Below are 57,671 nucleotides of genomic sequence, written 5' to 3'. Positions count from 1 at the left end.
CCTAAAGGGTCAACGCATAGCGTTGTTCAAAACGCTAACGTTTTGTCACGCAACTCGAATTATTTAGGGTATATTCTCTATAAGCCAAGCTACATATGCATGAATTATCCTGCACCTGAGACTCGAATTATGTAAGGTCTACCCTGCTTTATCTTTGTAGGTTACCTGAGTTTCTCGCCCTGATAAACTCACCTGACACCGGATTTGGGTATGGAACGTAATCTGTTCCCGTTTTCCCGCAGTAATCATATGATAAATAAAAGGTTTAAAGGAACTTAGTCGACTACATCGTCTTGGAGACATATAACCACAAAGTCAAGATGGACATTATAATCAATTACAAATAAATCAATTTATTTTACCGAAAATCAGATTAAAAATAAAAAATCAGCACAAAACACTACTGAAAACGTCAAAATCGATGATTTACACTTTTTTAACGCATATCAATTTTGCAATATTGTTAAACAACCACTCTACTTCTATCTTTATCTTAAATAGCGCTTTTTGTTCTTCACTTTATATAAAGAAGGTAATTATACGGAATATAACGTCATATAATAAAAATAGATTGCTCTTCTATTTTACGAATGCCCATGCAATATGGATAAAAATCGAAGAGCCTTTCTGTTATTTTTATATGTTCGGCATGCCCATCACCATGGAAGAGAGAATCAGCAGCACATTTTCCTTTATAGATTTATTTTCACCATGCGAAAAATACTGAAATTTTAGCAAGCTGTATTTCAGCAGTGCGGCATTTTTGTGTCAGTGGTTCGGGCCATCAGGAAAGAGAATAAACCCTCCACCTTTTCCTGAGCGGCGGGCTCATACCATATAAATATCCGTACTGATTAAAACGACTCGTTATGATTTCTTTTGTAAGAATCACTCATAACGGGCAGTTTTTACGGAAATCAATGCACTTTCGTGAAGACATTTTCGATGAAAATAAGTGAGAGGCTCATAAAGGAATCGTTATGAATTCTAAGCGTATAACATTACCCATTCTGGCGACACTATTCACCGCACTTGGCTTTTCTCCTACCGCCAGCAGCGTGACAATTAATGGTCAGATCCCCGTATCACTGACTATTACGGCTGCTTGCACGATAGACAATGGCGGAGGCGCAGGAACCACATGGGGAACAATTAGCTTTGGATCCCATTCCGATCTGACGGCCAATATTGACAGTCAGGTCACTAGCGTCAGTGGCAACGGAATTACGGTCAGTTGCTCTGTCGGCACCCCAGCAACATTGAGTATTGGCCCAGGGGCGAACGATAGCGCATCGTTACGCAGGCTCGCGCCAGGTACAGGGACCTATAACGTCCCTTATCGTCTATACAGCGACTCGACTCGTACCACCGAGATACCAATCAGTACGGCAACCGGTATTCCTATTGTCGCAACGGGCAACCCACAGTTGGTTCCTGTCTACGCACGTATTCTGCCAGCAGATCAAACCGTTCTATCACCAACAGCGGGTACCTATACCGATACCGTCACAGCAACGATCGAATGGTAATTTTTACAGGCCGTCATGCGAGCATGACGGCCTTTTTTAGGGTCACTGACCTACAAAGAAAGGAGCCGCTATGTCACCACATCTTATACGCGATTCCGCGTTTACCGCCTACGCCCCGCAGTCGGCTCCAGGCATATCTCGTATCGCTATTCAGGCTAAGTAGTCATCGGTATCGCGATGCGTTTTCCATCGGCATTGACTTCGTCACTTCTGCTGTTTGGTACGCTTGTACCCACGGTGACGATGGCGCTCACGGTCAGCAGCACCTTTGACGTCGAAGCCATCATACAAAAGGGCTGTGTGTTTGGCACCAGTAGCGCAAGTAGTCAACCTAATATGGGCACGCTTAGCTTCGGGACACGCAGTGCCACAGCAACGAACGTTGATGTGGCCAGCACGAGCGGCGGCGGATCGATTATCGCCACCTGTACGCCAGGCCTTAACGCCATCATTGAACTGGACTACGGTACCAATGGCGGCAGCAGCGCGCAGCGTTATCTGAAAAATGCGGCAGGTACGCGGCTATTGGCCTATCAGCTTTATCGCGATGCCGCCCGCACACTGGTATGGGGAACGGGGAGTCTGGCGCTCAGTATCGTCTCTTTTCCCGCTACTACCCAGACTTACACCGTTTATGCCCGCTACTTTGGCGGCACGCCTCTGCCTCCCGCAGGGGTTTATACCGATAACGTGACCGTCAGCCTGACTTATTAAAAATAAAACAGGGTAAATACAGGATGAAAAGGAAAATGACGTTTTTTATTCGGGCAATGGTCTTGTTGTTAAGCAGTATCAGCCTATCTTGCTTTGCCGCCAGTTCTATCCTCGTTTGGCCGATTTATCAGGTCATTGAATCAGATGAGAACAGCTCGGCGCTGTGGCTGGAAAACAAAGGCGATGCCCCCATCGGTCTACAAATCCGCATCATGTCCTGGAAGCAAATCGATTTTCAGGATCGTTATGCCGAGCAAAGTAACGTGATTGCCACACCACCATTCATGACGCTGGAACCGGGTAAGCGCAATATGATACGCCTGATTCGCGTCAACCCACCTCCCGCCAATACTGAACAGGCTTACCGCATCATCGTTGATGAGATTTCCGCGCCCTATCAACAAAATTCCCCGCAGATGGGGCTGCAATTCCAGATGCGTTATCTGTTGCCTTTGTTTCTTGATGGCCAGGGCATCTGGACACATGCTCGCCCAGATAAACGGCGTGCCGACACCCAACCTACGCTACCAGTGCTCAGTTGGAGAATCAGCGCAGTGGGTGGAAAAAACTATCTTTATGTCCGCAACCGCGGTGTGGTACATGCCCGTCTGAGCAACGTCTATTGGTCCGCCGACAGTAGCGGGAAAAGAAGCCGGACTACGTTAACCGACGGCTTTTTAGGCTATGTGCTACCGGGGCAAGAGATGCGCTGGCCGATGCCCGCAGGCATATCGACACCAGGTGCAACGATGCAACTCTTCACCCACCTGATCGATATTACCGACCCCATATTGATTAAACGCGAATGATGGAGCGAGTAACGGCAGAGGCAGGTTTATTGACCGTGTGGCCAGCGTGAGGTCGGACATGATGATCAAAATAGGTGCCTTGCCCTTGCTCATGTATGCCTCGTTTGCGCTGTTGTATTCTGCGACGATTCTCGCGGAAGAGTATACCGATCTTCCCGCCCCTCCCCGCGCCATGCCCTCGGTCAATGAAACCGTTTATTATTTAACGCTTTCTGTTAATGGGCAGAGTGATGACGAGATTATCCCTGTCACTTATCGTGCAGGAAACTATTATGTGGATGCAGCAACGCTACTTTCGAATTACGTCCACCTACCGGATCAAAGCTCGGGGCTCGTCAATGTCAGCGCGCTGCCGGAGGTCACTGCCGATTACGATCAGGCTATACAGCAGCTAAAGCTCACCGTGCCCACATCCTGGCTACCGGAGCAATCCATTGAAGGCGGAGGGCAAAACATGGAGCGTTACCCGGCCCGCAGCAGCCCTGGTTTATTATTCAACTATAACCTGTATTACACCGCCCCCAGCAGCAATTCCGATTCGCTCAGCAGTTGGATGGAGCAGCGCTTTTTCAGCCCCTACGGAACCTTATCCAATACGGGGATCTACTCTTTCACATCGGGCAGCAGTAACACACAGCAAGATGGCTATCAGCGTTTCGATACCTATTGGCGCTACAACGATAACGAACGCATGATCACCTATCAGGTTGGCGACCTGATTAGCAACTCTCTGACGTGGAGCAACTCGGTGCGTATGGGCGGCCTGCGTATCGCCCGTAATTTCGGCCTTCGCCCGGATATCGTCACCTATCCCATGCTGCAATATACCGGTACGGCCGCCGTACCCAGCACGCTGGATCTATTTATCAATGGCTATAAAGCGAACAGCACCAGCCTGAACGCCGGTCCTTTCACCCTTACGAATACGCCTTATCTGAATGGCGCAGGGGAAGCAACGGTCATTACTACGGACGCTCAGGGGAGACAGGTTTCTACCACAATCCCTTTTTACGTCTCCAACGCATTGCTGAGAGAGGGATTAAGCGATTTCGATCTGTCCGTTGGCGTTTTACGTCAGGATTATGGCGTACAGAATAATTCCTATACTAACGATCCGACCGTCAGCGGCATCTATCGGTATGGCTTGACCAATAAACTCACGATGTCGGCACATGGCGAAGCAGTGAAGGGGCTGTCTCTGCTTGGTGCAGGGGCGGATTTTACCCTCGGACGCTGGGGGACACTGAGTTCGTCCTACAGTCAGAGCGAACAGGAAGCCACCGGATACCAATACACAACGGGCTACTCCTACTACACCTCCGCATTTGGCCTGAACGTGCAACATGCCACACGCAGTGAAGAATACCGTGATTTAACGGCCATGCTCACGGGAGGTCGCCTCAGCCGGGAAAGCAATCAGGCAACAATCAGCAGCCAACTATTCGGTGCAGGTAATGGCTCGTTCGGCGTGGGTTATTTCGATATCCTCGCCTACGATTCAACCCGTACCCGCCTGCTAAATCTCTCTTTCAGCCGACAGTTGTGGCAAGGCAGCTCCCTCTATCTCGCCTTTAACAAAGCGCTGGGGGAAAACGGCTACAGCGCCCAGCTCCAGTTCGTGATGCCTTTTGGCAACAACGGCAGCGTCAATGCCGGGGTTCAGCGCGACAACAATGGCGATTATTCCCCGCGCATCGGGGTGAACCGTACAGCACCGACAGAAGGCGGGTTCGGCTGGAACGCCGCGTATGGTGCAGGAAGGACTCCCTATCATCAAGGTTCGCTGAACTGGCGCGGCCCTTATGCAATGGTAGCTGGCGGAACCTATGGCAATGCAGGAAATACCACTCAGTGGGGGGAACTGAGCGGTTCATTGATCTACATGAACGGGGGACTTTTCCCTAGTAATCGTATTAATGACGCTTTTATTGTGGTCGATACCGAGGGATATCCTGACGTCCCGGTAAGGTACGAAAACCAACTGGTGGGGAAAACCAACAAACGCGGTCATTTACTCGTGCCTTGGGTCGTGTCCAATTACCCTGCAAAAGTGGAGATCGATACGTTACAACTGCCAGCCAACGTCACTACCCCACAGGTGGAATCACGCGTGTCGGTAAAAGAAGGCAGCGGCACCGTCGTGACATTTCCCGTTCATGCCGTGCGCTCCGCCAACATTATGCTGCTCAATACGGACGGTAATCCTCTCACCATTGGCACCTGGATAACAGACGAAGCCAGCGGCAACACCACGATCAGCGGCTACGATGGCCTGGCCTACTTTACCAATCTGGGGACCGCTAACCGCTTACGCTTTAAACAAGAAGACGGACGGCTTTGCCGCGTGGCGTTCTCACTGCCGGAATCACAGACCATGATGGCGACCATCGGCCCACTTACCTGCCAGACTGACTCCAAAGGATAAAACGATGCTGACCCCGATACCGCAGATCCAGCACCTCTTCGCCACCAATCGGCAATCCGCCCGTTGGTTACCTCTGGCCTTCCTGCTGATGGCGCTGTATTACGCGCCGCTGAGCTACGCCGACTGTACGGTTCCACCAAGCTCCACCACGATCGGGCCGTATGCGTCTTCCGTTATCGGCGCTAATGGCGCTGCGCAAGTCGTCCAGTCGGGAAGCGGTTTTCGCTGTACGGGAAGTATATTGAGTTTAGTCAGCGCTAATACCATTACCGCCACGATACAGAGTGACAGTAACCCCAGCGGTGCCACCATGCGAATGCGCAGAGGAACAAGCACGGATTACGTTCCCTATAGCCTATGTATAGATTCTGGCTGTGGGACGCTCTATAACATAGGTTCTACCTACACGTGGTCCCGCACAACACTTTTGGATCTGTTCGGTCTGTTTAATTCTCCTGATGGCACCATGCCACTTTTTATCCGAACCAGTACGGGCAACAATGTTGCCGCAGGCAGTTACATGGATACGGTTACCATCAAATGGGATTATCGTATTTGTACCATTGGTATATTGGGGATTTGCTCGTATGACACGGGGACGCTGGTTTCTACCCTCAATATCACTATGAACATTACCAATGATTGCCAGATCACCAGTGCGCCGAATATCAGCTTTGGTACGGCAGCATTTCCCGCCGATTTCGCGGCGGTCAACAATAATCTCGGCGTTCTCTGCACGCGACTGGGCGCGTATACCGTCAAGCTCGTCAGCACCCATCCCGACGATGCCAATTGGCGCAGAATGACGGCAACCGTCGGTAGTACCCCCTATTACTTGCAATATCAGCTCTACCGTACCGGGAACATCGCCTGGACCGAGACTAACGATTATAGCGGGGCGGGAACAGGGATTACGCAGACTATCCCGTACACCGCCCGGATTAATGCTAGTCAGGCTAGCAAGCCTGAAGGGACATACAAAGACACCGTCACGATCAACGTCACGATCAACTAGCGCGACTGTCTTCACTGGCTAGCGGATAGAACGTCCGCTTACCTTCCCGCATCGTGAGCAAACGCTCGCAGGGTGCGAACCGATCGCCATACTGTTGTTGCAGTACCAGCAGCGTTTTCACTACCGTTTCCATCCCAAGGCGGTCCATATAGTGGAACGGGCCGCCGAGGAAAGGCGGAAAACCAATACCAAATACCGCGCCGATATCGCCGTCACGAGCACATTGAATCACCCCCTCATCCAGACAACGCGCAGCTTCATTCAACATCATCATCACGGCACGCTGGCTGATTAACGCAGGATCGATATGAGCTTTCGGCGTTACATCCAGCAACGGATAAACCGAGCTGTCCACCTCTTTCTCGTGCCAGAAACGGCGCGTTTTATTGTACCGATAAAATCCTTTGCCGTTCTTGCGCCCTTTGCGCCCGTCTTTCAGAATCGCATCAAAGGCTGGCGGGGAGGTAAAGCGATCGCCGAGTTCTTCACTCAGTACCGGTACAATTTTGGTCGCGACATCGATACCGACTTCATCCAGCAGCGCAAGCGGGCCAACGGGAAAGCCAAAACGCACCAGCGCATAATCGATCGATTCAATCGGCTCCCCTTCCAGCAGGCAGTATGCCGCTTCGTTGATATAAGGTGCCAATATGCGATTCACATAGAAACCCGCGCTGTCACCCACGACGATGGCGGTTTTTCCCTGCTTTCTCGCCAGAGCAACCGTCGTCGCAATCGTCTCGGCGCTGGTGTGCGCGTGGGGAATGACTTCAACCAGCGGCATTTTATCTACCGGGCTAAAATAGTGCAGGCCAACAACCTGCTGTGGACGACGCGCCCCCTCCGCAATCTGATGGATCGGCAACGAGGAAGTGTTTGACGCAAAAATAGTATGCGCTGCGGCATGATCTTCAACCTCCGCCACCATTTGCCGCTTCAGCGCCAGATCTTCAAAGACCGCTTCAATGACGATATCCGCATGTTCAAAACCGCGATAATCCGTACTGCCGGAGATTAACGTCATCAAACGTTGGCGCTCCGTCGGCTTCATCCGTTTACGCTGAACGCGCTTGGTCAGCAATTGCCAGTTGTATTTCAACGCATGATTAATGCCCTGCTCATTGATATCTTTAATACGTACAGGCAACTGGCCGCGCGTTGCCGTCACGCTGGCGATCCCGCCCCCCATCAACCCACCGCCGAGAATGCCGACACGGTGGATTGGCTTCGCTTCAGAGGCCGCACCGGAATTTTTCTTTAATGCGTTGGTGGCAAAGAACAAGTGGCGTAGTGCAGCAGACTCCGGCGTCATCACCAGTTTGCCAAACGCTCTCGCCTCCAGCCGATACCCTTCTTCACGACCTTTTTCTATTCCCCGACGTACCACCTGAATGATCTTTTCTGTGGCAGGATAGTTGCCATGTGTTTTCGCGCGAGTCTTACGTTTCACCATTTTGAAAAGCAAATGACGAATACCCGGACTGTTCAGCAGACGCGAACGCCAGCCTAGCGCCCCCCCCTTTCTTTTGCCTTTTTTGAGAATCTCAACGGCTGTATCCAGCAGGATATCGTACGGAACCGCCTCATCAACCAGCCCCTGCCGTAGCGCCTGCCCCGCCCGGAGATGGCGACCCGTCAGAATAAGATCTAGTGCGCTATCCAGACCAATCAGGCGTGGCAAACGCTGCGTTCCGCCTGAGCCGGGAAGGAGGCCAAGTTGCACTTCCGGTAGCCCCAGCACCGTCTTTTCATCCAGCGAGCAGACGCGATAGTCACAGGCTAATGCCAATTCCAGCCCACCACCTAAACAAGCACCGTGAATGGCAGCCACTACAGGGAAAGGCAACGCAGCAATCTGATCAAACGTTTCCTGCCCTTGCTTGGCCAGATTTTCGGCCTGCTCAGCGCTACTGCACTGGTTCAACATGGTGATATCCGCCCCGGCAATAAACGAATCAGGCTTGGCGGAAATAAAAATTAGCCCCCTGAGCGTCGCATTCTGCCGCGCCTGCTCAAAGACAGAGAGAATTTGTTCTGCAAACTCACTTTTTAGCGTGTTCACCTTCTCGCCGGGGACATCAATGTTGATCACACCGATATTGTCCGGCCGAAGGGTGAGGGAAAAAGCAGACGGACTTTCCGTTACAGACGAGGTTGCAACGGAGAAAGGCTGTTGATCGTTCATGGCGTCACCTCCAGTACCATTGCCGCGCCCAATCCGCCCGCCGCACAGGCAGTGGTTAATCCCAACCCACCACCGCGCCGACGCAGTTCATTCAGCGTCTGGGTGATCATCCTCGCGCCAGTAGCGGCGAAAGGATGCCCATAGGCAATAGACCCCCCCAGTATATTGAACTTGGCGCGATCCACCTCGCCCAGCGCGGCGTTTCTGCCCAATTGATTCCGAGCAAATTCATCGCTGGCAAACAGCTTCAGATTTGCCAACGTCTGGGCAGCAAAGGCTTCGTGCATATCAATTAATGTCAGATCGGCCAACGCCACACCCGCTCTTGCCAGCGCAAGCGGGGAAGCATAGGCAGGCCCCAACAACATATCACGCTGCACACCGATGGCGCTGAATGCATAGCTGCGCAGGTAGCCTAACGGCGTAAGCCCCAAGCTTTTGGCCTTGGACTCACTCATCATTAAGACTGCCGCCGCACCATCCGTTAGCGGTGTGCTGTTTGCAGCCGTCACCGTACCGTGTCGGCGATCGAATGCCGGACGTAAACGCGAATACTGCTCGATGGAGGAATCATGGCGCACGTTGTTATCTTCACTCAACGCTTTCTCATAAGGGGGGACGTAAGCCGTCATCACTTCATCCCGCAGCACGCCAGATTCCCAGGCCTGTGCGGCCAGTTTGTGCGAGCGATGTGCCAGTTCATCCTGCTCTTCACGCGTGATGCCGTAAGTTTTTGCCATCTGTTCAGCGGTATCGCCCATACGCAGCCCGGTGGAATACTCCGCCACGGCCGGGGCAACCGGGAGCAAATCTTTCGGACGCAGGCCGCTCAACAGCTTCAGCTTCTGGCTCAGCGTTCGAGCCTTGTTCATATCCACCAGCGTTCTGGCCAGCGCTTTACTGACGCCAATCGGCAGCACGGAAGAGGAATCTGCCCCTCCGGCAATACCAACTTCAACGGTTCCCGCCATAATACTTTCCGCCACATTGGCGACAGCCTGAAAGCTGGTGGCGCAGGCGCGTGAAACACTATAGGCATCGGTATGCACACTCATGCCCGTGCCGAGCACGATCTCTCTGGCGATATTCGGTGCTTCAGGCATTTGGACTACCTGCCCGAACACCAGTAGTTCGATTACTTCAGGATCGATACCAGTTCGGACCAGTAATTCACTGGTGACAAGCTTCCCTAGCTCGATGGCAGGTACGCCATGGTAGGCCGTTGCCTGCCGGGCAAATGGGGTGCGTAATCCGCTCACGAACGCAATGCGATCGCCACGGCGGGTTATCAGAGGTAATACCTCGCTCATAAACGCTCCTGTTAACCGAAAATAAAGTACGCGCACAACAGGTCAGACCTGATTTTATTGTTAACCAGATAGTTACATTACGCAAAGCCGCGCAACATAAAAGTGTGAAGAGCATGCAAGTAGCTGCGAACAAAGATGGAGAAACGGCAAGAAGCGAAGCGAAAAACAGAGGTCAAGCGATGGTTAGGGAAAGTAAGCAATAAACAGGAGCCGCGAAAGGACTCCTGCCGACACAAAAATTAACGCAGGCCGAGCTGGAAAATCATCGTTTCAGCCTGACAGCTGAACGTAAAATCAATGTCCAGCTTAACGCCGCCGTCTACGTCTTCCAGCGTGCTGGCGATTTCGCAAGGTTCAGACTCTACCGCGCGCGCTTTTTCCGTCAGGGCCGCCAATGTCGCTTCCGCGTCAGAACGATCGCCGAACACTTTGCTGTAAGATGCGGTGCAATCTGTGTTATCCATGATTGTGCCGACATCGACACAGCAGCAGGCTGCGGTTTCTTCAGCACTACATTTATTGATTACGTTCGTCATGATGCTTTCCTCTTAAGACTTAAGACGCGGGAGATTTGATCCAGTTCAAAAATTTTTATCTTCCTTATATTTTACTCCCTCATCCCAAAGCAGTACCAGCACTTCATGCCAACCGGTAATTTTAGTGATATCAGTCACATTAATGTGTTGTTGCACAGTAAAGACCGAGTAATACCTCCTCACACAAATTAACTAAAACGTTAAGCAGATCTAAATTCTGCATCATTTTGGAAATATTTATAATACATAAGCGCAACATTATCGTATTCCCAACTTATACTTTGCCAACTGGTCTGATTTGTCAGGCTGAGTGCGCCCCCTACAATGCGCGTCCCTTGTTACCCCGTGTAACAACGTTAAATAACAAGCATATAAAGAGGTTTTGGTCATGAGCCAGAAAAACCTGTTCAAACAATCTACAATTGCTGTTGCGGTGGCTCTGTTTTCAGCAAATGTATCCGCGGCTGGTTTCCAGCTTAATGAGTATTCATCATCTGGCCTGGGACGCGCGTTTTCTGGTGAAGGTGCCGTAGCCGACAATGCAGCCTCTGGCAGCCGCAACCCGGCAACGATGACCATGTTTGACCGCCCATCGTTTTCCGGTGGTGTCACCTATATCAACCCGGATATTGATATCAGTGGTTCAAGTTCATCTGGGCAAAATGCTGATGCAAAAAATATCGCACCGCATGCCTGGGTGCCGAACCTGCATTTTATTATGCCGCTGAACGAACAATGGGCGATTGGTGCTTCTGCGGTAACCAACTATGGTCTGGCGACTGAGTTTAATGACAACTATGTAGCTGGCTCTATCGGCGGTCAAACCGATCTGCTGACCTCAAACCTGAACCTGAGCGCCGCCTACCGTCTGAACCAGCATTTCAGCTTTGGTTTAGGTGTTAACGCCGTCTATGCCGATGCTAAGTTTGTGCGTCATGCTGGGGAACTGTCCGCTGCATTTCCTCCTGCTCTAGGGGTGACTTCCCGTACAGAAATATCACGTATGGAAGGTAAAGAGTGGGGCTACGGCTGGAACGCCGGCATCCTGTACGAAGTAGATGAAAACAATCGCATCGGCCTAACCTACCGCTCTAAAGTCGATATCGACTTTAACGGTGATTACAGCAGTGAGTTGCCCGTACCTGCCGGTACTGGTGGCAGCGTTATTCCGGGTAAGTTAACACTCAACCTGCCGGAAATGTGGGAAGCCTCAGCCTATCATCGCGTAGCGCCAAAATGGGCGGTACACTACAGCCTGACCTACACCAGTTGGAGCCAGTTCCAAGAGCTGAAAGCGACAGGCAGCAATGGGCAGATCCTGTTTCAGAAAGAGGAAGGGTTCCGTGACGCCTATCGTATCGCTCTCGGCACCACCTACTATCACGACGATAACTGGACGTTCCGTGGTGGTATCGCGTTTGATGACAGCCCGGTACCGGCCAACAGACGTTCTATCTCCATCCCCGACCAGGACCGTTTCTGGCTGAGCGCAGGTACTACCTATGCGTTTAACAAAGATGCCTCTGTTGATGTTGGCGTGTCCTACATGCATGGTAAAAAAGTTACCATCACCGAACAAGGCCCGACTCCAACGTCTCCAACGTACAACTTTAGCTCTGAGGGGAAAGCCTGGCTGTACGGCGTAAACTTCAACTATGCGTTCTAATCACGTACGGATTTCTAAAGAAGCGGCGTTCTGATTGCTATCAGTCAGAACGTAAAAAAGCAGATAAGGTAACTTACCTGCTTTTTTATTGTCCGTATGTACCTAAGTGAAGACACAAAAAAGGCCGCTTTCGCGGCCTTGCATTCTCTGCATCGGTTAATGCTGATTACTCAGGTTTAACCTCAATATAATCCAGACCCAGCGTGCTGCTGGTGTAGCTACGGATTTTATTGGTCATTTCAATATTACCGTCCAGCTTCTGACCATAAGACGGAACAATCTCTTTCAGTTTGCTCTGCCATTCCGGCGTCGCAACTTTATCTTTAAACACTTTTTCCAACAGGCTCAGCATAATCGGCGCCGCGGTAGAAGCCCCCGGAGAGGCGCCCAGCAGTGCAGCAACCGAACCGTCCTGCGAACTGACGATCTCGGTGCCCAGTTTCAGTACGCCACCTTTCTCATCATCTTTCTTGATAACCTGAACACGCTGCCCCGCAATCGTCAATCTCCAGTCTTCTTTCTTCGCGTTCGGGAAGTATTCCTGCAACGACGCAAAGCGGTCATCGTCATCCATCATGACCTGACCGATCAGATATTTCACCAGATCGAAGTTATCCAGACCGACGTGCGTCATCGGCATCACGTTAGAGAAGGTCACAGAGCCGATCAGATCCCACAGCGAACCGTTTTTCAGGAACTTACTGGAGAAGGTAGCAAACGGCCCGAACAGTAGGACTGGCTTGCCGTCAAAAATACGGGTGTCCAAATGAGGAACGGACATCGGTGGCGCCCCCACAGAAGCTTTACCGTACACTTTCGCCATGTGACGTTTAACTATTTCCGGGTTTTCTGTCACCAGGAATTCGCCGCCAACCGGGAAGCCACCATATAGATCGGCTTCAGGAATACCCGTTTTCTGCAATAGTTGCAGTGCCGCCCCACCCGCACCGATAAAGACGAATTTCGCCTTGATCACGCTCTCTTTTTCACCGTTCTTCAGATCGGCGTAAGTCACGCTCCAGGTATTGTCCGCATTACGTTTGATATCACGAACTTCGGAATTCAGGTGCAGCGCAAAGTTGGACTTGGTTTTCATCGCGCCAACCAACTGACGCGTGATTTCACCATAGTTCACGTCGGTACCAATAGGCATGCGCGTCGCGGCAATCTTCTGAGCCGGATCGCGCCCTTCCATCACCAGCGGAGCCCACTCTTTGATCGTATTAGGATCGTCAGAGAACTCCATGCCACGGTATAGCGTGCTGTGCTGCATCGCATCATAGCGGTGTTTCAGGAAGGTTGTATTCTCATCACCCCAGACAAAGCTGATGTGCGGCACGCTGTTGATGAAAGAATGCGGATTACTCAGCACACCATTTTTCACCTGATAGGACCAAAATTGGCGAGATATTTCAAATGCTTCGGTGATTTCCAGCGCTTTGCTGATATTGATAGGGCCATCGGGATTGTCCGGCGTATAGTTGAGTTCCATGAAGGCTGAGTGACCCGTACCGGCATTATTCCAGCCGTTAGAACTCTCTTCCGCCACGTTATCCATACGCTCAACCATGTCGATAGACCAGTCTGGTTGCAGCTCCTGTAAATACACGCCCAGCGTAGCGCTCATAATGCCCCCGCCGATCAGTACCACATCCGTTGTCTTCTCTGTCGTTTTAGCATCTTCAGCCATCGCCAGTGGGGCGCTAACCACCACGCTCAGGCAGAAGAACATAGCAAGTAGTTTTTTCATGCTTATATCTCTATTTTTATAAGTGCAGGTAAATAGCATTCCAGGCATTCATTAACACGTAGACGCGCAACTATGAGTAAAAAGCATCATTCTTATGACCTTTTTGTTAATCACTTTGCTAACAAAAAAATCAGCACGCTGACACATTTCAGCCACGATGCACATCCGAACAGGTTAACGACGTTACATTATTGTTATCTGACGGCAGGAAATAAATTTTAGTAAGTAAATAAATGAACAACAAACCAATAACCTTTAAGAAACAAGCCACAAAATCATCATGGTAAAAGTAAGTTTAGCAGTGTTTTATAAAAGCAAAAGGCACCCGAAGGTGCCTTTGAAATTCGGGATAATGCGCAACGCTATTTCGCTGAATCGATCTCATCGAGCGAGTCTTCAATCGAGGCGGCATTCGGGTTCTGCTGCGGGGTCACTTGCCCATCGCTGGCAAGGAAATCGTGCCGCTGGAAATAAGCTTCACGTATCATCAGGTAAGGATCGGAAGAATTACGCAGCAAACCATCGGAATCCAACAGTTGTGCTCGTGTTTCCAGTCCCTCGATAGCCCATTTGCCCGCCGACATCCAGAACGTCAGATAGCTCAGCATCGGATACAGCGTATCCACAACGCCACCGCCGTCTTCACGCGGTGTCACGCTACCGTAGCCAGGCAAAACCACATAAGGCCCATAACCCACACCATAATTCCCCAATGTGCTACCAAAGCGACGAGACTCTTCTTTCGCCAGTTTAGGATTCGCCATGGATGCTACATCAATCAGGCCGCCCATCCCAAGCAAGGTATTCAGGAAGAAGCGGTTAAAGTGAATCATCGCTTTATACGGTTTACCTTCAACGAAGTAGTTTACCATCGTCGCAGGCTCTTCCAGGTTGCTGAAGAAGTTCCCCAGCCCGTTACGCGCGGGCGTCGGCACATAATCGCGCCAGGCAACAGCCGCCGGACGGACTACATAAGGATCCAGTACGTCATAGTTGAAGTTAAACATGGTACGGTTAAAGCCTTCAAGCGGATCAGAACGTCCTTCTTGAGTACGATCCCCGGAACTGGCGCAGCCGATCAGCAACACGCTGGCAAACACCACCCCACTCAGGCGGTAATTCATATCTGTTCTCCCTGATTTATAGTGCGCTATACCCGTCATACTTCACATTGCGTGTGTGTTGGTTACGTTCACTCACCCGAATCACTTACTTGAGTAAGCTCATCGGGATTCCTTCACTTACCGCCGGCCCGCAACGCGAATTATTTAGGGTATATACCCGCGACCGAAAATGGGTATTCCCAGTATCAGTCCCAGCCTATCAGGCTAAGCGACAATGACGGGATATCGACCAACAGTGTAACATTTTATTGATCTATCGCTACGTTGGCTTACGCATTACTACATTTTCAGAGGTTTGCCATGTTTTCTTATAGGGGAAACGTGCGCTCGCAATCCAGCGTGGACAACAGCGCAGTATTGTATTGTTCCTCTCACAGCATAGCACTGCCAGCCTAAATCAGTGGGTAACGCAACATCATCCCATATTGTAAAAACTGACTACGCTTATCATCGGGGTGTCGGTGCATACACCCGTAACTTCAGTTCCATTACCCAAGCGTTAACCAGCCCGATCGTCGAGAGGATCGTTATGAACCCGTCTTCAGAATCCAGACAAACCTTCCAAGAGAAAGAAAAAGACGTTGCGGTAGAGAGTGACGAAAGCATGCAGGGAAAAGCGATCAATGTTGACGAAGAGCATTTACCCTCCCCTGCTGCCGCCATCCATGAAGAGATTCGTCAGGAAGGACAGAAGGAGCTAGAGCGCGATGCGATAGCATTATTGTGGTCGGCGATCGCGGCGGGAATCTCCATGGGAACGTCATTCATGGCTGTCGGCATGCTCCACAACCATCTGGTTGGCGTGCCCGGCCACTTTCTGCTGGAGTGTTTCGGTTACACCATCGGCTTTGTGATTGTCATTATGGCGCGCCAGCAGCTGTTTACCGAAAACACAGTTACGGCGGTGCTTCCTATCATGCATAAACCAACGCGCAGTAATTTCTATTTGCTCGGTCGATTATGGTTCGCCGTACTGACAGGCAACCTGATCGGAACAGCCTTGGCTGCCCTCGCTTTTACCTATATGCCCGTTTTTGATGGCGAAACGCGGGAGGCATTAGTCGACATCGCCATGAAAGTCATGAAAAACTCACCGACGGAAATGTTCGCCAATGCCGTTGTTTCTGGCTGGATTATTGCCACTATGGTCTGGATGCTGCCCCGCGCTTACTCTGCCAAACTGTGGATTATCATCATCATGACCTGGATGATTGCTTTCAGTGACCTCACCCACATCGTGGCGGGCGCCTCAGAAATTTTCTATCTTGTGTTCATTGGCCACATCCCCTGGCAGGCATTCATTTGGCCGTTTGCCTTACCCACGCTGGCGGGGAATATTATCGGCGGCACCTTTATTTTCGCACTCATCAGCCATGCTCAAATTCGCAATGACATGAACGGTTCATCCCAGACCAAAAACAAAAAGGCTGATGAGAATGATGGAAAAGAACACCGGCAAAAACGCTGATTGCCGACACTTTGAGCAAACGCACCGTTAAGTGCTTATTCTCAGTGAAAAAATGCGTATAATGACCACGCTTCACGTCTCCGTAGTTAAACGGATATAACAAGCCCCTCCTAAGGGCTAGTTACTGGTTCGATTCCAGTCGGGGACACCATTCATACTTCTCAAAGTGCTTAATAAACTCTATTTTTCCCTATAAAATCATAAAATTAAATCATATCCGTTGTCGGCTAAAAACTACGATGTTGTACCAACATAGGCATAAGAATGCCGCTTATCGTTGGCTTGGGCCGGGGAAATTATCGACGAGTCTAATTTTGAAGTCAGGGTGAGCGTCAACAATCTGAATTTTAAAATCAGGAAAGTTATCAACAATTTTCCATTGCCCTGCTCGGTTAGCAAACGCGGTAACTTCTTCTACTCTAAGGTGTTCCGTGTGCGTTGGCAATCTGCGCCCTATAGTCTGGAAACGAATCAACAATTTGAATTCTTCCATACACTTTAGATACATCGACAGCAAGGGAGAATGGCGAGAAAAGAACAGAGCAACGCTAAACCTAAAGATCCCATACTTACTTCCTTGATTTATATGTATTCCTGAAGATTATTTCATGGTAACTATCTAATTTTGTCAATATAGATAGATGCTCACACAACGTTCACCTAACAATACGGAGGTTATATGGAATGTCGCGATATCCCGCTTCGTCTGGCTACGCCGGAGGACGAGCGGTTCCTGTTTGAGCTTCGCCGTGCAACAATGGATGAACATCTTCAAAGAGCTGGCGTTATTGCTGATGATTCGGCGCACTGGCAGCGAATAAAATATCATTATAATGACGCCTATATTGTCCTGATGGGAGCTCAACGCATTGGATTATTCAAGCGACATAAGGGCGACAATGCGTGGATTATTATACAAATCCAGATTTTACCGGCCTACCAGGGACAGGGCATCGCGGCGTGGTTATTAAAAACATTTTTACAGCAAGCGGATGAAGCCAATGTCCCCGTTACGCTGAGTGTTTTGAAAGGCAACAGGGCAATAACGCTCTACCAACGCTTAGGTTTTAAGATCATTGATAGTACTGATAACGCATTAAAGATGAAACGTAGCCAACGTTTACTATAATTTTAGAGTGTCATCCCCTTCGTAGGGTAAATATCTTTCCTGTCCACTATTTCTCATGCATTACTGCCCCAATCAGTAATGAGAAGCCAACATTAAAAGGTTTCAATACATTGAGAAGCGAAAAATAGGAGAATATCCCACAATAGAAAGAGGTATGTTTGACCATACCTCTCTTATTATGATTATTTCGATGCCGTTATGCTGGTATCTGTAAATTCTGGATACCCAGCAGGGCGGCCATTATTCAGATTATTCAGGAAATTATTATCTTTAAGAGGAATCGAAGCTGAACCATAGTTAAAGGCATTTAATCGATTACGTAACTCTTGATTATTAATGCCATCGCCATACAGGGAGTACCAGCTGATAATGTCTGGCGTGACAAATTTTCTATACGGATTTTCTGCTTCTTCATTAGTTTTGGAGAAACGGAAAGCATGGGTTAATGCACCATCTTTGTGATAAACAAATTTCAGATGACCATCTTGCTTGTCGATACTTGATGCATCTTTGGTCGTTAATTTACCATGTGCGCTGTAGCTACCATGTGTCACGACACCATTTTTAGTCCAGATAGCGACATGCTCCCAATCATGGCGGTGGCCTGAATTTACACCCTCTAGTATTTGGTCTTTTAAAAAGTAGAGTGCATAGAAGTTACCACAATAGTTCGAACCAGCAGAATTAACACAGGCGTATCGGTGCAAGGTATTTGATGAGTCAAGAAAGTTACCCCATCGGCACCCCCCCGTTATACTGCCTGTGGGTTTCAACCCACCGTTCTGTGCACCGTTACGACTTACCCCGGCGCTGGGAAAGCAGCCATCCGTATCAAAGTCAAATACTGGCGCAATCACTCGTGCATCAATTCCTGATGGAAAAGCTTGATTCAACTTAGGGAAATTATCTGCATGTGAAGAAAAAGTGGCGAACAACATTGAGAAGACCAGAATTGTTTTCTTTCCCGAAAGCATATTAGCTCCTTTAGCAAAAAATAGTCCTTTTAAACCGACACCATCAGTAGTCAAGAAATATAACCATGATGAAAGTGTAAGAGAGAACACTTTTAACAAGAAAGAAGAAAAAATAAAAATCATTTATTTAAAACAATAAATTAAAATATATTTAGCCTGCAAAACAATGCATTAGTTTTATATATAACAACAATGAAATATTGTAATAAATTAGAGTATCTATTCGCTCACCACGTCATAATGCTGACTTGTCGCATCAAAACGATACTCCAGTAGAATATCGCCCCCACCGTGGGAATAGCAGTTTAACGTAATGCTACGGTTATCCACACCGTTCTCAATATTCATATAAATTGGGGTCATAAAAAAACCAAACTGGCATTGCTGAAAATCCGGCTTGAGAAGCTGATCGACATTACCACTCTTCTTGTTGATCGCCTTAATGTCTTCAACAACCACTCCCGTCTCGCTGTTTTGATACACCCCAATGAAACTATGCGTCGCCGTTTGCCCCCAGAAGGGAATATCAACCTGCCCGTCTAACTTTGCGGGCTGCTCGCTATCGTCAAAAGATGCCACACGTCGCAAGTTAACATCATAACGTGCTTTTCCATTTGACCACTCACCACGGAGTTCTTCCCCTATCTCCGTCAATTTAAACGGGCAGTGGGTCGTATCGATACCAGACTTAACGCCCTGAATGATGTATTTATCATAATCCTGCGGGGTATGGATTTCACAGATCTCAAGTGATGTTTCCGAGAATCGCCCATACAGAGGGATAGGCGCTCGATATTTATCGTAAAAGTAGCTCCCGAGCAGATTTTTATCTTGGTCAATGCTGTACTTCTGTAATGAAAAATGTACCGGATAAGGCCCAATATGGCCTTCATAACTGCTCACAACATACCAGCCAGCATGCGCTCCCCATGTTGCCGCCCACAGTCCACAGGCTATTAAAGTTGATACCGCGACTCTCATACATTCACCCTGTCTACCCGTCATATTTCAAACCGCATGTGCGTTGGCTGTTGTGAAACTTGCGTTATTTAGTGTATTAATCACGAAATCGAATCGTTCAAAAACGATACGTAGCTTCACCGGTACGTAGCTTCAATGTGTCAGGCTAATCATGGTGGCAACAGGGACAGGTTTCTACCTCGGACACGGTCATAGCCGTTGTTCCCTCACTCTCCCATTCGACACGCACAGGCTGCCTTTCAGGCCCTGAGTAGTGCAAATACTTATTAACCGGGCTTTCCGTCATACCGGTAATCACCTCAGTAGCAATAAGATCGTCACCAATAAATACGCGAGCTGTCGCCTGTGACGCTTCGCGCGTTTCGCCGGATTGCCGATACAAATAGTTAACCGTCAATTTAATACTGGGCATAGCGTTTCTTAACAGGACAAAGATAAGGAAAACAGTGTATCGCGTTCCCCTGCTCTTGTAGAGCACATACACTGCGAGAGGTATCACTCAATCACGCTAATGCCATGATAATTTTATATTCTTTAAAAATTAAGAGAGTTGGTCACATAAGATCGCACGGTTGGTAATGAAAAATTTAAATCTTATGCCTTTTGGATATTAATGAAGCAAAAAAAACAGCCGATACCTTTTGCGATAGGGTGTTTTTTAATGCAATTGCATTTTGCATAAATGGTGTTTGGCATAAATACTGTTTTACATTAATCGTGTTCTGACCGAACCATTTCATCAACGTCATAGTGTTGAACAATAGAAAATTATGCTCAGCAGATTGATACCATTTCCAAGGTAGACAATTAACCTGCTTGTGTTGATGGCCTAAATTTCAACGACTGCGGCATTAGTGCATAGGGTTTTAACACACTGAAGTAACTCACTGGTAAAAACCATTACCAGCATTAAATAGCTATAAGAAGGAGTTATACTGTGGTAATTCCAGATATTCAAATTGTGAGTTCGACAACCCCGGCTACCATGCCTCCTATTGGCGCCGCTGCCAACCCGACTGTCGTTGCAGCCATCAGTCCGGGGAATAAAACAGACACATCAGCCAACTCCGACTCTCAGAATATGCCGGGCTCGAACGAGAGCACCAAAGTCACGCTATCTTCCCAAAAGAAACGTGCCACTGAAGAGAAAGATGTCACTCCACCTGAACAGATTAAGGCACAGCAGAAAGCCGCCACTGAATACTCTCTGGCGATGACAGGTATTCCTTTGTACAACGGTAAGCTAATCTCCGTGATTAAGTACCCAGATGGTAACTCTGAAATGTTTGATGCCTTCACTGGGCAGCGCATCACACAAGAAGATGTGGCACTCATGGGAGCGCTTCATAGCTCCGGTGGTGAACAGGTACTACATTTTGAGAGTAAAACATCTTATAGCAATTTATCTGCGGCAGAGGTTTATCAGCAGATTCAAGAAATGCTGCATGGTTCAGGCGAGCAAGAAGAGATTTCTTAATAATAAATAAATGCCAAGACAAATAAACGTATTGTCCTGGCATTAAAGAAAAATATAACATTATATTAATAATATGAGTATTTGATGGAACTGGCCGGTTAACGATTAGCAATGAGTACTTCGGAAAACTCAGCTAATCTTGCCAGGCCATATTCCCAGGGACCAAACCCCGCTTCTGCATTAATATGTCCAGCTTCCCCTACATCAACCAGTTCGCTGTCCCACGCCTGCGCCCAGTATTGGGCGCGAGTAAAACTCATCAGCGGATCGTTATGGCTGGCAAAGGTCAGCGTTGGAACCGACAGCGGTGCAGCCTGAATGCGATCATCAATCTCAAAGCGCATAGGCTCTGCTGGTGCCACCAGCATGACACCCGCCCTCCCTTCCTGGCCTTGCTGCACAATATGGCAGGCGGCCAGCGCGACGAAGCTGTGACCGATTAGAACCACAGGCTGTGTACAGACGCTGAGCTCACGACGGATCGCCAACACCCAGCGGTCCAGATCGGCCTGATACCATTCTCGTTGGCGTATACGGTGCCAATGAGGAAAACGCTGTTCTCAATGGCTTTGCCAGTGCTCGTCATCACTGTCCCGCAATCCCGGCACCAGCACCATCGTTAGCTGCTGGCTCACTTCCGTCAGCCGCCGATCGATTTCTGTTGTCTGCATCCGCCTTTAACACTCCTGTCTGTTACCCAGTGACTGTCATCCTACCCTGCCTGGTATATTAACCACCGGTTACTTTAACAATCTGGCCTTACAGCTTTTCCCTTTGATTTTGCCTTTCTGGAGCTGTTGCAGTGCACGTTTAGCACTGTCTTTACGGATTGCAACATAAGCATGCAGAGGGAACATATCAATTTTCCCGACTTCCGCTGCTGTTAATCCTGCATCGCCAGTTAACGCACCAAGAATATCGCCGGGACGAATTTTGGCTTTTCTGCCACCATCAATACACAGCGTCATCATCTCAGGTTCAAGCGCAACATCCCCACTGCGACTAATCTCATCTGCCGATGTCCATTTAATTCGCATACCGAGATAATCTTCAATCAGATTGGCACGGTTCATTTCCTGTGGCGTACACAGGCTAACCGCCAGCCCCTGCGTACCCGCGCGGCCTGTTCTGCCAATACGGTGAACGTGAACCTCAGGATCAAACGCCAGCTCAAAATTCACCACCAGCGCCAACTCTTTGATATCAAGACCTCGCGCCGCTACATCAGTTGCCACCAGCACACGACAGCTGCGATTAGCAAAACGCACCAGAACCTGATCGCGATCGCGCTGTTCTAAATCGCCATGTAACGCAGATACGCTAATCCCACGCATGTCCAGTGCGTCAAATACGCTCTGGCAATCACGTTTCGTGTTGCAAAACACCACGCAGGATGCTGGTTGATAATGGCTCAGGATGGCGATCAACAACGGCAGACGCTGATCTTTTGTCGTCTCATAAAAACGTTGTTCAATGGCAGACTCTTCCACATCGTCTGCAACGTCGAAACGCTGCGGCTGACGCTGAACCCGCGCACTGATCTGTTCGATCTCTTCCGGGTACGTGGCGGAAAATAGCAGGGTTTGGCGATCGGATGGCGTATAGGAAATGACATCATCAATGGCGTCAGTAAAGCCCATGTCCAGCATGCGATCCGCTTCATCCAGCACCAGCACTTTCAGGCTATCTAAAGCCAGAGACTGCTTGCGTAAATGATCCTGAATACGTCCCGGAGTACCGACAACGATGTGCGGGGCGTGAACCAGAGAATCGAGCTGCTGCCCCATCGGCTGACCGCCACACAGTGTCAGAATCTTAATGTTTTGCGCAAAGCGCGCCAGACGACGCAGTTCTTTGCTGACCTGATCGGCCAGTTCACGCGTCGGACATAGCACCAGCGCCTGCGTGGTAAAATCGCTGACGACAATACGATCCAGCAACCCAATCCCGAATGCTGCCGTTTTGCCGCTACCGGTTTTCGCCTTGGCCCGCACGTCTGCGCCGCTCAACACGGCTGGCAGCGTCGCCGCCTGGACTGGCGTCATGTCGGTATAGCCCAGTTCATTAAGATTGGATAACTGCTCAGTTGGCAGCGCGAGGGAAGAAAAAGAGGTTGTACTCACAGTGATTACTCTACCAAGGACGAGATAACGAAAGGTGACGCCGAGCTAAAAAGCGGCGCAGATATGCCGCAATCATAGCAGAGTTCGCCATCGTTGGCCGATTTACCTCCCGTTGCCCACTAAAACAGTGTGACAAATCCTTTATTCACCAAGAAACCCTGTCCTTCAAGGGATAAAACCTCATTCGCCAGAAGTCGGGTCGGTTCCACTAAAGGAGAGATCGTCACACAGGGCATTTTCCCTTAAATAGCAAACGTGATATTTACAGCAAAAAGATTGTTTATTCTGCTAACGCTTGGTCAGATAAACTGAATTATTACGTTAAAAAAATGATATTTATTCTCACTATTAATCGCGTAGAGTGATCGTATTACTGAATTTGTAGCACCTTGCTGTGCAGGGCGAACGTGCTAAATATTTGTCTGAATATAAGGATGAATACCCTATGAAGAAGATTGGCTTTTTATCATTCGGTCACTGGGCGCCGTCGCAGCAGTCTGGTACACGTTCAGCGGCTGACGCCTTGCTGCAATCTATCGATCTTGCTGTCGCAGCAGAAGAACTGGGCGCTGACGGTGCCTATTTCAGGGTCCACCATTTTGCCCGCCAGTTGGGCTCACCGTTTCCACTGCTCGCAGCCATTGGCGCGAAAACCCGCAGCATTGAGATTGGCACCGGCGTCATCGACATGCGCTACGAAAACCCGCTATATATGGCTGAAAATGCCAGCGCCGCCGACCTGATATCAGGGGGACGTTTGCAGCTCGGCATCAGCCGTGGTTCCCCTGAACAAGTGATCGATGGCTGGCGCTACTTTGGCTATCAGCCGACAGAAGGGGAAACTGAAGCCGATATGGCACGGCATCATACCGAAGTGCTGTTGGATGTACTGCGGGGCGAAGGGTTTGCGAAGCCAAATCCGCAACCAATGTTCCCGAATCCACCAGGCCTTTTGCGCCTGGAACCCTATTCAGATGGATTGCGTGAACGTATCTGGTGGGGAGCAGGATCAAATGCTACGGCAGTATGGGCAGCGAAGCTGGGAATGAATCTGCAAAGCTCCACGCTAAAGGATGATGAAACCGGCGAACCTTTTCATATCCAGCAGGCACAGCAAATTCGAGCCTATCGGGCCGCATGGGCTGAGGCTGGGCATACACGCTCACCGCGCGTGTCTGTCAGCCGAAGTATTTTTGCACTGATGGATCATCGCGATCGCGCCTATTTCGGCGGAAGCAGTAATGATAGCGACAAGGTGGGTTTCCTTGATGAAAAAACGCGCGCTATTTTCGGGCGCAGCTATGCAGCCGAACCCGAAGCGCTGATCACACAGTTAAAGCAGGATGAAGCGATTGCCGAAGCGGATACGCTATTGCTAACGGTGCCGAACCAACTGGGCGTTGATTATAATGCACATGTTATCGAAGCAATTCTGAAGCATATCGCGCCAGCAATGGGGTGGAGAGATTAGGCCAACTACCTAAATAATTAGCCTATTGATGAGTGGGTAACAATACCATCATTCGCTATTAATGAGGCGCCATACCTAAGATGGCGCTGCCAAAAATCGGGGGAATAGGTGGCAATTTCCACCAGAATCCCCTCGGTTTTTCCAGCCTCTGAAACGGTTGAACGCTTTTTAATGCTATTTTGAAAATATAGTTTCTGGACCTATTGAATTCCCCCCCTCACTCGGCGTAGATTTAGCGCCGATCCCGTCATAACTGGTGTGACTCTAGTGATGACAGCGGGAAAGATTACCCTTCGGTGATATAACCAACAGCGTAATTATTTCCTTCCATAATAAACGCACAATCGGGATCGTTGGTGGCGTGGTTTCTGCTGGAGAATAAATCGGTGAAGTATTTTTTTATGGGTATCTCATTCTGTTTAGTCGTTTGGGTGAGTACCTTTATGCTGATGGTAGAATAACCTGTCATTTGCCCGACAAAGATTTATTCGCTGAAGGGCACGCACACAGAGATAAAAAAGGCTGATGGTATTTATACCCTCAGCCTATTTTTATACCTGTTATTAAGTAAAATGACTCGGCATTGTCTTTGCCATGTTCTACAGATTGAATCCGTTCATTATCACACCGAACACACCACCGATTGCCAGCCACGGGCCAAAAGCCAGCGGTTTAGCCGTATCTTCTTTACGTAACCCTCGCCAGATAAGAGTCACGACCAGCCCGCTCAGCGCTGCAACCAAAACCAGATTCGGCAATGCCTGCCAGCCCAGCCAGGCACCCAGCGCGGCAAGCAACTTAAAATCGCCATACCCCAGCGCCTCTTTACCCGTCGCGTATTTGAATACCCAATAGAGTAGCCACAGGGATAAATAACCCGCCATCGCCCCCACCACAGCATCCCCCACTGGGACAAACGTCTCCGAGAGATTAAACAGTAGCCCCATCCACAGAAGCAACAGCGTAAGCACATCAGGCAACAGCAGCGTTTTGATATCAATGACGGTCAGCACCAACAGGAAAGACAGCAAAACCAACGCTCCACACAACGCCATACTGGGCTGCCATAGCAAACCCGCCGTTAGGAAGGCCAGCATGGTGATAACTTCCACCAGCGGATATTGCATAGATACAGGCTGATGACAGCAGCGAGAGCGGCCGCGCAGCCACAGCCAACTGAAGAGAGGGATGTTATCTTTCACCGCAATAGCCTGCTGGCAGTGCGGGCAAGACGAAGGTGGCCACCACAGATTGTAGCGCGTACTGTCACGGCTGGAATCGGTCATTCCGGTCTGAAGATCAATATCCTGCTGCCAGCTTCGTTCCAGCATAATCGGCAGGCGGTAAATCACGACATTCAAAAAACTACCAACAATCAGCCCCAACACGCCCAGCGCACTCAACCACCATGCCGGAAACACTTGTGCGAATTCCCTTAAATCGTCCACGTTAGTCCCTGATTATCGATAAAGAAGTGGTATAGATGAGTTGCCCATTCTCGCAAGCGGCTAGGCAGTGATTACAACGATCGTCTCTATTAAAAAGACCGTCCCTATTACAACAAACGCCCCTGAAAATTCAGCGTTCTGGCGCCCTGCTCGTCCACTTTACCCGTCGTCGTCAGCAGTTTTTTCATAGTCGCCGGTAAATCATTCCCGCTGCTAAGCCGCCCCGTAAAACGATATTCGCCTTTAGGCGTAACGCTGCCTTTACCAGACAACTGTAGATGTGAGGAAGCCTGCCGCAGGCTCGCTTCTAGCGCCCCTTGCTCGCAGCGCAACGTGGCCTGAGGCGTCGCCAACACCAGCCCGCCCAGCGGGGTTTTCACTCGTGCATCTGGCCAAATGACGTTAGCATCCAGCGACTGACAGCCTGAACGATCGACCGTCGCCTCTTGCAGATTTAGCTGTAGATTTCCTTCCGCCCCGATGGGCACAATAAAACGCAACTGGCTGAATAAATACCCAGCCGGAACAGAAAGCCGCCATTGATAAAATTGCGGCTGCTGCCAGCCGCGAATAATTCCTTGACCTTCTATGCCTTCCGGGTTTTTAAACGCAATCTCCAGCGCAGGCATAAAACCTGAAAAGGTGATTTTCCAGTGCACATCGTCCAACGTTAACGTGCGCCAGCTAAACCGTTGCAGGTTCCCCTGCCATAGCGTTCCTGTGGCCTGCGCGATCGTCATTCCGGCTGGCAACGGCACCGCAGTCAGCAAACGAGCAGGTGCATAACACGTCAGGAACAGCCCATATGCCAGAACCAGAGCAACACCCGCCCCAATGCCGGACTTAAGCTTCATCCGCCCGTTCCAGCATGAGCCGAGTGACATCCACCATCCCCGGATTTTGCTCGACGGCATTCACATCCAGCGACATCACACGTACGCCGTTTTGCCGTTCCAGTTCGCTCAACCAACGCAACAGACTATTAAAATCACTCTGGGCTAGCGTCACTGATGCTTGATTACCCTGTGGCTGCAAACGTACGACGTTCAGCCCATAACGCTGAGTGCTTTGGGAAATCAAAATCGGCAGGCTGGTTTCCCTCTGGCTGCTTTCCCCCTGCGTCTGATTTCCCTGCGGAATCGATGGGGCCTGCTTCTGCATCCAACTGACGGTCTGCTGCTCGCGGGAAATCGTACGCTCCCACAGTTCTTCTCGCATCTGCCACGGCTGAAAAACAGCGTAATACACCAGACAGAGCAGAAGTACCGCTGCGCACACCACCATAAGCTGCCGTTCCCGCTGGCTCATTGTCTGCCAGCGTTGCCGTAATTCATTCATTGCTGGCTCCTTAATGTTAAGCGGCCTTCAACCCGATCGTTTTCCTGCCGCATCTCTCCCGCCTGAACCTGATAATAGGTAGCAGCCTGCTGCTGAAACTGCTCTAGCTCCTGATACGACGAACCTTGCAATGCCAGCCGGAATTCGCCAGCAGCACCGTCGTAAGACAGCGACTGAATTTTGATAGCGCTATTCTGCGTCATCAATTGCTGTAAGGGGTTCAATTGCTCTAGCAGCCCCTTCCCTGCGCCCCCTGCCGCCGTGCGTTGTAGGTGCTGTTGCATCTGCGCACGCGGGTTAACAACATTGGTCTCGGAAGGGAAAATCTGCCGATAGACGCGAACGCTTTCCTGCCGCCAATGCTCAGCCTGTTGATAAAGCTGATAGTGCACCCAACCCGCATCTGCCACGATCAACAGAAGGTAACAGGCAAAAGCGATTCCAACGCCACGCCACGGCAGCAGCGTGTTTTGCCAGGCTTTCTCCGGCGCATAATCGCCTTGCCGCAGATCGACCGAGGCGGGTAACTGCGCCGTTGCGGCCAGCGTGAAAAGATCCGTTTCCGGCTGAGACCTCCACTCGCCCTCCTCCTGCCATTCGTATTGCGACAGCTCACCACCAACCGATACACCGCTGTAGCTGTATATTGCAGGCAACGGCATAGATGCCTTCAGCAGGTCACCACACCAGGACGATTCCGCCGCCATGGCACCGCCCGTCGGCTGGCGAAATAGCCACATGTCGTCATGCTGTAACGCGCTCCAGCCATCTTGATGCCTCGGCAATACGCGGGCGTCAGGCAATAAAGCATCGACGCTGAGCCCCAGCGCATCACACTGCGCTAGCCAGCGCTGCATTCGGTTTTTTTCCACCACCGCGACAGTGCCGTCATCGCCGTGAATGTCCAACACGGCAAAATGCAGTTTTTCTATTTCCGTAGCCAGCTGATCTTCCAGCATAAACGGCACAACTTGAGTCAACTGACGCCGAGCCTGTCGAGGCAACGTCAGGGAATAAAATGTCACATCAGTCGCCGGGACAAGAACGCGGGTAAACGTCACGGACGGATAGGCCGCCAACGCCGGACGAACCCGCTCGACGCTACCGCGCCCCTGGCCCAGTAAATTTTCCCCATTGAATGAACGCACCTGCCATTCGATTTCGCCCTCTTCTTCCACAGGAAGACGAATAATGAGGCACGGATGTCGAGCACCCATTCCTCGATTTAATGGGGTTTTTGCGGCTTTTCGCTTCCATTTTTCCGCTATTTTCATGGATTCACCGTCCTATATCCTCCATATTGCCGCTGCACGACCTGTACCTTTTGTCCACTCAGATGAAGCAAGCTGCGCTGATGAAAATCACTGTCGCCGACGCGCACCTGAAGTTTTACAAAGAACCATTCACTTTTTACTGCCAGCACCCGCTGCGCCGTGTTTTTACTATTCGGAGGCAATGCCCCGGCTTGTTGCAGAACCTCAATGCTTGCCCATCCCATACGTGGCCGTTGCTGCACCAGCGCTTTTGCCTGCAACACCGTCATTTCATTCAGGAACACAGCAGATAATAGCGGGGCGTCAAATTCGGTTAACGTATTGATATTAATGGATATCGCATCTACCGGCAGTGCACAGACATAGGGCAATAATCGGCGATAGAGGTCGCTGTCCATGCCATAAACTGCCCGCAATTCGCTGATTTCACTCATTCTTTGATTGGCAGTACGATAAGGCACAGGCAACGTGGCATAGACCTCGTCTTCTGCACCGTTCGCTGATGGATAATTATCTGCGTCAATCCAGTCACGCACCGCCGCAGTGATTTTTTCTGCACGATCTGCATCCTCGCCCAGATTTTTTAATAACAAACGAAAAACCTGTGCCGGATAAGGCGTTTTTACCAGCGTACTTTCATTATCCACGCCTTGATTGATCGCATTCAGATTAAAGCAGGTCCGTGCATCGCTAATCTGGCCGATGATTTCCCCTCCGTCCACGGGGAAACGGTGCCCTGGCTGCGACCAATTTTGCCCGACAAACGTGCGCCCCGGCATATTCCGCGCATCGCGCAGTAATATCTGCCCGCTTAGCGTTTCCGCCCCTAATGCGTACCATTTCGCCTGCTGGCGGCTCAGGTGATTCTCGGTGCGCATAAACGCTTTACCCGTGCGCTCTGTAATCACCGCAGCAATGGTCACCATTAATGCCAGAATCAGGAGTACCACCAGCAGCGCAACGCCGCGCTGACGCGACCTCATTTAACCGGTCCGGTGGTAATCAAGAACATACGCGACATTTCTCCGTAATCTCTTAACGTCAGCACCACTTCGATCCCTTGTGGCAATTGCGTACTGTTATCCCAACGATCGCGCCAGGTTTTATTGCTGAAAAAACGCAGGCGGAAACCGTCTACCTGTGTGAGAAGCGGTTTTACGCCGGGATCGAGTCCCTCAATCGGGTCAGGGGTTGCGTGAGTTAACCGTTCCAGAGTATGTTCCCGCAGCCGATAGGCAACAGGTTGAAGTTCTGAACGCGGCAGTATGCCAAACGGGTTCTGCCAGCCATTACGCATAAAGCTGACACCCCAGTCATCACTTTTTACCTGATCGCGACCGGCGTAAAATATTGAGGTACTTCCTCTACTCCCGCGTGCAATCATCTGGGAAAAATCGCTGTCCATTTGTGAAAATGCGCGCTGTATTTCAGCCAGACGATCTGCTTTGCGCTGCGAAATGTCATCATTACGCATCACGCCGTTCAGCACCTGAAACGCACTGAGACTCAGCGCCGCAAAAATAGCGATCGCCAGAATCATTTCCAGTAGCGTAAAACCTCGCTGACGTTTCTGTCGCGCGATTTCTCGATACCTTATTGTTTGGCTACACTTCCTTGTTTTACTGAACATTATTGTTTCACCACATAGGTGCGTAGCGAGGCATCGGCAGCAAGAGCATCCTTATTACGTCGCACTTCAACATCCAACGCTTTGGTCTGAGGATCGCCAGTCTCTACGCCCTGCCAGCGCCAATTCCAACGCACGCCAGCAAATTTCGTTTCGCCTCTCACCCACGATGCATCAGGCCAGCGCTGCTCAAGCCGCAGTTGAACCTGCTGATTTTCCGCCACCCAGCCTGCAAACGTCTTTTCTTCCAACCGGCTCAAGCTGCTTGCTTGTCTGGCTGTCGTTTGCAAAACGGCAATGCCAGCCAGTGCAAAAACGCTCAGCGCAACCAGCACTTCCACCAGCGTCATCCCTTTCTGTCGTTTCATCGTTTCTTACCCTGACTCATCGACGTCACAAACCGTCCGTTGGCATCGACCTGAAGCCAATTCGAGAGCGCTTTGTTTTCAGACTTAAAGGCCAGACGGAAAGGCGTGATTTCACCACCGGGCAAAATCAGGATATCGGGATCGTCACCGCTCTGCGTTTTATCCACTTTTTTCCCATCGGCCTGCAATAGCTCAAGCCGCAATGCATCGGGCAGCGTCGCCGATGTGCTCACCCGATACGGTTGCCACGGCTGCCACGTGTAACCCTGCCAGCGGTCGTTACCTGGGATCGGTGTCCCTTCCGTTGTCGCTGGTCGCTGGAGTTGATAAAACTGCCAGCGATCGGGGTAGATGCGCACGCCCAGCATATATTCATTAACCTGACTGTTTTCAGCGGCAAATTCCAACTGCGCCTGAAAACGTGCCAACTGCCAGGCGCTATCATTCTGACGTTGGGGAGGAAACGCCATGACCACCATACTGGCCGCGATGCCAGCCAGTAACACAACCAGCATCATCTCCAGCAGAGTGAATCCCCGCTGCTTCCTCATTGACCGCTTCATTGCGCCTCTGCCGTCCTTTTCCGCCGTCATTGATAGCCATCATTTATAACGACAGACATGCCGCCGCATGCCTTATTTCTTATCAAGATTCCAGTTGCCGATGTCATCTTCCGTTCCCGGCATGCCATCTGGCCCAAGGGAGAAGATATCCAGTTTGCCGTGCTGACCTGGGTTCAACAATTGGTAGTCCGTGCCCCAAGGATCCTGCGGCAGGCGACGAATATAACCATCGGCTGGATAGTTACGCGGTTCTGGCTGTACCGTCGGCTTCGTGACCAGTGCTTTCAGCCCTTGTTCGGTAGACGGATAACGATTGTTATCCAGGTTGTACATATCAAGTGCGCTTTCCAGAGACACAATATCGCTGACGGCTTTTTGCCGATCCGCCTTTTCCTTATTCCCCATCAGATTGGGTACCACCAGACTCGCCAGTACGCCGAGAATGACGATCACCACCATAATTTCCAACAGAGTAAAACCACGCTGACTATAACCACGTTGACGTTGCTGCATCCTTACTTTTCCTCGTTCAATTATTGGTTCTCTTACCGAACTCATTGTTGCTACAAGCTCATTGAGCTTATGAACTCATTAACGTATTCAGCTGTAGAATCGGTTGTAAAATCGCCAATACGATAAACAGTACGACCGCCGCCATACTGACCACCAGCAGCGGTTCAAATAACCCCAGCGCCAGCGTCATCTGCGAACTGAATTCACGATCCTGATTGTCTGCCGCCCGTTCCAACATGCTGTCCAGCTCGCCGCTGCGTTCACCGCTGGCGATCATATGGCGCATCATCGGGGGAAAGAGCGCCGTCTGTTCCAGCGCTTTGTGCAGGCTAACGCCCTCTCGTACCGCATCCGTTGCCATAGCAAGACGATGGCGGGCATAGTCATTGCTCATCACATCGCCACTAATACGCATCGCCTGTAACAACGGAACCGCACTGGCATTGAGAATGCTGAGCGTCCGCGCGTAGCGTGCCGTATTCAGGCCACGCGCTATACGGCCGAGCAGAGGTAAATGCAGCAGGCGTCGGTGAAAACTGACACGCCGTTTCTCCTGTCGCAGCATCACCCGAAGCGCCATAAATCCAGCCAGCAATGCCAGTACCGCCCACGGACCAAACGTGCGCACGGCATCACTCATCCCCATCAAAATCCGGGTAGAAAGCGGCAGCGCCTGCTTCATATGAATAAATTGCTCGACGACTTTCGGCACCACGACGGACAGTAAAATACTGACCACAGCAATCGCGACCACGGTTAGCACGCATGGGTAGATCATCGCCTGCTGTATGCGACTACGCATCTGTTGGCGCTGCTCGGTGTAGTCCGCCAGCCGATTCAACACGGCATCAAGATGACCGGACGTCTCGCCGGCGGCGACCATTGCGCAGTACAGCCGTTCAAAACTGCCGGGAAAGCACTTCATGGCATCAGCCAGCGAGTGACCTTCCATAACTTTGCTACGCACCGCCGCCATCAACTGGCTCAGATGCGGCTTTTCGCTCTGCTTTGCCACCGCATCCAGCGCTTCTTCCAACGGCAGCGATGCCGCTACTAACGTAGCCAACTGGCGAGTCAGTAGCGCCAAATCTGAGGTGCTGAGACGAATTTTGCGGCGTAGCGATAAACCGGTAGAACCCGATTTCTTCTGGTCGCCCCGGCTTTCATCAACCGACAGTGGAACCAGCCCACGTTCCCGCAATAACTGACGCGCCTGTCTGGCTGAGTCGGCTTCCTGACTGCCACGGCATTTTTTCCCTTGCGCATCCAGCGCCTGATACTGGTACTGTGCCATGTCATTCCTCTTTGGTTACGCGGATCACTTCTTCCCAGGTCGTAAGCCCCGCCAGTACCTTCTCCAGCCCGTCCTGACGGATAGTGGTTCTGCTTTCTCCCAGAATCTGCGCAATGGCCATTTCACCGTCACTACGATGGATCGCCGCACGGACGTCGTCATTAATCAGCACTAATTCATGAATGCCGATGCGCCCCCGGTAGCCGGTAAAGCTACACTGCGAACAGCCAACGGGGTTGTGCAGCAGCGTATCAGGCGCGATACCCATCTGTTTCGCCTGAGCCGGATCGACTGGCTGCGGCTGACTACAGTCAGGACACAGCGTCCTGACAAGACGCTGCGCGAGTACACCCAGCAGAGAAGTTGACAGCAGGAAAGGCTCTACGCCCATATCCTGCAAACGAGACAGCGCGCCCAGCGCACTATTGGTGTGCAGTGTGGATAACACAAGGTGACCGGTCAGCGAGGCCTGAACGGCAATCTGCGCCGTTTCACCATCACGAATTTCCCCTACCAGCACGACATCCGGGTCCTGCCGCAGGATGGCACGCAGCCCACGGGCAAACGTCATATCCACTTTAGTATTGACCTGCGTTTGCCCGATGCCTTCCAGTTCATATTCGATGGGATCTTCCACCGTCATGATGTTACGTTCCGAGGCATTCAGGCGACTTAGCGCCGCGTAAAGCGTGGTACTTTTCCCCGACCCTGTTGGGCCAGTGACCAGAATAATACCGTGTGGACGGTGAATCAGGCTGTCGAGCAGTTGTCGATTGCGTTCCGACATACCCAGCAATTCAAGATCGAGCTTAACGCTGTTTTTATCCAGCAAACGCAGCACAACGCGCTCGCCGTAGTTTGACGGCAATGTGGACACGCGTACGTCAATCGCCCGTCCCCCTACCCGTAGCGCCATGCGCCCATCCTGCGGAATACGCTTTTCCGCAATATCCAGCTTTGCCATGACTTTGATACGCGAGACCAGCAGCGAAGCCAGCTTACGCTGTGGACGCAGGATCTCACGTAATACGCCGTCGACCCGGAAACGGATCAACAAATAGCGCTCATAGGTTTCGATATGAATATCCGACGCTTTATTCTTAATCGCCTCGGTCAACATGGCGTTGATGAGGCGGATAATCGGTGCGTCGTCATCGGCATCAAGTAAATCATCGCTGTCTGGCAGTTCTTCCGCCAACGTATAGAAGTCCATCTCGTTACCGATGTCCTCCATCATACGGCGCGCTTCTTCCGAGTCGCGCTGATAGCTGATGACCAATTGCCGTTCAAATTCTTCGTCCGTGACTCGCTCAATCCTGAGCGAACAGCCCGCAATCCGACGCGCTTCCAGCAAGGCGGCTGGCGGCGTTTGCGCGACGCAAATCGTTCGAAAGCTAACGTCTTTATCCCCCTGCAACAGCAGAATTTGCTGCGATCGCGCATAGGCGAAAGGTAGTATGGGACGTAATTCTATCATCTGGGAGGCAACGTCACTCATTTCCCGCCCGCCGGATAAAACGCCACAATGGAGGACTGAACCTGACGGAACGTGTAGGCGTTTCCGCCTTCCGGCAAGCGCAGCAAATCGTTATTCAAAAGCCCCCCTTCGCTGCCGTTCACGTCTCGCTGCTTCTCCTCTTCCGCATTGAACGAGTGATACTTACTGGCAGAGGCGCTCTGGTATTGGCTGCGATCGCGAATAATGGAAGGACGGATAAACAGCATCAGGTTGCGCTTTTTCGTTTCCGTGCTGTTGGAGCGGAACAAGTACCCCAGCACGGGAATATCTCCCAACAGGGGCACTTTACTCGCAGACTCATTGGTACTTTTATCCAGCAAGCCGCCCACCACCACGGTTTCTCCGCTACTGACCAGTACCGCGTTATTAACGGTACGTGTATTGAATGTTGCCCCCAGGTCGGTGCTGCTGCTGGAGGCCGCATCTGCCACGCTGGAGACTTCCTGTTCGATTTCCAGCAGAACGGAGTCACCTTCGTTAATTTGGGGCTTCACTTTCAGTTTGATACCAACCGTTTTACGTTCCACCGTTTGGAAAACGTTATCGCCAGATGTCGTCTGCGAACCGGCCAATACCGGCACTTCCTGACCAACGTTAAACGTCGCTTCCATATTGTCCAGCGTCACGATACTGGGCGTCGCCAGAATATCGTTCTTGCTGTTTTTGGACAGCGCCGTCAGCAGCATGCTCCAGTTGCCCTGATAGAAACCGGCGGCAATCCCGTTGAAACCGCCAAGTGCACTCGTCGCGGCAGTACCAAGCGTTCCATCACGCCGAAATTGGTCCGCTCCCGCCATCATTGTCGTGATCGGTAACCCTGTATTCGTGAACTGCGTCACCCCGGCATTCTTATTCGCCCATTGCACGCCCAGATTCATGCCATCGGCATCCTGTACTTCCGCGATGATCGCTTCGACCAAGACCTGCGGACGGCGGATATCCAACTGTGAGATCACCTGTTCCAGATCGCGCATGATGTCAGGCGCCGCATTCACAATCAGCGAGTTAGTTTGCTCGTGTGCCTTAATCGAAATGTCTTTGCGCAGCGCGGGCAATGCATTTTGCTGGTCGGTTTGGATGCTGTCACCGACACCCGTGAGCACTTCGACCAGATCGGCAGCCTTGGCGTATTTGAGGTAGATGACTTTGGTATTGCCCTGCACCGCCTGCTGGCGATCGAGCTGCTTGATCATGTCGATAACGCGCTGGCGTGAATTTGGTTCTCCACGTACCAACACCGAGTTAGTGCGTTCATCTGCTACTACATTTGCCGTCAGCATGCCCGGCAAGGCGGATTTCTCATCCATCTTGTTTAGCTCATTCACCATCTTCACTACTTCCGTCGAGGAAGCGTAAGACAGCGGCACGCTAGCCACATTCCGATCGCCCGTCTGATCAACCCGCTCAACAATCGTCATGAGCCGCTTGATCACACCCGCACGGCCGGTCATCAATAGCACATTCGACGGTTCGTAATGCACCACACTCCCGGCACCCGCGTTGTCGTTCAACTGGCGCAACAGCGGTGCCAGGTCGCGAGCGGCTACGTTGTTAACGGGCACAACGCGCGTAACGACTTCATCGCCGATCCCCGGTTGATCATCGCTTGCCAACGGCATCGAAGTCGATTTTGCATCCTTCGAGCGAATAATTTTCAACACATTGTTATCCATCGGGATAACGGTGAACCCATAGACATCCAACACGCTCAGGAAGAACTGGTAATATTGCTCTTCGTTCATCATGTCATAGCTACGTACGGTAATCGTTCCGCTGACCGATGGATCGATGATGACCGTCTTATTCAGATTCTTACTGACGGTATTGATAAACTCCTGAATATCCGTGCCTTTAAAACTGGCGGAGAATTCCGTGCTCCACGCCAATGATGATGCCATCAGCAGAACCCCACCGCCGAGCAATAACATGCTCTTGCGGCGCACATGACCAAGCCATTGGTTTTTATGTTTCGAAAAAACCTGACGCTTAAAAAATCCCTGTCCCTTGCTAAACAAATTAGTGGTCTCCATCCAATGCCAGATATATATCTTGCTGTTGACCATCACGCTCGACGGTCAAATTAAATTTGCTCATCCCTGCCAGTTGCGCCATTACTTGCTGCGCCTGATCCGCATCGCGTAAATCCATACCGTTTAATGACACAGCAAGGTCGTTGTCCTGCAAGCCTGCTCGGTAAAAAAGATCGGGATTTTTGCCGGGGTTTAACTGATATCCCTTCAGTACGTCTTCTTCCGTGACGGGAGAAATAGTGAGGTAGTCCTGTGTCGTAAAGGGATCTTTTTGTATCTTATCTTTCGCCTGATTAAAGGCACCAGAAGACGGCGGTGCGTCAGCAGTACTTTCTTCCTGATACAAATGCAGCGCCTCATAGCGCCCCTGATACTGAATCACGACACGATCGGCAGAGATAGTCACAATTTTGGCTTCATAGCCCGGCACCGCATCGCCGACGTTACGAGTATATTGCTGACTATCTTTAGCGATAATGGCAATCGAACGTTTGGCGTCTTCACTCGCCAGCACCCCGGTCAGACTGATATTTAACGATGACAGAGGAATATTACCGGATAATGCGGCGTCGTTAACGGCGGAGGCATCCGCATCGGGAGCCCGCCCGAACAGAGTAAAATCACCCGGTATTACGGGTTTTTCTTTCGCTTGGGCAGGCGTGACCGATACACCAACAATGTGTGAGTCTTCAGGTAGGAGAAAGCGCCAGGTCAGTACAGCCAACTGCTGACAAATCAGCAGCAAAATCAGCCCCAACACGATACGTCGAATCAGAGGAGCGGGCAGTGACCGAAAAGTGGTAACCAACGAATTAAAAGACGGTTCTTTGAAAGCTTGTAATCGTGCCATAGGTAATCATCCATAATACTCCCCACGCCCAACGGCGTGGGGAAAATGCCTTATTCCGTTGCGGCTTCCCGGGTGATGGTTTCATCACCGCTGGTCGTCAGCGCGGCATCATTATTTACACGGTCTTCGAGCCTGATATTTTCAATATGACCGAAATTCCAGGCTCCTGGTACATTCTCAAAAATGACATTTTTAAATTCACTGTTCTTCAGGAAGGTAATGTCCGTAACTTTTACATTTTTGAATTTTACATTCTCAAAATGCAAGCCTTGATGATAAGCATCGCGTCCAAAAGAGAACTTATACGCATCAGCCATCTCAGCCACGGTCATCCCGTCGACCATGATGCTGTTTTTCTTCGGTGAACCATCAACCGTGACGTTAGAAACGGTCACATCACGGAACTGAGCGGGTTCTGCCGCTGGCTGGGTATCGTTCACGTCCGCTTTATATTTGATAGTGAACACGAACGGTTCGTTGACAATATCACGCATCGCGTTATTACGGAATACCACGTCACGTGAGCCACCGCCATAATAAGGCCGGCTCTTCATGCGCAAGCCAACATCCGTCTTATTCATTACGTTATCTTCAGCAACAATTTTTTCAATCCAGGCACCAGTATGACTACCCGTGACTACCGCACCATGACCACGGCGGAAGTAGTTATTGAAGATCCAGGCGCCGCTCTGCGCCTTTTGCCCCAGCGTCGCCACTTCGGCACCATATCCCGCAGCAAAGTTTACGCTGTCATCACCCGTATCAAAAAAGTTATTAAATACCATAACGTTCTGGCTGTTTCCGAATTCAATGCCATCCGCGTTATTGGCATCATACGTCGTGTGAACCAACGCATTCATCGCCACATTTTCAGATTCCAGTACCATCACACCGTGATATGCCGGGTTCAAAATGGTCAGCCCTTCCAGGTACATGTTGCTCACGCCGCGCAGCGTCATCAGGCTGGAGCGTCGGTTTTTGTACGCCTCATCCAGTAGCATCCCTTCAGCAACAGCTTTTGCCGTTTGGTCTTTTGCCAGAATACCGTCACTGCCAACATTGGCGGATTTACTCGCACGGTAGAGCGGCAATTCATTCTTTAATTCATCAATTTCAGTAATGTTTGTGTCACTGGCTTTAATGCCTCGCGTCCAGCCATTGCCATCAATGGTGCCCTGCCCGACGATACGAATATTTTTAAAGGTGCCTGCATGGCTGCTGCCCTGATCGTCCGCTTCCAGTACGTTAATCAGAGAAGGCGGACGCTTCGGCAATTTAGGTGAACTGTAAGGGTAGAGATAGTAGCCGCGGGCAAGCGGATAATCGTCACCATTTGCTGACCCCAGCAGCGTAGCGCCTTTCGCGACTTCAAATGTCATATCGCTATGCAGGAACAGCGCACCGGTTTTAAACGTCCCACCTTCAACCACGACTTTACATCCTTTCGGATACGCGGCTGGCGTACAGTCATCAATCGCCTTCTGAATCGCCACCGTATCGTTTGCTACCCCATCCCCTTTTGCACCGTAGTTAGTCACGTTCAGTGAAGCTGGCGTGGCCGTCGTTTTCTGCACGACCGCTTCACTATCAACGGATTCTTTACCATCTTCATACAGCGCACGCACAGTGAAGCGATACTCTGTTTCCGGCGACAGGTCAGCTACCTTGAAATTATGGAAGCTGACGCGGACGTGCCAGTTGGTGGTATCGATCGAGTTATAGAAGTTATCAATATAAGGTTTGGCCGGCGAATGGGTGTTCTGGTTATCAATGGTTCCACCTAATAAGGTTCCATTCATATAGACACGATAATCTTTAATGCCTGCGGCAGGTTTAGTCGGTTTTTCCCAGGCCAGTACCACACTGTTGTCATCATAGGCGAGCGTCGGCACTTTAAGATTCTGCGGCGCAGCGGAACGATCGACACCAATATCCGGCGCTGAATCGCTATCGCTGCATCCGGCAATCAGGCTGCTCAGAACGACTGTCGCGCAGAGCGTAAGACGAGTACGAGGTAAAAAATAAGTCATAGCATTTCCTGTATTTTTACTATTATTTTCCCCTATATTTCTCACCCTGCGGCAAATCCATTACCGCAGAATGATTGATATTGGGCAGAGAGATTACAGATAACTATTTCAATAAAAATAATGCGTTAATGACGACAACTACGGGAGAGAAATATCCAGCTTTCCAGAGCCAGCATTTTCCAGAACATATTTCTCAACGATGGCGATGGACTTCCCAACGCTATACACATAAGGCGGGCTCCATTCCAATTCATTGGTGCAGGTCTCCAACGCCCATCCCGGCACCGCTTTCCCAGAGCTTGTCGCAGCGGCTTTCTCGGTTTCTTGCAGTGCGCTGCATTTATCCAATGCGATTTGATTCAAATTGCTTGCCGAATTGCCATTGAACCAGGAACCGTTGTCTTTAAACTTACTTCCCTTATAAGCACCAATAATCAGCTTTTCGTCTGCACTACCGCCTTCGAAGTTAAAAACGTTACTCTCAGAAAGAATCGATGAATCGAAGCCCATCCCAATGGCATACAGAATAGGGTAGTTGGTATCCGTTGCACCACGGTGATAGTTATTGAGCAAATGCACCTGACCAAAGCGCACGCGCGGCGAACGTTGCACGCTGTTGTCCCATAAATTGCCTTCGAAAGTGATCCGATATTCCCCTTTATCACCGTCACCTGAGCCGATTAATACCGTTTTGTCATGCTGAGCAAAAATATTGTAGGAAATCGTCAGGTAATCAGCGCCATCTTCTATATCCAACAGGCCATCGTGGCGTTGGATAGGTTTACCGAACAGCACCGGCTCTAAATGATCGGGATATTCACCATCCGTAAAGGTGCAGTGGTCGATCCAGACATTTTTGCTGGCATTAATCGATACAGAATCATAACGCGCATTCCAGTTGCCTTTGTCACCATCGCCCGCATCCCAGGCAGGGGCAAAGTCACGTGGCGCCTGAAACGTAATATTGCGGATAATGATGTTGCTGTTATCCGTTTTGCCGAACGTGTGGCTTAACGTATTGAGGGATAAATACCCTTCCACCAGTTTCGCGTCGCTACCTACACCTAAAATCGTGGTATTCGGCGGAACCTGAAATTGAATCTGCGCTTTCTGATTGTTGGCATACTGTGAACGCTGACCATTTTGTTTTTTCAACAGGCTAAGCTCTGCACTGGCTGCTGCCGCATCAGTTCCACCAGCATCTGCCGTGGCTTTCAGTTGCGCCATATAATTCTGATCGAAAGCTTTGACATATAAATCGAAATCAAACGTAGTTTTATTCGGTTTGGTTTTATAATCCTCCGCATTCGCATTACGTCCGTTCCCTAAATCATCACCACGGATAGTACCTTGCCAATAGATAATTTTAGGTTCTAATTTTGCCTGTAACTCCGCATCGGAATCGCCTGCGATATAGCGGGCACTGCGAACATTATTTAATGCGTCCTTTAATTCCTGACGGTTAGTGACGATATAAATGCTATTTTCATGTGCCCCCTCACCTCCCGTCGTCGCATAAAACTTACCGTCCGTGTTCTGATATTGTGCAGCCCAACCAAATGGTGTGGTTTTCACCTGCAAATCTGGCTGCGCTGTTTCTGCCACTGGCTGCTGACTGTTGTCACACCCGGAAAGAACCATTCCAGAAAGGGCAATAGCTACCGCACAGGTACGTAAACGACCAGTCCCAATAACCGTTTTAAGCATTTTATCCCTCAGTATTTTTTAATTATTAAAATAGAAAAATAAATCCGCACAAAACCCTGCGATATTAATCGCATTCTTTAAAATTGCTTTTATTCGTAATTTAGCAGCAGATTGACACATCCCTTATCGATAAAAAAGCAACGTAATACCTGTAGTAAAAACCACATAATAGTGCTACCGATTTAACGCTCAGAATGCTTAATTAAATTCTTATGATTCGCCCCTCGTTTATTGACGACAAAAAAAACCAAAAAGAAACGTTATACCTACAATGGTAAAACATAGTTTCATTAAAGCAAATTCGCACAATTTTTTTGCGACCCGCATCAAGATTCCATCCGTGATTATTATGATTACAATAGTTTTTAATCAAAATGGAGGAACTGTCACATAACCGAGAGATTCAGTTTTCTGCCGCTTCCTATTTTTTGCAAAATAAGGCATGCAGCATCATCCTACTCACCCGACTTTCGTTTATGATGTGATGCTACACGGCCTAAGTACCCCCTAAATAATTCGAGTTGCAGGAAGGCGGCGACGCAGTGACAAATTCGTCAAAGACGAATTTGAGCAGCCAAAGGCTGACCTCTGGTGAGAGACATACTTGTCTCTCATTCATCCCCAGGAGCTTACATCAGTAAGTGACTGGGGTGAGCGAGGACAAATCGGCATAGCCGATTTGAACGCCGTAAGCGGCGGCCCTTCAGGGTGAGGCTCATAGATGAGCCGAGTATTGCCAACACACATGCAGCTTGGAGTATGACGGGGATAAATAATTAAGGATTAGCGCGTGGACAACGCACCGGACGCACCGACACACTCACAGCCAGCGTTACTTGCCAGATACCCAATGCCCGGTTATCTGATGGTTGTTTATGCTTTGCTTTTTATCGCGCTAGGCTGGTTCAGCCACCAGCGCTGGGGTAGCCCTACGACCTCTCCGACCACCACATTGGCCGTTCAAGCTGCCACCTTACCTGCGGTTGAGGGGCAAGCGCCGACAGCACTCGCGGCTACGCCTCATCAAGAGGAGGCTCATGTCGATGTGCCTGCTGCTCTTGAGAAAAAGACCACGCTGTCGTTACCTCCCGTCAGCAATGGTGAAATTCCACCGCTGACCTACAGCTCACATGTTTATACGTCAGATGAAGCCAAGCGCAGCATCACGCTCAACGGCATGCAATTTCACGAAGGCGATTCGCCAATCGAAGGGCTAGCGATAGAACAAATCCAACAAGATATGACCATTTTCAGCGTAGAAGGCGAGGTGTTTATTCTGGAAGCGCTGGAGGATTGGCCGGGCGGAAAATTCAACGAGGATGAACGTTCCGCCGACAGTGAAAGTGGAAGCGTTAGACCTTAGCCGTGGCTGCGCATGGCATCAATAAACGGTGTCAGCGTACGGTTGAACTCCGAACACTGCGTCTCTTTCGGCGTGCTGTCTTTTAATAACCCTCGATACAGGCTTTCGCTGCGCTGCGGCAAAGCCTGATAGCCCGCAACATTCCAGCCTCTTTGTTTCGCCACATCCAACGCGACATTGGCAATCGTCGCATCATCGGGAAGATCGCTGCGGTTACACTGCGATTTGAGATATCGGGTGGCCGCAACCAGCGACGATAACTGGCTCAGTTGATCGTTAGAAGAGACCGTTACCGCAGAAGACTGACCCGCCGCCGTTCCTTTGTGGGCAGACGTTCCTGTTTGCTGGCATCCGGCCAGCATGACGCAAAGCAGCGTTAACGCAGAAAATTTAGACAGAGATAACAACATGACAAACTCATCCTGATTGAGATTAACGATAGGCATTCTAGCAAATGATAAGCCACTGTCACGGCATGTTTATGTTGCTCCCAGTCGGGCGACTGGGAGCCGCAGTTATCAAGGTAGTAGTTATCAGGCAGCAGAGCCCTTTCCTGATAACGGTTTAGTGGTCGGTAAGATGCCGTCTGCACGGAACATCGCCTTAATCCCACGCACAGCCTGCCGAATACGATCCTGATTTTCGATTAAGGCAAACCGAACATGGGTGTCGCCATAATCCCCAAAGCCAATGCCGGGTGAGACGCAAACCTTCGCTTCAGACAGCAAACGCTTAGCGAACTCCAGCGACCCCAAATGTGCATAGGCGTCAGGGATTTTCGCCCAAACGTACATTGAGGCTTTCGGTTCATCAACCATCCAACCTGCTTCATGCAAACCACGCACCAAAACGTTACGACGCTGGCGATACTGCTCAGCAATATCCCGCACACATTGCTGATCGCCTTCCAACGCAGCAATCGCGGCAACCTGCAACGGCGTAAACGTGCCGTAATCGTGGTAGCTCTTAATTCGCGCTAGCGCGTTTACCAGCTCTGGATTTCCAACCATAAAGCCAATGCGCCAGCCCGCCATATTGTAGCTTTTCGACAGCGTGAAGAATTCCACCGCAATGTCCTTCGCGCCGGGGACTTGCATGATCGACGGTGCTTTCCAGCCGTCATAAACGATATCGGCATAGGCCAAATCATGGATGACCAACACGCCGTACTGTTTCGCCAACTCAACGACGCGTTCAAAGAAATCCAGTTCGACACACTGCGCCGTCGGGTTTGACGGGAAACCGAGAATCATCATTTTCGGCTTCGGAATACTCTCGCGAATAGCGCGCTCTAATTCATTAAAGAAATCGACGCCTTCCACTAGCGGCACGGAACGCACCTGCGCCCCGGCAATCACCGCGCCATAAATGTGAATCGGGTAACTGGGATTCGGCACCAGAACCGTATCACCATGATCCAACGTTGCCAGCATCAAGTGCGCCAGCCCCTCTTTGGAACCAATCGTGACAATCGCTTCGCTTTCAGGGTCAATATCAACCTCATAGCGATCGGCATACCAGCGGGAGATCGCACGGCGTAAGCGCGGGATCCCTCGGGATGTCGAGTAACCATGGGTATCCTCACGCTGTGCAACCGTACAGAGTTTTTCCACGATATGAGGAGGTGTCGGCCCGTCAGGGTTACCCATGCTGAAATCAATAATATCTTCGCCGCGACGACGCGCAGCCATTTTTAATTCAGCAGTGATATTAAATACATACGGGGGAAGACGATCGATGCGCGTAAAACGGCGCGGAGAAGGTGAATCAGCCATAACATCCTCAAATTAACGTGAGCGCCCGGACCGTCCGAGCGACGCAGCGCCTGTAAAAAGCACTCTGCTCAACATCATTCAAATCGCAGAAAGCCAGTTTTCATTGGCTATATAGCTTTCGGTAACCACAGCTTTCATTAACCACATAGCTTTCGGTAACCACAGCTTTCATTAACCACAAAGATATATGCGACTTGAAGTGTAATGAGCCTATTCAAGCTATCTCAGATAATTCACTCTGTCGATACTCGTTCATAAATTTTCTCAGTCTGGAATGACGACTCATTATTTTTACTAAAATCGCGAAAAATGAAGAATACTCACAGGAAGAAACATTACACTTTAGTCCCCATTCAAGCCTGCCAAATGAGGCACTTACAGCGCTGAGCGCAAGATGGTTAATTCGAGAGCAAGCTTATGACCGAGATGCGATGTTTCACCGAAAGCTGGCCAATAGAGGGCGCATTTACCATTTCACGCGGCAGCAAACGTCAGGCGGATGTCGTTGTCGTGGCGATTCGGTCCGGTAACGTGACGGGCTATGGCGAGTGCGTTCCTTATTCACGTTACGGTGAATCCCTCGACAGCGTAACGGAACAGATTGCTTCACTGCACAGCGACATCCGTAACGGTCTGGATCGGAAAGCGCTACAAACCATTCTTCCGGCAAGCGCAGCGCGTAATGCGCTCGATTGCGCATTCTGGGATCTGGAGTGCAAACAGCATCAGCAACGCATTTGGCAGCGCCTGAACCTGCCTTCGCCAACAGCGTTAGAGACGGCCTATACGCTATCGCTCGATACGCCAGACCGCATGCACCACGCCGCGGTACACAATGCCAACCGCCCTCTTCTCAAATTAAAACTGGCGGATGCCGACGATCTGGCCAGAGTCGCCGCCGTTCGCAAAGGCGCACCATTGGCCCGCCTGATTGTGGACGCTAATGAAGGATGGGATACCGAGCGCTATCTGACTCTGGTTCCTGAACTCGCCGCACTTGGCGTAACGATGATCGAGCAACCTTTCCCGGCGGGGAAAGATGATGTGCTGGCAGCTCTGCCCCGCCCGATTCCCATCTGTGCCGATGAGTCCTGCCATGACCGTCAGTCGCTAGCCGCTCTGGTAGGACGTTATGACATGATCAACATCAAGCTGGATAAAACCGGTGGACTGACTGAGGCTCTGTGTTTGCGACAATACGCGCAAGCGCAAGGTTTAAAAATTATGGTCGGTTGCATGGTGAGCACATCGCTTTCGATGGCACCCGCATTTGTCGTGGCGCAGGGTGCGACCGTGGTTGATTTGGATGGCCCGCTGCTCTTACAGCGCGATCGCAATAATGGGTTGCATTATAACGGTAGCGAAATATTACCGCCCAACGCATTATTGTGGGGATAACGCGCGTTAACCTGCATTGAGCAACTATTAAGGAGTGTTGTGATGCAACGTCTTGTTTACGTTGATGGACAGTATTTAGAAGAGAACGAAGCAAAAATTTCTGTATTTGACCGTGGTTTCCTGTTTGCCGACGCCGTCTATGAAGTGACCGCGGTAATCGATGGCAAGCTGGTTGATTTTCCCGACCATATCACACGATTGCAACGCTCCTGCCGCGAGTTATCGCTTACGCTGCCCGTCACCGCAGAGGCGCTCAAAGATATCCACAATGAGCTGATCAATAAAAACGATCTGCAAGAAGGCGCGATCTATTTACAGCTTAGCCGTGGTAATGCTGGCGATCGTGATTTCTATTTCCCTTCTGCTGACGTTAAATCCACGCTGGTTTTATTCACTCAGGCGCGTTCGCTAGTCGGTAATCCGAAAGCAACAACGGGTCTACACGTTGTCACCACCGAGGATATCCGCTGGCATCGTCGGGATATTAAAACCGTCAGCCTGCTCGCCGCGAGTCTGGCGAAAGAGTATGCCCACGCGAATAAGGCAGACGACGCCTTTTTTGTCCAAGATGGCTTCATTACCGAAGGCAGTTCCTGCAACTGCTATATCGTCCTGCATGACAATACGGTTGTGACCCGCCCACTCAGCAACGATATTCTGCACGGTATTACTCGTCAGTCGCTGCTCAAACTGGCAGAAAAGGATGGCATTACGTTAGAAGAACGCTGTTTTACACCGGAAGAGGCGTATCACGCCAAAGAGATTTTTGTCAGTTCAGCCACCATGCTCATCCTTCCCGTCGTGATGCTGGATGGGAAAACGATCGGCGACGGCAAACCCGGCCAGATTACTCAGCGACTACGTCAGATCTATCTTGATATGATCAACCAGCAGGGAAAATAGCCGCGATTCACGCCCTGCGAGCACAGCATCGATGTCCATCCGTTACCCGTTCAATATCGGATAACGGATGGCTATACCCGTCATACTGCAAGCTGCATGTGCGTTGTTCAAAACGCTAACGTTTTGTCCTGCAACTCGAATTATTTAGGGTATAAATCATTATTTATCCTCGCCCGAAATGCTGTCAGGCAAAGCAAGCCCTGAATTTTCCAGCACCATCTTCTGCGGTACGGCTAGCGGAATATTAGATGCCCGTAACCGTTTGATGATCTCAAACAGCAGGTCGCTCTTCGCTTCCGATACCATTCTCGGGCTACTGACATAGCCCGTCACACTCAGCACCATGCCTGTCGGGTTCAGTTGACTGAATTTCACCGACGGCGCCGGTGACTCCAGAATCGCATCATGGTTGATGTAAGCATCCAGCAAAAGTGTCCGAACTTCTTCAGGATCGATATCCAATGGGAACGTCAGTGCCAGCGTCGCAACCCCAAACGGGTTCCCCATTGTAATATTGCGCACGTTCTGTGAAATGAATTGAGAGTTCGGCACGATCACCGTCGAGCGGTCACCCAGTTGAATTTCCGTTGCACGCACGTTAATCCGCCGGATATCGCCTTCAACTCCGCTGATACTGACCGAGTCCCCTACTTTCACCGGGCGTTCCGTCAACAGAATCAGGCCAGAGATAAAGTTCTTCACTATCTCCTGTAAGCCAAAACCGATACCCACCGATAGCGCACTGACAATCCACGCCAGCTTGTTCCATTGAATCCCCAATGTCGCCAACGTCAGCAGGATAATCAGGATATAACCGATGTTGCTGAACAGCGTCACCAGCGACGCACGGATTCCACGTTCTAGCGTCGTTTTAGGAAGAAACTCGTCCTCCAGCCAGCGTTTTGAGGAGCGTAAAACATATACCCCCACCACCAGAAAGAGCACGGCATTGACCAGATGAGCAGGCACGATGCTCAAGGTTTCCAGCCCTTTCCCCCCCCAGATTTCAACGGCTTTTTGTACCAATTCCAGAGGTGTAGTGGTGCCGAATGTGCCGTTAAGTAAGGCAACCGCGGCCATCAAAATTAAAAAGACTTTACCACCAGCCGACAGAAGCAATGTGGCCTGCGCCAAGTGTCGATCGTCCAGATTGAGCGAATTTTTCATCCGCTTGCCGCTGGCATTGTTGGGGGAAAAGAGACTTTCGCAGATATCGGTAATAAACGTTGAGAACAAATATAGGCAGGAGAACACCATGCCAATCCACACCAGCTCGAACGCCAGAAAACGAGCGAGTGAGATATAACCGATAATCAGCGACACCAGAATAGAGAACGCCGTCGCCAATACTGCAAGATGAATAACACCCGATAACGTCGAACGTGCTTCTGGCTGCTCACCTGAATGCACCATCTGCCGACGAATCTGATCGCTTTTCAGCGCGATCGTCCCCGCAGTAAACGCTAAGAACAGTGCAGATAAGCCATTTACCATAATGGTTGCCGCGACCGATGTCCCTACCGTCGCCGTCACTTGTTCAATAAAGCCGAAAATCAGAATAATGCCAGCAGCAACCACAGGGAACGGCTTCATGGCTTTTGCTACGGGGTTAGCAATCGCGGGCAAACGCCATGAAGGGCGCTGATTTGAAAGGAATGCGCGCCCAAGCCCGGCAATCATCGAGCAGAAAATAGTCTGCCTCACCAGGGCATCAAGGAACGACACTACGCGTTCTGTCGCCTCACCATGGCGCGTGAACGTATAGTCGATCAAGTTCACTGCAATACCGATCGTGACAACGGTTGAGATAACTGAAGCCGTAGCTAAAAAGCTCCGTCGCAGCCGCCCTTCCGGCAACCAGTGAATTCCCGCCCAGGCTAGATATTTCTCCAGATACCGACGCCCTGCCGAACTCATAGCGATTGCAATCAGAATCAGGAAGGCAGAACCGTAGCGCCAGTCTGGTTCCCAGGCCACCGTAAAGGCGTCGGTTAACTGATCCTGAAAGGCACTCAGGCGACGAACATCCTCGGCTTGCGGTGTTACAAGAGGGGCCCAGAAACGCCCGCCCAGAATGCTGCCGGAGTTCAATGCCAGTTGCGTTTTCAGCGCATTACGGCGCAGAGTAACAATTTGTGCCGACAGATTAGTCGCACTGGTGCGTAAAGCCTGAATCTGCTCAATCTGCGCATCCATCTTTGCTTTTTGCGCATTAAGACTGTTGCGCTTGCGCGTCACTTCGCTGGTTTCATTAATACTGGAACCGGATTCTGGTGCGGGACCTAAGACATCCAATTGAGCCTGGATTTGGGCACGCTGCGGTGCCACTGCATTAGAAAGTTCGTTGGCGTTATTCACCAGCTCTTGCGTTGTGTCATTCAACGCTCCAAATTTGCTATCGCTATTTGTGCCTGAAACCTGCTGCTTGATGTTATCTAACTGTTTTTGCAGCTTGATCAACTCAGCATCAACATTAATTTTTACTGGCACCTCGGTCTGCGCGGGCTGTGGGTCAGAATCAGAATCCGCACTCGCCGCCGATGCATATCCAACAGGCAGCATCAACATCGCCAGCAGACAAACGCGTAAGAATGCGGATGAAAGAATGTTCATAAATCAAAAGGTTCCAAAGTTCGACAAAATAGCGGATTCACAAATAGCCGAGTAACAAACCTGACCACTGAAAACAGCCCACACTCATCCAAAACCCACGAATGCGGGCATAGTGTATCAACAGCACAGGGTGCAGAATACGTCCGTTCATAACTTGAAAAGAATTACTGAACGCATCTAGCAGATAAAACTGAAATTTTCATTGCTATGTGTAGTTCATGTGGACGAGGCTCGCAATTGTGCAAAAAAGTGACACTAGAGAAAGCGACATTCACCAAAGTTGTACAGGGATTCACCGTATAGCGTAAATCCATCGCCAACCCGTTGACTCACTGGGACGTGTGGGTATAATCCAGCTCACTGTTGCGACAAGCAGCAGGCATTTCTTTGCGCAATGCGCCCTTAGCTCAGTTGGATAGAGCAACGGCCTTCTAAGCCGTAGGTCACAGGTTCGAGCCCTGTAGGGCGTACCATTTTAAGTTCTCCCAGACTCTACCGAATTCAACAAAACCCCGTTATATTCATTGATACCACTAGGATTTTCTGTCGCTGAGCTCCACCGAGGTCAACCCAGCATACCGGAAATCAAGTCGATGTTGGGGGCCTCTATGGGGGCTCTTCTTGTTCAATGACTATTAGGGGCCCCCATCATGCCACTTAATGCTCGACAGATAGAACCCGCCAAGCCACAAGATAAAGAATACAAACTCACTGACGGCGCAGGCCTTTATCTTCTGATAAAGCCGAATGGAGCCAAATATTGGCGTTTGAAGTACCGCGTTGCAGGGAAAGAGAAAAAATTATCTATCGGCGTTTATCCTGATATCTCGCTGGCAGAAGCGAGATTAAAACGGGAAGAGGCTCGAAAAATCGTCGCTTCTGGTGGCGATCCTAGTGAACAAAAGCAGGTCGAAAGACAGGCTAAGAAAATCAACATCGATAACACCTTCAAAGCCATTGCTCTCGAATGGCATGAATATAAGCGCTCTAACTGGTCGAAGGGCTACGCTGAAGACCTGATGGAAGCGTTTGAGAACGACATCTTCCCTGATATCGGCAAACGCCCTATTGCTGAGATCAAACCGCTGGAAATGCTAACCTCACTGCGCAAACTGGAAAAACGCGGCGTACTCGACAAGTTGCGTAAAATCCGCCAAGCCTGTAATCAGGTGTTCCGCTATGCGATTGTCACTGGCCGAGCGGAAAACAACCCGGCGTCAGAACTGGCAAGCGCCCTTCCTCCCCCCAAAGCCACGCACTACCCTCACCTGCTGCCGGATAACAGCTTTAATACGTTTCCCGACTGCTGATTGGCTTGCGACAATACGGACAGAGAAGCCTGTTGCAGGATCTGGTTTTTTGTCATCGCGGAAACTTCAACGGCATAATCTGCATCCAATATGCGGGAGCAAGCGGCAGCGGTGGCAATATTCTCCTGTGACAGCACGGTAGTGACGGATTCGAAGCGGTTCATCTGGCTGCCGTATTCACTGCGGTAATCGTTTTTATAGATCGATGCGATCGTATCGATCGGCGTTACCGATCAAAAGTGCTCTGAGTCAGCATGCGCGTAACGGCATGAAAATTAAACGGGTTGATGGTCTGTCCAGTAAGCAAAGCAGGCTAAGAAGATATATTCTCAACGGAGGTTTTGATGGGGAATGTGTGGCTGATCATTCGGGCCGATAACAGAAATGGCCTGTGCCACATAGGTTATGCGAAGAGAAACGGCACAGGACTATTCACTCACAGACTTAAGAAATTAATCTGATGTCACTGTAGGCCATCCTTGCACGATTTTACCACCGTGGGCACAGCTATCCCCCATTCTTACGACGGATTTACCCTCTATCGTGAAGATAGATGATCCGGCGACCAACCCATCCGGCATACCTACCCCGGTACAAAACGCCTTGCCGCCTACCACAGCAACCGGAACGCCATTGATAGTAACAATCGACTGTCCGGCATCAATAATCGGTCCGCCCACATGTGGCACTGGGCCGGGTTCGACTTTCGGGCAAACGTGCATGTGTCCAAGTATTGCCACTGGCTTTCCCATACTTCCTCCTATAATAAATAAGGTCTTCTTTGTTTTTCCGCTTGCGCATCGGCATCACTTAGGTTGATGCGAATACGGCCATTAAAATCACCACCATTTACCCAGGAAAAAAGGCAAGCATCCGTCCGCTGAATAAACGGGTTGAGCTCAATCAGCGTGGTAGCAAACTCACTATTCTGATAAGTGATCGCCACATCTGCGACCACGGAGTCAACGTGTAATACAGGTAAGAGCTTTTGTAAAAAAGCGATGAGTTGAAGGCGTATTTCGTTTTCCTTTTCTTTGATAAACGGAAAGTATTCCAGACAGTGATATTGAGAAACGCCAATCACTTTGCCCTCTTTGATAAAGCACCTGAATTCTCCCCAGCGGGGAATATCACGCCACTCTCTCAGATACAGCCAAACGGGCGTTGACGATTGTAGACAATCCCAAAGATAGGAGGCGACACGACGATTTGAGACCGCGAGTTGTTCAATCACGCCATCAACCGCCTCTAACCGAGGACGCGCATCATCGTGGTAGCTAACACCTCCGAATCGCAAAAAGGCCGGTTTATTCAACACCGACAGGGCATATTCGATATCTTCACGTAATTGTGCAGAATATAGTGGTTTTTCCAGTAGCCCTCTGGCATTCATAAAATCATGAGTATTGGCTCCGATGGCAATAACGTCTCGCTCATGAAGTTCAAACCCCTCACTCAGAAACGATAAATCCAACAACTCTTTCGGCCAGTTCTCAATAAATGTCACCTTATGTTCAGAATACATAGTCAAATTAACCTAGGCATGCCATGCTGAACCATTATTAGCATAAATTATAATTCCTCTTCAGCAGCAGGAGTATGCAAAAAAAACCTTAACGAACGAGCCAGTAACCCCAAACCATCACCCACTATCAAGTTATCAACATAATATCGCCAGTGGAAAACATGTTTGTAAGTAGGTGAGGAGGGATTTACATCATAAACAATATAAGCATCGCCATCATCATCATAATTTGAACCGATAGCAATAAAATCCGTAGTTAATAAAGAACGATGATCATATATAGATTCTTTTAAGAGCTCGGTAGAACTGATCATTTGTTCTATAGGGAATAAAATAGCCATCAGTGCTTTTCTTGTTTTTCCATTATACTTTACTAGAAAGTAATCCAACTCTTCTATTGGACCACATGCCTGATTGCTTACTAAATGAATATAATCCTTGTATTCATCTGGAAAGCGAACCTTAAGCTTTACTTCAGCATCAACAATAATCCTATTCAATATAGTAGCATCAAGAGAAAAATCAGGATTATCTGTTTCCCATTTACTCAAATCTTCCTTTTGTATTCTCATCTTAAAAATCCTCACTACGCCACATGGAGTCACCACCTACATGTGGTGTTCCGCTATTGACTTTGCCCGTTTCACTGTTTTTATAAGCTGTATGAATATCCTTATCAACCAAACTCATCGTCACTCCATCAGGTTCATGGTGCCATGTACCAAGCCGTTCCTGATCTTTAGGGAGCTTTTCTCCATACTTTTCTGAAAAAGCTTTCCTTGCTGAAGTAAAATCACCCGCATTCCCTTTCATGTCAATTTCAACTTGATATGGCTTCCCTGAATCTCCTATGACTTTTCCATCCTTCATTGGAGGAAAACTGGAGAAATCCGGATGCCCATCTTTAAAAGGGATACCCTCTTTCCCATGACGTTTTACCGTTTCATAGAGACTTTTATTTTTTTCGGGGTCGGGCTTATACATCCCTGTACCTGGAGGACAAGGTTTCCCGTCAGGCCCCACCCAACTCCCTTTTTCAGAAGAGGGGAGTCTCCCTGCATCCATGGATTTATCATTTTCAAATTTTTCACGCGCCAGTTTTTTGCATTCTTCCGTTTTACATTTACTGATTTCTTTATCCAGTTTTTCCTGTTTTCTCTTCGCTATCAGCTCTTTCCAGTATTTTTTTGCATTTTCGCGCGTTGTTGCAAATACTTTCGTATTTAGCGCGGCCTTGGCCTTCGATAAAGCCTCGGTTACTTTTTGGACTTTGGCGGCTATTTTCCCTGCTTTTGCGCCATCACCGAGTATCGGAATAAATCCTAATGCATCAAGTGCTGCGCCGCCCCAGTCACCTTTAAAAAGAGAACGGCCCAGCGAAACCACATCTGCCGCCGTGCCGAAAGGCGGAGGCGCTGCCCCTGCTGCGGCTAAGCCACTGTCTACAATAAGTTCGTTATACTGCGATTCCATGTCAGCGACTTTTTTACGATCCGCCTCAATTTCCGGGCTACCACTTCGCTCTCTAATATTAGCCATAGTATTCTCCTTGCTGTTTCACCCAGTTCATTCCGGAAACCAATAGTTCGGATGGCTGTTCATAAGGGCATCAACACCCTGATCTTCGCTGACTTCGGTAAACAGTGCTTCCAGACGTTCATCTTCCTTCCGCGTCGTATCCGCCAGGATTTGCTTAAAGCCATCAAACTCGAAGAAATTCGACCCGACGCCCCACATGAAATACAAAAATTTCGCCTGATTGGTCGGTTTATGAATATTGAGTTTTTTCGCTATCTCCCGACCATTCAGCGTCATGGTGTACAGCATCTCCGGCGTATGTCCCTCTTTGTGCTCCGGCAGGGTTTCCTCCATCACCTCATCAACAAACCAGCGGGAGAAATCCTCGTCACTCATCAGGTGTGATTCCATTTGCAGGTCATTAAACTGCCACATGCGTCATGCTCTCCTCAGGCGATGGGGTAACCGGTAGTGTCAGGCGCGCCGTCTGTAACCCACTGGCATCATGGGTATAACGCATGAGCTGTTCTGGCTCATCAACGGTTTCCGCATAGACGGCATACAGAGGAGCGAAGAAATCTGCCTGCTGCGCTGGCGTCAGTCGCGGAATAAACTGATTAAAGGTTTTTGGCTGATAAAAACGGAAAAAGTAGGTTTTGCCGTTATTGATGACTTTGGTGAACTTCTTGAAATGCCTGACCAGCGGTATCAGCGGCAGCGTGCTGCGTACCATGATGCCCCATTGCTGCATATAGCCTTCGGCCAGCCACCAGTCCAGCACATCACTGTGGGCGTCAATCTGAACCAGATACGGCGCAACGTGACCCAGACTATCCAGTACCGATACGTCAAACAGCGAACGGTAAGGTGGCGCGAACCCCTCCAGACAGATGGCGATGTCCGGGCTGGCTGCCGCATTGAGCAACAGATAGGTATAGAGCGCGTGTTCTTGTTCATCCACCCTTGTGGTCGCCGGGGTAAATACCACCTGTTTCAGGCCGTCACTTACCGCGTCATAGGGATTTTCCAGCATCCTGACTCCTTATTTTTTCTTGTACGGACACTCTTCCGTGAACGGCTTGTCGCTGCTCAGCGCTGCCGCCTGCTCTGCGGCCCCCCCAGACATATCGATGGACGGTGCTTTCAGTTTGATGCTTTTCGCCTGAATGGTCACGCCGCTGTCATCAATGGTAATGGTGCCGCCCGGCCCACCAATCACCATTTTTTCTTTGGCGTATAGCGTGTGTTTTTTGGTACGGGAGAAGATGGAGCTTTTGCTCTCGATGTCGTACTTATCGCCGACCAGCAGTTTCAGTACCTGCCCGACCGACAGCGTCTGGGTGTGGCCTACCAGCGTGTTTTTATACAGGCCAACCTGTTCGGTACTGGCAATCCCGGTGGTATCTGACCGAAACTTTTCGACGACGGTGTTAAAAATACCGGAACCGGGCATCAGGCTGGAAAGCAGTCCGGCCAGTGAGGTGCCTTTTGAGGCCAAATCCAGCCCGGCTTTGCTTTTGAATCCGCCGGCGTCGGTAAACGATTTTCCCGCCGTCAATGATAAGGTCTCTGCCGCGGCACCCACCTTATTGATATCATCGGCGAACTGCTCCACACCGGGTTCACCCACTTTGGCAGATTCCTTTTTCATGAATTTACCGCTGTTGGCTATCAGGCTGAACAACCCGCCCAACAAGCCTAGACCCTGACCACCTATCGTCAGGTTCATATTGCCACCAACCCGGTGCTGGTGATGTTGACCGATTTCGGTACTGCGGTTATCGCCAATACTTTCCACCTTGCTGGCATCGACCCGCGTCGTCATGTCGTGCAATATCTTGACCGACATGTCTTTCTGAGCGTGAAGATGGATGTTCTCCCGCCCTGACTCGTCTTCAAAAGACAATTCGTTGTAGCCGTCCCCCTGATGCGTGTCGGAGCGGATCACCATCTTGGTCTTATGTTCCGGCAGCGGATACGGCGACGGATTGGTGGCATGAAAGGTTCTGCCCGTCACAATGGGCTGGTCAGGGTCGCCTTCGAGGAAGCTGACGATAACCTCATGGCCGATGCGTGGAATGGCTATCAGACCATATTGGCCACCCGCCCAGCCCTGGCTAACGCGTACCCAGCAGGAACTCTGGTCGTCGCTCGCGCCATAGCGGTCCCACGGGAATTGCAGCTTCACCCGACCGTATTCGTCACAGTAGATTTCTTCACCAGCGGGGCCGACCACGGTGGCAATCTGCGGACCATCCACCATCGGTTTGTACGGCAGGTCGGCACGCCAGGTGCTTTTGGCGCTGATGACCTCGAAGCTGTTGCTGTAGGTGGTCGGTTCACCGCCGCTTTCCTCTTCCAGCGCCTGCGGCTGTTGCCCGCTGTGGGTGATGGCGACCAGTTGCCAGCCACTATTCAGCGTCGGATTAGGATGTTCGGTTAAGGTAAAACTGCTGCCGGGCATCAGCATGGCGGCATTGGATTCACCGGAGCCGGTCATGGCATTCGCGCGTAGCGCATCCAGCCGGTAGCCGGTAAAGGCCTTGCCGCTGGGGTCTTGTTTAAAACGACCGGGGTAGTCGAAGTGCTGATAGCTTTCGCGCTGATGTGACAGTTCACCGCTTATCTTGCTGTGCAGCAGGCCGTAGGCCGGGGTTTTAAAGCTGTAATCCTTGAGGGCGACCTCGGCAGTACTGACGGCCTCTGCGTAGCGGAAACGGCGGACATACTCGCCTTCGCTCAGCCCCTGTGTCGCCAGGTTGAAAAATAGCTCAGGACCTTTTACCAATGCGCCTGCATCGTCGGCAAAGACGACGCGGTGCTTGCCTTCTTCAAACTCATGGAAGAAGTACAGCCCTTCTTCCGCTGCCAGTCGGGTAATAAAGGCTAAATCGCTTTCCCGGTACTGCACACAGTATTCGCGTTGAGCGTGGTCATGACGCAAGGCAAAGGCATAATCGGTAATGCCAGACTCTTCCAGCAGCGTGCCGATAATCGCTTCCGGTTTCTGCGCCTGAAAAATGCGGGCATTGGTACGCAGCCCCAGCCGCCACAGTGCCGGACGGACTTCGGCCTGATAGCGGGTGCGGCGAAAGCCGGTGTCGCCCTGGGCGAACGCGCTGATAATCCCGCTGACGCGCCGTTTCAGCTCGCCTTCATACCACACCAGCAGTTCGCAGAGCTGGTCGAGTACCGCGCCAAAGTCGATACCCGGTAACGGACTGGCCAGATTCAGCGACAGGGCAAACGGCTGGTTAAGCGCCTCGCTGAGCTGAAAATCCACCACGGCAAAAGTGCTTTCCGGCAGTGCGCCGACCTTTACCGTGAACTGTAATCCTGTGCTGTTTGCCACACGTCCTCCTGATGCTGTCATCCATACTCAGGCATGGCATGTGCCATGGCTCAGTGCAGAAAACCCGGCACAAGGCCGGGTTAAATAGGCATTACGCTTCGACCGGTGCACGCCAGTCGTCGGAGCCGGAGGTGCCGGCCACGGTGTGCTCCCAGTCGATTTTGCGGTAGGCCAGCGACACTTCGATTAACTGGGTGTAGTCCAGCTTGGATGGGTCCTGGCAGTGCGGCATCTGGCAGTCGATGTCCACGATGGTCGAGTCAGTCAGGATGGTCGAGAAGAAGTGCTCCTGCTTGCCTTCCACCGAGGTGCGATACCACTTCAGGGTGACGGTTGGCAGCATTTCACCGGTAGACAGCGCGTTGTACAGCAGCGGCACGGCTTTGTTCAGCGCCACGGTGAACTTGAACGGCTTGTGTACGCGCTGGCCGGATGGTTGGCCAGACTGTGGGTCGGTGGGCACGGTGACGACGTGTTTGAATTCCTGTACCAGCATTTCGTCTTCGTGGCCCTGCACGTAGATATTGCCGACAGAGTCAGAGGTGAAAGCCCCTGCGGTGATGTTGCCCTGCGTTTTCCCTTCGATGCTGATATAGCATGGAGTTGGCATAGTTTTGCTCCTTGTTGTTGAACGAGTTGAATAACTTCACTGTTCGTATAGCAATCC

At 50.4% G+C, this 57,671-nt stretch carries 51 protein-coding genes, 2 tRNA genes and 2 pseudogenes; 17 read left to right on the top strand and 38 right to left on the bottom strand.

Annotated elements, in window-relative coordinates:
- Positions 1-980: 980 nt before the first annotated feature.
- The 5 genes from KP22_RS12360 to KP22_RS12340 all read left to right on the top strand — a co-directional run bounded on the left by KP22_RS12360 (position 981) and on the right by KP22_RS12340 (position 6,492).
- Positions 981-1,529, top strand: a complete 549-nt coding sequence (locus KP22_RS12360) for a Csu type fimbrial protein (RefSeq protein WP_039298314.1) — start codon at positions 981-983, stop codon at positions 1,527-1,529.
- Positions 1,530-1,706: 177 nt separating this feature from the next.
- On the top strand, positions 1,707-2,243 hold the full coding sequence (locus KP22_RS12355; RefSeq protein WP_039298310.1) for a Csu type fimbrial protein: 537 nt from the start codon (positions 1,707-1,709) through the stop codon (positions 2,241-2,243).
- A 35-nt stretch (positions 2,244-2,278) separates the two neighbouring features.
- Positions 2,279-3,052, top strand: coding sequence for a fimbrial biogenesis chaperone (locus tag KP22_RS12350; protein WP_039298307.1), 774 nt, complete (start codon positions 2,279-2,281; stop codon positions 3,050-3,052).
- Between the two features lie 58 nt (positions 3,053-3,110).
- Positions 3,111-5,477 (top strand): fimbria/pilus outer membrane usher protein, encoded by a 2,367-nt coding sequence (locus KP22_RS12345; protein ID WP_039324543.1) that lies wholly within the window; start codon positions 3,111-3,113, stop codon positions 5,475-5,477.
- A gap of 4 nt (positions 5,478-5,481) precedes the next feature.
- The gene (locus KP22_RS12340; RefSeq protein WP_039298299.1) at positions 5,482-6,492 is read left to right on the top strand and encodes a Csu type fimbrial protein; all 1,011 of its coding nucleotides are present in this window, start codon (positions 5,482-5,484) and stop codon (positions 6,490-6,492) included.
- On the opposite strand, the gene fadJ is transcribed toward KP22_RS12340, so the two are convergent.
- The 3 genes from fadJ to KP22_RS12325 form a co-directional block, all read right to left on the bottom strand.
- Positions 6,485-8,677 carry a fatty acid oxidation complex subunit alpha FadJ gene (gene fadJ / locus KP22_RS12335; RefSeq protein WP_039324541.1) on the bottom strand — a complete coding sequence of 731 codons (2,193 nt, stop codon included), beginning with the start codon at positions 8,675-8,677 and terminating at the stop codon, positions 6,485-6,487. The genes KP22_RS12340 and fadJ overlap by 8 nt on opposite strands.
- On the bottom strand, positions 8,674-9,987 hold the full coding sequence (gene fadI, locus KP22_RS12330) for an acetyl-CoA C-acyltransferase FadI (RefSeq protein WP_039298294.1): 1,314 nt from the start codon (positions 9,985-9,987) through the stop codon (positions 8,674-8,676). Before fadI ends, fadJ begins: the two co-directional genes overlap by 4 nt.
- A 239-nt stretch (positions 9,988-10,226) precedes the next feature.
- A complete protein-coding gene (locus tag KP22_RS12325; protein ID WP_081926243.1) occupies positions 10,227-10,523 on the bottom strand; it encodes a YfcZ/YiiS family protein in 297 nt (98 codons plus the stop codon).
- A gap of 388 nt (positions 10,524-10,911) precedes the next feature.
- Here KP22_RS12325 and fadL point away from each other — a divergent pair, with 388 nt between their 5' ends.
- Positions 10,912-12,189, top strand: a complete 1,278-nt coding sequence (gene fadL, locus KP22_RS12320) for a long-chain fatty acid transporter FadL (RefSeq protein ID WP_039298292.1) — start codon at positions 10,912-10,914, stop codon at positions 12,187-12,189.
- 166 nt (positions 12,190-12,355) lie between these two features.
- Here the strand turns inward: fadL and mqo are convergent, their stop codons facing one another.
- On the bottom strand, positions 12,356-13,939 hold the full coding sequence (mqo, locus tag KP22_RS12315; protein WP_039298289.1) for a malate dehydrogenase (quinone): 1,584 nt from the start codon (positions 13,937-13,939) through the stop codon (positions 12,356-12,358).
- A gap of 362 nt (positions 13,940-14,301) precedes the next feature.
- Positions 14,302-15,063, bottom strand: coding sequence for a phospholipid-binding lipoprotein MlaA (gene mlaA / locus KP22_RS12310; protein ID WP_039324539.1), 762 nt, complete (start codon positions 15,061-15,063; stop codon positions 14,302-14,304).
- A gap of 529 nt (positions 15,064-15,592) precedes the next feature.
- Between mlaA and KP22_RS12305 the strand changes: the two genes are divergently transcribed.
- On the top strand, positions 15,593-16,531 hold the full coding sequence (locus KP22_RS12305; protein WP_039324537.1) for a formate/nitrite transporter family protein: 939 nt from the start codon (positions 15,593-15,595) through the stop codon (positions 16,529-16,531).
- A gap of 76 nt (positions 16,532-16,607) precedes the next feature.
- Positions 16,608-16,682: transfer RNA gene (locus tag KP22_RS12300), tRNA-Arg, on the top strand.
- A gap of 120 nt (positions 16,683-16,802) precedes the next feature.
- Here KP22_RS12300 and KP22_RS23115 read toward each other — a convergent pair.
- A complete protein-coding gene (locus KP22_RS23115; RefSeq protein ID WP_483312705.1) occupies positions 16,803-17,024 on the bottom strand; it encodes a 7(1) septoil knot domain-containing protein in 222 nt (73 codons plus the stop codon).
- 186 nt (positions 17,025-17,210) lie between these two features.
- Between KP22_RS23115 and KP22_RS12290 the strand changes: the two genes are divergently transcribed.
- Positions 17,211-17,660 (top strand): GNAT family N-acetyltransferase, encoded by a 450-nt coding sequence (locus tag KP22_RS12290; protein ID WP_039298278.1) that lies wholly within the window; start codon positions 17,211-17,213, stop codon positions 17,658-17,660.
- 182 nt (positions 17,661-17,842) lie between these two features.
- Here the strand turns inward: KP22_RS12290 and KP22_RS12285 are convergent, their stop codons facing one another.
- The 3 genes from KP22_RS12285 to KP22_RS12275 form a co-directional block, all read right to left on the bottom strand.
- The gene (locus KP22_RS12285; RefSeq protein WP_039298275.1) at positions 17,843-18,634 is read right to left on the bottom strand and encodes an NPP1 family protein; all 792 of its coding nucleotides are present in this window, start codon (positions 18,632-18,634) and stop codon (positions 17,843-17,845) included.
- A 219-nt stretch (positions 18,635-18,853) separates the two neighbouring features.
- Positions 18,854-19,615: a hypothetical protein gene (locus KP22_RS12280; protein ID WP_039324535.1), complete on the bottom strand. Its 762-nt coding sequence runs from the start codon at positions 19,613-19,615 to the stop codon at positions 18,854-18,856.
- Positions 19,616-19,760: 145 nt separating this feature from the next.
- Positions 19,761-20,027 carry a hypothetical protein gene (locus KP22_RS12275; RefSeq protein WP_039298269.1) on the bottom strand — a complete coding sequence of 89 codons (267 nt, stop codon included), beginning with the start codon at positions 20,025-20,027 and terminating at the stop codon, positions 19,761-19,763.
- Positions 20,028-20,552: 525 nt separating this feature from the next.
- On the opposite strand from KP22_RS12275, the gene KP22_RS12270 reads away from it, so the two are divergent.
- A complete protein-coding gene (locus KP22_RS12270) occupies positions 20,553-21,092 on the top strand; it encodes a hypothetical protein (protein ID WP_039298267.1) in 540 nt (179 codons plus the stop codon).
- A 98-nt stretch (positions 21,093-21,190) separates the two neighbouring features.
- Here KP22_RS12270 and KP22_RS12265 read toward each other — a convergent pair.
- Both KP22_RS12265 and dbpA read right to left on the bottom strand, forming a co-directional pair.
- A pseudogene (locus tag KP22_RS12265) lies at positions 21,191-21,763 on the bottom strand (alpha/beta hydrolase).
- 69 nt (positions 21,764-21,832) lie between these two features.
- On the bottom strand, positions 21,833-23,215 hold the full coding sequence (gene dbpA, locus KP22_RS12260; protein ID WP_039324532.1) for an ATP-dependent RNA helicase DbpA: 1,383 nt from the start codon (positions 23,213-23,215) through the stop codon (positions 21,833-21,835).
- A gap of 445 nt (positions 23,216-23,660) precedes the next feature.
- Here dbpA and KP22_RS12255 point away from each other — a divergent pair, with 445 nt between their 5' ends.
- Together KP22_RS12255 and ypdK are read left to right on the top strand one after the other, a co-directional pair.
- A complete protein-coding gene (locus tag KP22_RS12255; protein ID WP_039324530.1) occupies positions 23,661-24,686 on the top strand; it encodes an LLM class flavin-dependent oxidoreductase in 1,026 nt (341 codons plus the stop codon).
- Positions 24,687-25,072: 386 nt separating this feature from the next.
- The gene (ypdK, locus tag KP22_RS22420; protein ID WP_099606229.1) at positions 25,073-25,147 is read left to right on the top strand and encodes a membrane protein YpdK; all 75 of its coding nucleotides are present in this window, start codon (positions 25,073-25,075) and stop codon (positions 25,145-25,147) included.
- Positions 25,148-25,285: 138 nt separating this feature from the next.
- Here ypdK and KP22_RS12250 read toward each other — a convergent pair whose 3' ends face one another.
- From KP22_RS12250 to KP22_RS12180, 15 genes are all read right to left on the bottom strand, one after another.
- On the bottom strand, positions 25,286-26,134 hold the full coding sequence (locus KP22_RS12250; protein ID WP_039324529.1) for a prepilin peptidase: 849 nt from the start codon (positions 26,132-26,134) through the stop codon (positions 25,286-25,288).
- Between the two features lie 107 nt (positions 26,135-26,241).
- Positions 26,242-26,988, bottom strand: coding sequence for a type II secretion system protein N (locus KP22_RS12245; protein ID WP_039298254.1), 747 nt, complete (start codon positions 26,986-26,988; stop codon positions 26,242-26,244).
- Positions 26,978-27,472: a type II secretion system protein GspM gene (gene gspM / locus KP22_RS12240; RefSeq protein WP_039298251.1), complete on the bottom strand. Its 495-nt coding sequence runs from the start codon at positions 27,470-27,472 to the stop codon at positions 26,978-26,980. The genes KP22_RS12245 and gspM overlap by 11 nt, the downstream gene beginning before the upstream one ends.
- Positions 27,469-28,746, bottom strand: a complete 1,278-nt coding sequence (gspL, locus tag KP22_RS12235) for a type II secretion system protein GspL (protein WP_039324527.1) — start codon at positions 28,744-28,746, stop codon at positions 27,469-27,471. The genes gspM and gspL overlap by 4 nt, the downstream gene beginning before the upstream one ends.
- Entirely contained in the window at positions 28,743-29,729 is a 987-nt protein-coding gene (gene gspK, locus KP22_RS12230; protein WP_039324525.1) for a type II secretion system minor pseudopilin GspK, read from the bottom strand. The genes gspL and gspK overlap by 4 nt, the downstream gene beginning before the upstream one ends.
- A complete protein-coding gene (gene gspJ, locus KP22_RS12225) occupies positions 29,726-30,376 on the bottom strand; it encodes a type II secretion system minor pseudopilin GspJ (protein WP_072012578.1) in 651 nt (216 codons plus the stop codon). The genes gspK and gspJ overlap by 4 nt, the downstream gene beginning before the upstream one ends.
- Positions 30,376-30,741: a type II secretion system minor pseudopilin GspI gene (gene gspI, locus KP22_RS12220; RefSeq protein ID WP_039298238.1), complete on the bottom strand. Its 366-nt coding sequence runs from the start codon at positions 30,739-30,741 to the stop codon at positions 30,376-30,378. Before gspI ends, gspJ begins: the two co-directional genes overlap by 1 nt.
- Positions 30,738-31,304 carry a type II secretion system minor pseudopilin GspH gene (gspH, locus tag KP22_RS12215; protein ID WP_039300971.1) on the bottom strand — a complete coding sequence of 189 codons (567 nt, stop codon included), beginning with the start codon at positions 31,302-31,304 and terminating at the stop codon, positions 30,738-30,740. The genes gspI and gspH overlap by 4 nt, the downstream gene beginning before the upstream one ends.
- Positions 31,305-31,376: 72 nt before the next feature.
- Positions 31,377-31,817 (bottom strand): type II secretion system major pseudopilin GspG, encoded by a 441-nt coding sequence (gene gspG / locus KP22_RS12210; protein WP_039324521.1) that lies wholly within the window; start codon positions 31,815-31,817, stop codon positions 31,377-31,379.
- 67 nt (positions 31,818-31,884) lie between these two features.
- Positions 31,885-33,111, bottom strand: a complete 1,227-nt coding sequence (gene gspF / locus KP22_RS12205) for a type II secretion system inner membrane protein GspF (RefSeq protein ID WP_039298234.1) — start codon at positions 33,109-33,111, stop codon at positions 31,885-31,887.
- A 1-nt stretch (position 33,112) separates the two neighbouring features.
- Positions 33,113-34,609 (bottom strand): type II secretion system ATPase GspE, encoded by a 1,497-nt coding sequence (gspE, locus tag KP22_RS12200; RefSeq protein WP_039324519.1) that lies wholly within the window; start codon positions 34,607-34,609, stop codon positions 33,113-33,115.
- A complete protein-coding gene (gene gspD / locus KP22_RS12195; RefSeq protein WP_231566828.1) occupies positions 34,606-36,558 on the bottom strand; it encodes a type II secretion system secretin GspD in 1,953 nt (650 codons plus the stop codon). Before gspD ends, gspE begins: the two co-directional genes overlap by 4 nt.
- A gap of 88 nt (positions 36,559-36,646) precedes the next feature.
- The gene (gene gspC, locus KP22_RS12190; protein WP_039298228.1) at positions 36,647-37,510 is read right to left on the bottom strand and encodes a type II secretion system protein GspC; all 864 of its coding nucleotides are present in this window, start codon (positions 37,508-37,510) and stop codon (positions 36,647-36,649) included.
- A 50-nt stretch (positions 37,511-37,560) separates the two neighbouring features.
- Positions 37,561-39,540 (bottom strand): glycosyl hydrolase family 28 protein, encoded by a 1,980-nt coding sequence (locus KP22_RS12185; protein WP_039298226.1) that lies wholly within the window; start codon positions 39,538-39,540, stop codon positions 37,561-37,563.
- Between the two features lie 138 nt (positions 39,541-39,678).
- Positions 39,679-41,247: a pectate lyase family protein gene (locus KP22_RS12180; RefSeq protein WP_039298225.1), complete on the bottom strand. Its 1,569-nt coding sequence runs from the start codon at positions 41,245-41,247 to the stop codon at positions 39,679-39,681.
- A 790-nt stretch (positions 41,248-42,037) separates the two neighbouring features.
- Here KP22_RS12180 and gspB point away from each other — a divergent pair.
- Positions 42,038-42,610 (top strand): type II secretion system assembly factor GspB, encoded by a 573-nt coding sequence (gspB, locus tag KP22_RS12175; RefSeq protein WP_039298223.1) that lies wholly within the window; start codon positions 42,038-42,040, stop codon positions 42,608-42,610.
- On the opposite strand, the gene gspS is transcribed toward gspB, so the two are convergent.
- Both gspS and alaC read right to left on the bottom strand, forming a co-directional pair.
- The gene (gene gspS, locus KP22_RS12170) at positions 42,607-43,020 is read right to left on the bottom strand and encodes a type II secretion system pilot lipoprotein GspS (RefSeq protein ID WP_039298221.1); all 414 of its coding nucleotides are present in this window, start codon (positions 43,018-43,020) and stop codon (positions 42,607-42,609) included. The genes gspB and gspS overlap by 4 nt on opposite strands.
- A gap of 123 nt (positions 43,021-43,143) precedes the next feature.
- Positions 43,144-44,385: an alanine transaminase gene (gene alaC, locus KP22_RS12165; protein WP_039298219.1), complete on the bottom strand. Its 1,242-nt coding sequence runs from the start codon at positions 44,383-44,385 to the stop codon at positions 43,144-43,146.
- Positions 44,386-44,802: 417 nt separating this feature from the next.
- Here alaC and dgcA point away from each other — a divergent pair, with 417 nt between their 5' ends.
- Both dgcA and KP22_RS12155 read left to right on the top strand, forming a co-directional pair.
- Positions 44,803-45,783, top strand: a complete 981-nt coding sequence (gene dgcA / locus KP22_RS12160) for an N-acetyl-D-Glu racemase DgcA (protein ID WP_039324517.1) — start codon at positions 44,803-44,805, stop codon at positions 45,781-45,783.
- A gap of 42 nt (positions 45,784-45,825) precedes the next feature.
- The gene (locus tag KP22_RS12155; RefSeq protein WP_039324515.1) at positions 45,826-46,686 is read left to right on the top strand and encodes a D-amino-acid transaminase; all 861 of its coding nucleotides are present in this window, start codon (positions 45,826-45,828) and stop codon (positions 46,684-46,686) included.
- 159 nt (positions 46,687-46,845) lie between these two features.
- Here the strand turns inward: KP22_RS12155 and KP22_RS12150 are convergent, their stop codons facing one another.
- Positions 46,846-49,299 carry a DUF3772 domain-containing protein gene (locus KP22_RS12150; protein WP_039324513.1) on the bottom strand — a complete coding sequence of 818 codons (2,454 nt, stop codon included), beginning with the start codon at positions 49,297-49,299 and terminating at the stop codon, positions 46,846-46,848.
- A 396-nt stretch (positions 49,300-49,695) separates the two neighbouring features.
- Between KP22_RS12150 and KP22_RS12145 the strand changes: the two genes are divergently transcribed.
- Both KP22_RS12145 and KP22_RS12140 read left to right on the top strand, forming a co-directional pair.
- A tRNA-Arg gene (locus KP22_RS12145) sits at positions 49,696-49,772 on the top strand.
- Positions 49,773-49,949: 177 nt separating this feature from the next.
- Positions 49,950-50,579 (top strand): annotated as a pseudogene (locus KP22_RS12140) (tyrosine-type recombinase/integrase); the annotation flags it as partial.
- Here KP22_RS12140 and KP22_RS21745 read toward each other — a convergent pair.
- From KP22_RS21745 to KP22_RS12100, 9 genes are all read right to left on the bottom strand, one after another.
- Positions 50,564-50,773: a flagellin gene (locus KP22_RS21745; protein WP_269321008.1), complete on the bottom strand. Its 210-nt coding sequence runs from the start codon at positions 50,771-50,773 to the stop codon at positions 50,564-50,566. The pseudogene KP22_RS12140 and the gene KP22_RS21745 sit on opposite strands and share 16 nt — an antisense overlap.
- Positions 50,774-51,061: 288 nt before the next feature.
- Complete coding sequence (locus KP22_RS12135) at positions 51,062-51,361, bottom strand: PAAR domain-containing protein (RefSeq protein WP_039324511.1); 300 nt, start codon at positions 51,359-51,361, stop codon at positions 51,062-51,064.
- Between the two features lie 8 nt (positions 51,362-51,369).
- Positions 51,370-52,134 carry a cell division cycle protein 123 family protein gene (locus tag KP22_RS12130; RefSeq protein WP_039324508.1) on the bottom strand — a complete coding sequence of 255 codons (765 nt, stop codon included), beginning with the start codon at positions 52,132-52,134 and terminating at the stop codon, positions 51,370-51,372.
- Between the two features lie 47 nt (positions 52,135-52,181).
- Positions 52,182-52,706, bottom strand: a complete 525-nt coding sequence (locus KP22_RS12125; RefSeq protein WP_039324507.1) for an SMI1/KNR4 family protein — start codon at positions 52,704-52,706, stop codon at positions 52,182-52,184.
- A gap of 1 nt (position 52,707) precedes the next feature.
- Positions 52,708-53,673 carry an HNH endonuclease gene (locus KP22_RS12120; protein ID WP_039324504.1) on the bottom strand — a complete coding sequence of 322 codons (966 nt, stop codon included), beginning with the start codon at positions 53,671-53,673 and terminating at the stop codon, positions 52,708-52,710.
- Positions 53,674-53,700: 27 nt separating this feature from the next.
- Complete coding sequence (locus KP22_RS12115; RefSeq protein WP_039324501.1) at positions 53,701-54,087, bottom strand: hypothetical protein; 387 nt, start codon at positions 54,085-54,087, stop codon at positions 53,701-53,703.
- Positions 54,074-54,685: a DUF4123 domain-containing protein gene (locus KP22_RS12110; protein WP_039324499.1), complete on the bottom strand. Its 612-nt coding sequence runs from the start codon at positions 54,683-54,685 to the stop codon at positions 54,074-54,076. Before KP22_RS12110 ends, KP22_RS12115 begins: the two co-directional genes overlap by 14 nt.
- Positions 54,686-54,694: 9 nt before the next feature.
- Positions 54,695-57,004, bottom strand: a complete 2,310-nt coding sequence (locus KP22_RS12105; protein WP_039324496.1) for a type VI secretion system Vgr family protein — start codon at positions 57,002-57,004, stop codon at positions 54,695-54,697.
- Positions 57,005-57,095: 91 nt separating this feature from the next.
- Complete coding sequence (locus KP22_RS12100; RefSeq protein ID WP_039309303.1) at positions 57,096-57,614, bottom strand: Hcp family type VI secretion system effector; 519 nt, start codon at positions 57,612-57,614, stop codon at positions 57,096-57,098.
- Positions 57,615-57,671: the final 57 nt, after the last annotated feature.

It is taken from the genome of Pectobacterium betavasculorum (genome assembly GCF_000749845.1).
Taxonomy (GTDB): domain Bacteria; phylum Pseudomonadota; class Gammaproteobacteria; order Enterobacterales; family Enterobacteriaceae; genus Pectobacterium; species Pectobacterium betavasculorum.
The sequence above is the reverse complement of the archived record's forward strand: the minus strand, read 5'-3'. Positions and strand labels throughout refer to the sequence as shown.

Excerpts from the sequence above, each read along its gene's own strand:
- KP22_RS12360 (WP_039298314.1), top strand. The coding sequence starts at position 981 with ATGAATTCTAAGCGTATAACATTACCCATTCTGGCGACACTATTCACC.
- KP22_RS12355 (WP_039298310.1), top strand. The coding sequence starts at position 1,707 with ATGCGTTTTCCATCGGCATTGACTTCGTCACTTCTGCTGTTTGGTACG.
- KP22_RS12350 (WP_039298307.1), top strand. The coding sequence starts at position 2,279 with ATGACGTTTTTTATTCGGGCAATGGTCTTGTTGTTAAGCAGTATCAGC.
- KP22_RS12345 (WP_039324543.1), top strand. The coding sequence starts at position 3,111 with ATGATGATCAAAATAGGTGCCTTGCCCTTGCTCATGTATGCCTCGTTT.
- KP22_RS12340 (WP_039298299.1), top strand. The coding sequence starts at position 5,482 with ATGCTGACCCCGATACCGCAGATCCAGCACCTCTTCGCCACCAATCGG.
- fadJ (WP_039324541.1), bottom strand. The coding sequence starts at position 8,677 with ATGAACGATCAACAGCCTTTCTCCGTTGCAACCTCGTCTGTAACGGAA.
- fadI (WP_039298294.1), bottom strand. The coding sequence starts at position 9,987 with ATGAGCGAGGTATTACCTCTGATAACCCGCCGTGGCGATCGCATTGCG.
- KP22_RS12325 (WP_081926243.1), bottom strand. The coding sequence starts at position 10,523 with ATGACGAACGTAATCAATAAATGTAGTGCTGAAGAAACCGCAGCCTGC.
- fadL (WP_039298292.1), top strand. The coding sequence starts at position 10,912 with ATGAGCCAGAAAAACCTGTTCAAACAATCTACAATTGCTGTTGCGGTG.
- mqo (WP_039298289.1), bottom strand. The coding sequence starts at position 13,939 with ATGAAAAAACTACTTGCTATGTTCTTCTGCCTGAGCGTGGTGGTTAGC.
- mlaA (WP_039324539.1), bottom strand. The coding sequence starts at position 15,063 with ATGAATTACCGCCTGAGTGGGGTGGTGTTTGCCAGCGTGTTGCTGATC.
- KP22_RS12305 (WP_039324537.1), top strand. The coding sequence starts at position 15,593 with ATGAACCCGTCTTCAGAATCCAGACAAACCTTCCAAGAGAAAGAAAAA.
- KP22_RS23115 (WP_483312705.1), bottom strand. The coding sequence starts at position 17,024 with ATGGAAGAATTCAAATTGTTGATTCGTTTCCAGACTATAGGGCGCAGA.
- KP22_RS12290 (WP_039298278.1), top strand. The coding sequence starts at position 17,211 with ATGGAATGTCGCGATATCCCGCTTCGTCTGGCTACGCCGGAGGACGAG.
- KP22_RS12285 (WP_039298275.1), bottom strand. The coding sequence starts at position 18,634 with ATGCTTTCGGGAAAGAAAACAATTCTGGTCTTCTCAATGTTGTTCGCC.
- KP22_RS12280 (WP_039324535.1), bottom strand. The coding sequence starts at position 19,615 with ATGAGAGTCGCGGTATCAACTTTAATAGCCTGTGGACTGTGGGCGGCA.
- KP22_RS12275 (WP_039298269.1), bottom strand. The coding sequence starts at position 20,027 with ATGCCCAGTATTAAATTGACGGTTAACTATTTGTATCGGCAATCCGGC.
- KP22_RS12255 (WP_039324530.1), top strand. The coding sequence starts at position 23,661 with ATGAAGAAGATTGGCTTTTTATCATTCGGTCACTGGGCGCCGTCGCAG.
- KP22_RS12245 (WP_039298254.1), bottom strand. The coding sequence starts at position 26,988 with ATGAAGCTTAAGTCCGGCATTGGGGCGGGTGTTGCTCTGGTTCTGGCA.
- gspM (WP_039298251.1), bottom strand. The coding sequence starts at position 27,472 with ATGAATGAATTACGGCAACGCTGGCAGACAATGAGCCAGCGGGAACGG.
- gspL (WP_039324527.1), bottom strand. The coding sequence starts at position 28,746 with ATGAAAATAGCGGAAAAATGGAAGCGAAAAGCCGCAAAAACCCCATTA.
- gspK (WP_039324525.1), bottom strand. The coding sequence starts at position 29,729 with ATGAGGTCGCGTCAGCGCGGCGTTGCGCTGCTGGTGGTACTCCTGATT.
- gspJ (WP_072012578.1), bottom strand. The coding sequence starts at position 30,376 with ATGTTCAGTAAAACAAGGAAGTGTAGCCAAACAATAAGGTATCGAGAA.
- gspI (WP_039298238.1), bottom strand. The coding sequence starts at position 30,741 with ATGAAACGACAGAAAGGGATGACGCTGGTGGAAGTGCTGGTTGCGCTG.
- gspH (WP_039300971.1), bottom strand. The coding sequence starts at position 31,304 with ATGAAGCGGTCAATGAGGAAGCAGCGGGGATTCACTCTGCTGGAGATG.
- gspG (WP_039324521.1), bottom strand. The coding sequence starts at position 31,817 with ATGCAGCAACGTCAACGTGGTTATAGTCAGCGTGGTTTTACTCTGTTG.
- gspF (WP_039298234.1), bottom strand. The coding sequence starts at position 33,111 with ATGGCACAGTACCAGTATCAGGCGCTGGATGCGCAAGGGAAAAAATGC.
- gspE (WP_039324519.1), bottom strand. The coding sequence starts at position 34,609 with ATGAGTGACGTTGCCTCCCAGATGATAGAATTACGTCCCATACTACCT.
- gspD (WP_231566828.1), bottom strand. The coding sequence starts at position 36,558 with ATGTTATTGCTCGGCGGTGGGGTTCTGCTGATGGCATCATCATTGGCG.
- gspC (WP_039298228.1), bottom strand. The coding sequence starts at position 37,510 with ATGGCACGATTACAAGCTTTCAAAGAACCGTCTTTTAATTCGTTGGTT.
- KP22_RS12185 (WP_039298226.1), bottom strand. The coding sequence starts at position 39,540 with ATGACTTATTTTTTACCTCGTACTCGTCTTACGCTCTGCGCGACAGTC.
- KP22_RS12180 (WP_039298225.1), bottom strand. The coding sequence starts at position 41,247 with ATGCTTAAAACGGTTATTGGGACTGGTCGTTTACGTACCTGTGCGGTA.
- gspS (WP_039298221.1), bottom strand. The coding sequence starts at position 43,020 with ATGTTGTTATCTCTGTCTAAATTTTCTGCGTTAACGCTGCTTTGCGTC.
- alaC (WP_039298219.1), bottom strand. The coding sequence starts at position 44,385 with ATGGCTGATTCACCTTCTCCGCGCCGTTTTACGCGCATCGATCGTCTT.
- dgcA (WP_039324517.1), top strand. The coding sequence starts at position 44,803 with ATGACCGAGATGCGATGTTTCACCGAAAGCTGGCCAATAGAGGGCGCA.
- KP22_RS12155 (WP_039324515.1), top strand. The coding sequence starts at position 45,826 with ATGCAACGTCTTGTTTACGTTGATGGACAGTATTTAGAAGAGAACGAA.
- KP22_RS12150 (WP_039324513.1), bottom strand. The coding sequence starts at position 49,299 with ATGAACATTCTTTCATCCGCATTCTTACGCGTTTGTCTGCTGGCGATG.
- KP22_RS21745 (WP_269321008.1), bottom strand. The coding sequence starts at position 50,773 with ATGAACCGCTTCGAATCCGTCACTACCGTGCTGTCACAGGAGAATATT.
- KP22_RS12135 (WP_039324511.1), bottom strand. The coding sequence starts at position 51,361 with ATGGGAAAGCCAGTGGCAATACTTGGACACATGCACGTTTGCCCGAAA.
- KP22_RS12130 (WP_039324508.1), bottom strand. The coding sequence starts at position 52,134 with ATGTATTCTGAACATAAGGTGACATTTATTGAGAACTGGCCGAAAGAG.
- KP22_RS12125 (WP_039324507.1), bottom strand. The coding sequence starts at position 52,706 with ATGAGAATACAAAAGGAAGATTTGAGTAAATGGGAAACAGATAATCCT.
- KP22_RS12120 (WP_039324504.1), bottom strand. The coding sequence starts at position 53,673 with ATGGCTAATATTAGAGAGCGAAGTGGTAGCCCGGAAATTGAGGCGGAT.
- KP22_RS12115 (WP_039324501.1), bottom strand. The coding sequence starts at position 54,087 with ATGTGGCAGTTTAATGACCTGCAAATGGAATCACACCTGATGAGTGAC.
- KP22_RS12110 (WP_039324499.1), bottom strand. The coding sequence starts at position 54,685 with ATGCTGGAAAATCCCTATGACGCGGTAAGTGACGGCCTGAAACAGGTG.
- KP22_RS12100 (WP_039309303.1), bottom strand. The coding sequence starts at position 57,614 with ATGCCAACTCCATGCTATATCAGCATCGAAGGGAAAACGCAGGGCAAC.